The sequence below is a fragment of the Streptococcus sp. 29892 genome (genome assembly GCF_032594935.1).
In the GTDB taxonomy this organism is placed as follows: domain Bacteria; phylum Bacillota; class Bacilli; order Lactobacillales; family Streptococcaceae; genus Streptococcus; species Streptococcus hyiners.
In genome coordinates, this window is sequence record NZ_CP118734.1 from 1,472,433 (window position 1) to 1,528,820 (window position 56,388).

The 56,388-nt window shown below is 42.9% G+C and carries 60 protein-coding genes, 2 pseudogenes and 1 riboswitch (2 of these 63 running past the window's edge); of the genes and pseudogenes, 12 read left to right on the forward strand and 50 right to left on the reverse strand.

What is annotated here, in order from left to right:
- The 4 genes and pseudogenes from PW220_RS07340 to PW220_RS07355 all read right to left on the reverse strand — a co-directional run.
- Window positions 1–304: pseudogene (locus PW220_RS07340) on the reverse strand (type 2 periplasmic-binding domain-containing protein) (its annotated part extends 239 nt beyond the left edge of the window); the annotation flags it as partial.
- An 81-nt stretch (window positions 305–385) separates the two neighbouring features.
- The gene (locus PW220_RS07345) at window positions 386–1,375 is read right to left on the reverse strand and encodes a LacI family DNA-binding transcriptional regulator (protein ID WP_248054978.1); all 990 of its coding nucleotides are present in this window, start codon (window positions 1,373–1,375) and stop codon (window positions 386–388) included.
- 157 nt (window positions 1,376–1,532) lie between these two features.
- On the reverse strand, window positions 1,533–2,078 hold the full coding sequence (locus PW220_RS07350; RefSeq protein ID WP_248043742.1) for a hypothetical protein: 546 nt from the start codon (window positions 2,076–2,078) through the stop codon (window positions 1,533–1,535).
- Between the two features lie 118 nt (window positions 2,079–2,196).
- A complete protein-coding gene (locus tag PW220_RS07355) occupies window positions 2,197–2,538 on the reverse strand; it encodes a DUF2500 domain-containing protein (RefSeq protein WP_105114546.1) in 342 nt (113 codons plus the stop codon).
- 145 nt (window positions 2,539–2,683) lie between these two features.
- On the opposite strand from PW220_RS07355, the gene PW220_RS07360 reads away from it, so the two are divergent.
- The gene (locus tag PW220_RS07360; protein WP_248043743.1) at window positions 2,684–3,487 is read left to right on the forward strand and encodes a peptidylprolyl isomerase; all 804 of its coding nucleotides are present in this window, start codon (window positions 2,684–2,686) and stop codon (window positions 3,485–3,487) included.
- 54 nt (window positions 3,488–3,541) lie between these two features.
- Here PW220_RS07360 and PW220_RS07365 read toward each other — a convergent pair whose 3' ends face one another.
- The 15 genes from PW220_RS07365 to PW220_RS07435 form a co-directional block, all read right to left on the reverse strand.
- Window positions 3,542–4,072: an ECF transporter S component gene (locus PW220_RS07365; RefSeq protein ID WP_248043744.1), complete on the reverse strand. Its 531-nt coding sequence runs from the start codon at window positions 4,070–4,072 to the stop codon at window positions 3,542–3,544.
- On the reverse strand, window positions 4,069–4,914 hold the full coding sequence (locus PW220_RS07370) for a pyridoxamine kinase (protein WP_316716468.1): 846 nt from the start codon (window positions 4,912–4,914) through the stop codon (window positions 4,069–4,071). The genes PW220_RS07365 and PW220_RS07370 overlap by 4 nt, the downstream gene beginning before the upstream one ends.
- Window positions 4,915–5,050: 136 nt before the next feature.
- The gene (gene yidD / locus PW220_RS07375; protein ID WP_248054976.1) at window positions 5,051–5,290 is read right to left on the reverse strand and encodes a membrane protein insertion efficiency factor YidD; all 240 of its coding nucleotides are present in this window, start codon (window positions 5,288–5,290) and stop codon (window positions 5,051–5,053) included.
- Complete coding sequence (locus tag PW220_RS07380) at window positions 5,287–6,021, reverse strand: pseudouridine synthase (protein ID WP_248054975.1); 735 nt, start codon at window positions 6,019–6,021, stop codon at window positions 5,287–5,289. Before PW220_RS07380 ends, yidD begins: the two co-directional genes overlap by 4 nt.
- Window positions 6,011–6,580 (reverse strand): SMC-Scp complex subunit ScpB, encoded by a 570-nt coding sequence (scpB, locus tag PW220_RS07385; RefSeq protein ID WP_105118165.1) that lies wholly within the window; start codon window positions 6,578–6,580, stop codon window positions 6,011–6,013. The genes PW220_RS07380 and scpB overlap by 11 nt, the downstream gene beginning before the upstream one ends.
- Window positions 6,564–7,283, reverse strand: coding sequence for a segregation/condensation protein A (locus PW220_RS07390; RefSeq protein WP_248054974.1), 720 nt, complete (start codon window positions 7,281–7,283; stop codon window positions 6,564–6,566). The genes scpB and PW220_RS07390 overlap by 17 nt, the downstream gene beginning before the upstream one ends.
- Complete coding sequence (gene xerD, locus PW220_RS07395; protein ID WP_248054973.1) at window positions 7,283–8,014, reverse strand: site-specific tyrosine recombinase XerD; 732 nt, start codon at window positions 8,012–8,014, stop codon at window positions 7,283–7,285. Before xerD ends, PW220_RS07390 begins: the two co-directional genes overlap by 1 nt.
- Window positions 8,011–8,469 (reverse strand): cyclic-di-AMP-binding protein CbpB, encoded by a 459-nt coding sequence (gene cbpB, locus PW220_RS07400; RefSeq protein ID WP_172000510.1) that lies wholly within the window; start codon window positions 8,467–8,469, stop codon window positions 8,011–8,013. The genes xerD and cbpB overlap by 4 nt, the downstream gene beginning before the upstream one ends.
- Window positions 8,466–8,993 carry a metallophosphoesterase gene (locus tag PW220_RS07405; RefSeq protein ID WP_248054972.1) on the reverse strand — a complete coding sequence of 176 codons (528 nt, stop codon included), beginning with the start codon at window positions 8,991–8,993 and terminating at the stop codon, window positions 8,466–8,468. The genes cbpB and PW220_RS07405 overlap by 4 nt, the downstream gene beginning before the upstream one ends.
- On the reverse strand, window positions 8,966–9,976 hold the full coding sequence (locus PW220_RS07410; protein WP_248054971.1) for a nucleoside-triphosphate diphosphatase: 1,011 nt from the start codon (window positions 9,974–9,976) through the stop codon (window positions 8,966–8,968). Before PW220_RS07410 ends, PW220_RS07405 begins: the two co-directional genes overlap by 28 nt.
- Window positions 9,973–10,767: a glutamate racemase gene (gene racE, locus PW220_RS07415; protein ID WP_248055220.1), complete on the reverse strand. Its 795-nt coding sequence runs from the start codon at window positions 10,765–10,767 to the stop codon at window positions 9,973–9,975. The genes PW220_RS07410 and racE overlap by 4 nt, the downstream gene beginning before the upstream one ends.
- 87 nt (window positions 10,768–10,854) lie before the next feature.
- Complete coding sequence (locus PW220_RS07420) at window positions 10,855–11,097, reverse strand: YneF family protein (protein WP_105114558.1); 243 nt, start codon at window positions 11,095–11,097, stop codon at window positions 10,855–10,857.
- Window positions 11,098–11,196: 99 nt separating this feature from the next.
- On the reverse strand, window positions 11,197–12,444 hold the full coding sequence (locus tag PW220_RS07425) for a diaminopimelate decarboxylase (RefSeq protein ID WP_248054970.1): 1,248 nt from the start codon (window positions 12,442–12,444) through the stop codon (window positions 11,197–11,199).
- A gap of 218 nt (window positions 12,445–12,662) precedes the next feature.
- Window positions 12,663–12,935, reverse strand: coding sequence for a PspC domain-containing protein (locus PW220_RS07430; protein WP_172050081.1), 273 nt, complete (start codon window positions 12,933–12,935; stop codon window positions 12,663–12,665).
- Window positions 12,925–13,686, reverse strand: a complete 762-nt coding sequence (locus tag PW220_RS07435) for a hypothetical protein (RefSeq protein ID WP_172050082.1) — start codon at window positions 13,684–13,686, stop codon at window positions 12,925–12,927. The genes PW220_RS07430 and PW220_RS07435 overlap by 11 nt, the downstream gene beginning before the upstream one ends.
- Before the next feature lie 206 nt (window positions 13,687–13,892).
- Here PW220_RS07435 and PW220_RS07440 point away from each other — a divergent pair, with 206 nt between their 5' ends.
- Window positions 13,893–14,402, forward strand: coding sequence for a restriction endonuclease subunit S (locus PW220_RS07440; RefSeq protein ID WP_248054969.1), 510 nt, complete (start codon window positions 13,893–13,895; stop codon window positions 14,400–14,402).
- Here the strand turns inward: PW220_RS07440 and PW220_RS07445 are convergent.
- The 8 genes from PW220_RS07445 to PW220_RS07480 form a co-directional block, all read right to left on the reverse strand.
- Entirely contained in the window at window positions 14,394–15,317 is a 924-nt protein-coding gene (locus tag PW220_RS07445) for a site-specific integrase (protein ID WP_248055218.1), read from the reverse strand. The genes PW220_RS07440 and PW220_RS07445 overlap by 9 nt on opposite strands.
- A gap of 14 nt (window positions 15,318–15,331) precedes the next feature.
- Window positions 15,332–15,841 carry a restriction endonuclease subunit S gene (locus PW220_RS07450; RefSeq protein WP_248054968.1) on the reverse strand — a complete coding sequence of 170 codons (510 nt, stop codon included), beginning with the start codon at window positions 15,839–15,841 and terminating at the stop codon, window positions 15,332–15,334.
- Window positions 15,842–15,990: 149 nt separating this feature from the next.
- A complete protein-coding gene (locus PW220_RS07455; protein WP_248054967.1) occupies window positions 15,991–19,116 on the reverse strand; it encodes a type I restriction endonuclease subunit R in 3,126 nt (1,041 codons plus the stop codon).
- A 48-nt stretch (window positions 19,117–19,164) separates the two neighbouring features.
- Entirely contained in the window at window positions 19,165–20,421 is a 1,257-nt protein-coding gene (locus tag PW220_RS07460) for a restriction endonuclease subunit S (RefSeq protein WP_248054966.1), read from the reverse strand.
- A 133-nt stretch (window positions 20,422–20,554) separates the two neighbouring features.
- Window positions 20,555–23,122 carry a type I restriction-modification system subunit M gene (locus PW220_RS07465; protein ID WP_248054965.1) on the reverse strand — a complete coding sequence of 856 codons (2,568 nt, stop codon included), beginning with the start codon at window positions 23,120–23,122 and terminating at the stop codon, window positions 20,555–20,557.
- Between the two features lie 143 nt (window positions 23,123–23,265).
- Complete coding sequence (locus PW220_RS07470) at window positions 23,266–23,724, reverse strand: SprT family protein (protein WP_248054964.1); 459 nt, start codon at window positions 23,722–23,724, stop codon at window positions 23,266–23,268.
- The gene (locus PW220_RS07475; protein WP_248054963.1) at window positions 23,711–25,867 is read right to left on the reverse strand and encodes a Tex family protein; all 2,157 of its coding nucleotides are present in this window, start codon (window positions 25,865–25,867) and stop codon (window positions 23,711–23,713) included. The genes PW220_RS07470 and PW220_RS07475 overlap by 14 nt, the downstream gene beginning before the upstream one ends.
- Window positions 25,868–26,087: 220 nt before the next feature.
- A complete protein-coding gene (locus PW220_RS07480) occupies window positions 26,088–26,930 on the reverse strand; it encodes an aldo/keto reductase (protein ID WP_248054962.1) in 843 nt (280 codons plus the stop codon).
- 228 nt (window positions 26,931–27,158) lie between these two features.
- On the opposite strand from PW220_RS07480, the gene PW220_RS07485 reads away from it, so the two are divergent.
- Window positions 27,159–28,415, forward strand: coding sequence for an ISL3 family transposase (locus PW220_RS07485; protein ID WP_192873108.1), 1,257 nt, complete (start codon window positions 27,159–27,161; stop codon window positions 28,413–28,415).
- Window positions 28,416–28,464: 49 nt separating this feature from the next.
- Here PW220_RS07485 and PW220_RS07490 read toward each other — a convergent pair whose 3' ends face one another.
- On the reverse strand, window positions 28,465–28,980 hold the full coding sequence (locus PW220_RS07490; RefSeq protein ID WP_105118155.1) for a QueT transporter family protein: 516 nt from the start codon (window positions 28,978–28,980) through the stop codon (window positions 28,465–28,467).
- Window positions 28,978–29,079: riboswitch (PreQ1 riboswitch) on the reverse strand. (Overlaps the previous gene by 3 nt.)
- A 29-nt stretch (window positions 29,080–29,108) precedes the next feature.
- Here PW220_RS07490 and PW220_RS07495 point away from each other — a divergent pair.
- The gene (locus tag PW220_RS07495) at window positions 29,109–29,546 is read left to right on the forward strand and encodes a GtrA family protein (protein ID WP_248055973.1); all 438 of its coding nucleotides are present in this window, start codon (window positions 29,109–29,111) and stop codon (window positions 29,544–29,546) included.
- A 52-nt stretch (window positions 29,547–29,598) separates the two neighbouring features.
- Here the strand turns inward: PW220_RS07495 and PW220_RS07500 are convergent, their stop codons facing one another.
- The 4 genes from PW220_RS07500 to PW220_RS07515 form a co-directional block, all read right to left on the reverse strand.
- Window positions 29,599–30,522, reverse strand: coding sequence for a YihY/virulence factor BrkB family protein (locus PW220_RS07500; protein ID WP_248055972.1), 924 nt, complete (start codon window positions 30,520–30,522; stop codon window positions 29,599–29,601).
- A gap of 24 nt (window positions 30,523–30,546) precedes the next feature.
- Entirely contained in the window at window positions 30,547–31,407 is an 861-nt protein-coding gene (locus PW220_RS07505) for a methionyl aminopeptidase (RefSeq protein WP_105124719.1), read from the reverse strand.
- Window positions 31,408–31,426: 19 nt separating this feature from the next.
- Window positions 31,427–31,975 (reverse strand): GNAT family N-acetyltransferase, encoded by a 549-nt coding sequence (locus PW220_RS07510; protein WP_105124720.1) that lies wholly within the window; start codon window positions 31,973–31,975, stop codon window positions 31,427–31,429.
- Between the two features lie 76 nt (window positions 31,976–32,051).
- Complete coding sequence (locus PW220_RS07515) at window positions 32,052–33,311, reverse strand: UDP-N-acetylglucosamine 1-carboxyvinyltransferase (RefSeq protein ID WP_248055971.1); 1,260 nt, start codon at window positions 33,309–33,311, stop codon at window positions 32,052–32,054.
- Between the two features lie 244 nt (window positions 33,312–33,555).
- On the opposite strand from PW220_RS07515, the gene PW220_RS07520 reads away from it, so the two are divergent.
- Window positions 33,556–34,812, forward strand: coding sequence for an ISL3 family transposase (locus tag PW220_RS07520; RefSeq protein WP_192873108.1), 1,257 nt, complete (start codon window positions 33,556–33,558; stop codon window positions 34,810–34,812).
- A 215-nt stretch (window positions 34,813–35,027) separates the two neighbouring features.
- Here the strand turns inward: PW220_RS07520 and metK are convergent, their stop codons facing one another.
- The 4 genes from metK to PW220_RS07540 form a co-directional block, all read right to left on the reverse strand.
- On the reverse strand, window positions 35,028–36,221 hold the full coding sequence (gene metK, locus PW220_RS07525) for a methionine adenosyltransferase (protein ID WP_248054072.1): 1,194 nt from the start codon (window positions 36,219–36,221) through the stop codon (window positions 35,028–35,030).
- Window positions 36,222–36,436: 215 nt separating this feature from the next.
- Entirely contained in the window at window positions 36,437–36,904 is a 468-nt protein-coding gene (locus PW220_RS07530; protein WP_172050091.1) for a deoxycytidylate deaminase, read from the reverse strand.
- A 16-nt stretch (window positions 36,905–36,920) separates the two neighbouring features.
- Window positions 36,921–37,658 carry a CBS domain-containing protein gene (locus tag PW220_RS07535; RefSeq protein ID WP_248054071.1) on the reverse strand — a complete coding sequence of 246 codons (738 nt, stop codon included), beginning with the start codon at window positions 37,656–37,658 and terminating at the stop codon, window positions 36,921–36,923.
- 1 nt (window position 37,659) lies between these two features.
- Complete coding sequence (locus PW220_RS07540; protein WP_248054070.1) at window positions 37,660–38,694, reverse strand: M42 family metallopeptidase; 1,035 nt, start codon at window positions 38,692–38,694, stop codon at window positions 37,660–37,662.
- A gap of 65 nt (window positions 38,695–38,759) precedes the next feature.
- Here PW220_RS07540 and birA point away from each other — a divergent pair, with 65 nt between their 5' ends.
- Window positions 38,760–39,716, forward strand: coding sequence for a bifunctional biotin--[acetyl-CoA-carboxylase] ligase/biotin operon repressor BirA (birA, locus tag PW220_RS07545; protein ID WP_248054069.1), 957 nt, complete (start codon window positions 38,760–38,762; stop codon window positions 39,714–39,716).
- Here birA and PW220_RS07550 read toward each other — a convergent pair.
- From PW220_RS07550 to udk, 6 genes are all read right to left on the reverse strand, one after another.
- Window positions 39,682–39,870, reverse strand: a complete 189-nt coding sequence (locus PW220_RS07550; RefSeq protein WP_248054068.1) for a DUF3272 family protein — start codon at window positions 39,868–39,870, stop codon at window positions 39,682–39,684. The two genes, birA and PW220_RS07550, sit on opposite strands and share 35 nt — an antisense overlap.
- Window positions 39,871–40,061: 191 nt before the next feature.
- On the reverse strand, window positions 40,062–41,729 hold the full coding sequence (dnaX, locus tag PW220_RS07555) for a DNA polymerase III subunit gamma/tau (RefSeq protein ID WP_248054067.1): 1,668 nt from the start codon (window positions 41,727–41,729) through the stop codon (window positions 40,062–40,064).
- Window positions 41,729–42,226 (reverse strand): GAF domain-containing protein, encoded by a 498-nt coding sequence (locus tag PW220_RS07560; protein ID WP_248054066.1) that lies wholly within the window; start codon window positions 42,224–42,226, stop codon window positions 41,729–41,731. The genes dnaX and PW220_RS07560 overlap by 1 nt, the downstream gene beginning before the upstream one ends.
- Window positions 42,227–42,289: 63 nt before the next feature.
- A complete protein-coding gene (locus tag PW220_RS07565) occupies window positions 42,290–42,559 on the reverse strand; it encodes a DUF1294 domain-containing protein (RefSeq protein ID WP_248054065.1) in 270 nt (89 codons plus the stop codon).
- Window positions 42,560–42,647: 88 nt separating this feature from the next.
- Window positions 42,648–43,187 carry a PadR family transcriptional regulator gene (locus PW220_RS07570; RefSeq protein WP_044691056.1) on the reverse strand — a complete coding sequence of 180 codons (540 nt, stop codon included), beginning with the start codon at window positions 43,185–43,187 and terminating at the stop codon, window positions 42,648–42,650.
- Window position 43,188: 1 nt separating this feature from the next.
- Window positions 43,189–43,818 (reverse strand): uridine kinase, encoded by a 630-nt coding sequence (udk, locus tag PW220_RS07575; protein WP_044775386.1) that lies wholly within the window; start codon window positions 43,816–43,818, stop codon window positions 43,189–43,191.
- Window positions 43,819–43,901: 83 nt separating this feature from the next.
- Between udk and PW220_RS07580 the strand changes: the two genes are divergently transcribed.
- Entirely contained in the window at window positions 43,902–44,888 is a 987-nt protein-coding gene (locus PW220_RS07580) for a Gfo/Idh/MocA family protein (RefSeq protein ID WP_248054064.1), read from the forward strand.
- On the forward strand, window positions 44,878–45,960 hold the full coding sequence (locus tag PW220_RS07585) for a DEAD/DEAH box helicase (protein ID WP_248054063.1): 1,083 nt from the start codon (window positions 44,878–44,880) through the stop codon (window positions 45,958–45,960). Before PW220_RS07580 ends, PW220_RS07585 begins: the two co-directional genes overlap by 11 nt.
- A 25-nt stretch (window positions 45,961–45,985) precedes the next feature.
- Here the strand turns inward: PW220_RS07585 and PW220_RS07590 are convergent, their stop codons facing one another.
- From PW220_RS07590 to PW220_RS07600, 3 genes are all read right to left on the reverse strand, one after another.
- Window positions 45,986–47,386, reverse strand: coding sequence for a polysaccharide deacetylase family protein (locus PW220_RS07590; RefSeq protein WP_248054062.1), 1,401 nt, complete (start codon window positions 47,384–47,386; stop codon window positions 45,986–45,988).
- Between the two features lie 148 nt (window positions 47,387–47,534).
- Window positions 47,535–47,918: a lactoylglutathione lyase gene (gene gloA / locus PW220_RS07595; RefSeq protein WP_248054061.1), complete on the reverse strand. Its 384-nt coding sequence runs from the start codon at window positions 47,916–47,918 to the stop codon at window positions 47,535–47,537.
- A 105-nt stretch (window positions 47,919–48,023) separates the two neighbouring features.
- A complete protein-coding gene (locus PW220_RS07600) occupies window positions 48,024–48,716 on the reverse strand; it encodes a phosphoglycerate mutase (protein ID WP_248054060.1) in 693 nt (230 codons plus the stop codon).
- A gap of 225 nt (window positions 48,717–48,941) precedes the next feature.
- Here PW220_RS07600 and PW220_RS07605 point away from each other — a divergent pair, with 225 nt between their 5' ends.
- From PW220_RS07605 to PW220_RS07615, 3 genes are all read left to right on the forward strand, one after another.
- Complete coding sequence (locus PW220_RS07605) at window positions 48,942–50,126, forward strand: acetyl-CoA C-acetyltransferase (protein WP_248054059.1); 1,185 nt, start codon at window positions 48,942–48,944, stop codon at window positions 50,124–50,126.
- A 28-nt stretch (window positions 50,127–50,154) separates the two neighbouring features.
- Window positions 50,155–51,309, forward strand: a complete 1,155-nt coding sequence (locus PW220_RS07610) for a hydroxymethylglutaryl-CoA synthase (protein WP_248054058.1) — start codon at window positions 50,155–50,157, stop codon at window positions 51,307–51,309.
- A 374-nt stretch (window positions 51,310–51,683) separates the two neighbouring features.
- Window positions 51,684–52,943, forward strand: coding sequence for a hydroxymethylglutaryl-CoA reductase, degradative (locus tag PW220_RS07615; protein WP_248054057.1), 1,260 nt, complete (start codon window positions 51,684–51,686; stop codon window positions 52,941–52,943).
- Window positions 52,944–52,966: 23 nt separating this feature from the next.
- On the opposite strand, the gene PW220_RS07620 is transcribed toward PW220_RS07615, so the two are convergent.
- Window positions 52,967–53,434, reverse strand: coding sequence for a GNAT family N-acetyltransferase (locus PW220_RS07620; RefSeq protein ID WP_248054056.1), 468 nt, complete (start codon window positions 53,432–53,434; stop codon window positions 52,967–52,969).
- 225 nt (window positions 53,435–53,659) lie between these two features.
- On the opposite strand from PW220_RS07620, the pseudogene PW220_RS07625 reads away from it, so the two are divergent.
- Window positions 53,660–53,812 (forward strand): annotated as a pseudogene (locus PW220_RS07625) (tyrosine-type recombinase/integrase); the annotation flags it as partial.
- A gap of 88 nt (window positions 53,813–53,900) precedes the next feature.
- On the opposite strand, the gene PW220_RS07630 reads toward PW220_RS07625, so the two are convergent.
- From PW220_RS07630 to PW220_RS07645, 4 genes are all read right to left on the reverse strand, one after another.
- Entirely contained in the window at window positions 53,901–54,176 is a 276-nt protein-coding gene (locus tag PW220_RS07630; protein ID WP_105106668.1) for an HU family DNA-binding protein, read from the reverse strand.
- A gap of 93 nt (window positions 54,177–54,269) precedes the next feature.
- Window positions 54,270–54,863, reverse strand: a complete 594-nt coding sequence (locus PW220_RS07635; protein ID WP_248054055.1) for a YpmS family protein — start codon at window positions 54,861–54,863, stop codon at window positions 54,270–54,272.
- Window positions 54,835–55,668, reverse strand: coding sequence for an SGNH/GDSL hydrolase family protein (locus PW220_RS07640; protein WP_105117514.1), 834 nt, complete (start codon window positions 55,666–55,668; stop codon window positions 54,835–54,837). Before PW220_RS07640 ends, PW220_RS07635 begins: the two co-directional genes overlap by 29 nt.
- Window positions 55,661–56,388 carry the 3' portion of a DegV family protein gene (locus PW220_RS07645; protein WP_248054054.1) on the reverse strand. It continues 106 nt past the right edge of the window, so only the last 728 of its 834 coding nucleotides appear in the window; its start codon lies off the right edge, out of view — the gene reads right to left on this strand; it ends in the stop codon at window positions 55,661–55,663. Before PW220_RS07645 ends, PW220_RS07640 begins: the two co-directional genes overlap by 8 nt.

Below are 56,388 nucleotides of genomic sequence, written 5' to 3' on the forward strand. Positions count from 1 at the left end.
AGTCAAGATAAGTAGCGTGCATCAAGTCCAAACGCCATTTAGCATCGTCTGGCATAGTTGTCACAGTTCCGTAGTACTCATCAAGAATAGCAAGCGGTCCACCAACTTCTGTCTTCTGACGCAATTCGCCTGGTGCAGTACCGTTCAATGGCAGGTGCTTAAGGCTATTGGTTGCTGTATCAAGTTCAAAGATGTTTTGTTGGGTTTCATCACCATAGGTACCCCAGTTGTTTTGAACAGATTGGAGCGGAGCATATTGAGCGTCAATCCATTTAGCTGTCAACTCCAAGTTTTTTGAAACGTTTCATTTTTCTTGTAAAAATAAAACCAACTGTTTATTGATGATTTTATTTTATCATTGTAACCGCTTTCTGTCAACTGTTTTTTAAAAATTTTTTGTCGTTTTTCCTTCTAGGTAAGAAATTGGTAATGTGACTTGGAGAGGACGCTCCCTTTTCTCAATAATATCGACTAAACAGGCAACTGCTTCTTGGGCCATAGCCTCCAATGGCTGACGAATGGTGGAAAGTTCTAAAGAACGTTCACTTGCCAACTGAATACCGTCATAGCCGATTACCTGCACATCTTCTGGAACCCGTCGTCCCAGTTTTTCCAAAATAGAGAGGGTGTCGAGAGCCACAAAGTCATTGATGGTAAAAATGGCATCAATTTGCGGGTTGGCAATCAAAAATTTCTCGACTGCCCCGACAAAATCATCATAGGGTTCTTCCAAATCCAAGACTTGACAAGGAAAACCAGCTTCTACTATTCGTTTTTCAAAATAGATTCTGCGCTTCTTGGTTTCGTTGATGGTTTTATTGTGCCCACCAATAAAGGCAAAATGGCTACCACCTTTTGCAATCAAGATGTCCGCCGCTAGCTCTGCTCCTGCTTGGTTGTCCGAACTGACACAGGGAATAGCCTTATTTTCATAGGTGCGGTCGATACTCACAAAAGGAATATTGGACGATAGGTAATCATCAATGGGACTGTAGGTGATGGCGATAATGCCGTCCACCTTATTTTGTTGCAGCATAGTCAGATAATCCAGTTCCCTTTTTGGACCAGAAATATTGCAAAGGAGCAACTTGTAATTTTTCTTACTCAGTTCAACTTCAACATGATAGGCAAATTCTCCAAAAAAAGGATGCCAAACTGTCGGAATAATCAAGGCAATGGTTTCGGTCTTGTTCTTCTTCATGCCACGGGCGTAAACATCTGGGATGTAATTTAATTCCTTAATGGCTGCATTGACTTTTTCAAGCGTACTTTCCTTAATACCTGGCTCATTGTTGATAACTCTTGATACAGTTCCAACGCTTACACCAGCAACCCGCGCAACGTCTTTCATGGTGATTGATTTTTGCTCTTCCATGGTTTACCCCTTTCTTTTGAAACGTTTCAATAATTTACACTAGAATATCATTGATAGCGTTTTCTGTCAAGGGAAATAGACATATTAGCAAATAAAAACACCCAAAAAGCTAGAATGTTTCTAACTTTTGGGTGCCGTTCAAAAATCTTTTCTATTTTTATTTGTACATCTTCTTCATTGGGTGTTTTGCAAGCACTTCTGGGTGATTATCGAGAGCAGCTCTACCTTTTTCCGTCAAAGCATAACCTCTGACGGTAAAGTAAGGTGCCAGTTTTTCTTCTGTCAAGTTGTCCTTGAGGGCAGTGTCCAGGTCTGCTGCCTTCATCTTGGACAGACCTGTCACTCCTTCTGCTTTGAGGATATTTTTCTTAGCAGTCGAGGTGATATGGTCTAGGGAATCAAAGGCTGATTCCACATAGGCATAACCGTCTACGATCAACTGCTCCATGTGAGCAGGACCGTTGATACCATACATGTACTCAAAGTACTTGGAGTAGGGCGTCGTCGTTTCAAAAGAACCTAGGCTAATCCGCCATAGCAAAATAATATCACCTGGCAAAATGCCTTCTTCCAGACGAACCATATTGCGTTTGGGCACTGGCTTGGCTTCTAAGAGCCAGGTCGCTAGGTCGCGTTCTGGGGAGATATAGGGCTTGACCTCGTGGTCCTTATACATTTCTTCAATACGTTTTTCTAGTGACATGTTCAACTTTCTCCAAGGGTATTTCTATCAGCCTGACTGGTTTGATCGACCAAGATTTTTGACTGATAAACTCCTGCTATTATACACTATTTTGTGGATTTCAAACAGAAAAGGAACCCTAGCTCCGATTAAAGCCTAGGAATCGGGTCCCCTGAAAATGTAGGGTTCCCCTGTCGCCCTCAGCCAAGAGGGCAAATTCATCCGAGCGAACACGAAACTCTTGCCGTTTGCCTTCCCATTCGAAAGTCACATAATAATTGGTCCGTGCCATTTCATTACCAAAGACATGGGTCCGTTTGGCAACAAGCTTGGCAGTACACCTTTCTCTTGGTGACTGATTATTACGAAGCCACTCCGTCGTATTTTTGAATATCTGAAAACAAACGGTTCCTAGTATGAGTGTCGCAAGAGCGTAGAAAAACAACATAAACAAACCTGAACTATTGACCAAATCTTCCATACTTAACTGCTCCTTTTTTTACTAATAGTATATCAAATTATCCACAAAAATCTATAGAAATTTTGTCACTTCAGCAGAAAATTGAAAATTGTATGAAATCATGGTAAAATGAGCATAATTTTACGTTTCCCAGAAAGGATTTTCCATGAAAAAACGACTATTTTTTGCTCTAGCATCCACAATTTTATTAACAGCCTGTGCAAGCAATTCCACTACCAGCACTGAACAATCAAGCTCATCTAGCTCCAGCTCGACCCTGGCAACCACCACAGACACAACTGCGTCTAGTAAGTATGCTAAAGACTTAGCCTACGCCATCAACAATCCCGATGCTAGTTTTCCACAGCTATCTAGCGATATTGCTGAAAACGAGGCGGCTGTAAAAATCAAAACGACCGAGGGGGACATCACTATCAAACTCTTCCCAGAGCAAGCACCATTGACTGTGGAAAACTTCCTGACCCATGCCAAAAACGGCTACTACAATGGGACTATTTTCCACAGGGTTATCAAGGACTTCATGATTCAAGGAGGAGATCCTCTGGGAAATGGTACAGGCGGTGAATCTATCTGGGCTGGAAAGGGAACGACTATCGACGCCGGCTATGGTTTCAAAGATGAAATTTCTGCCTTCCTCTACAATATACGCGGTTCATTGTCTATGGCTAATGCTGGCGCAGGAACCAATGGCAGTCAGTTCTTTATCAACCAGAATACAACCGATATGTCTAGCCAACTCTCGTCCTCGAGCTATCCAGGCAAAATCATCGAAGCCTATAAGAATGGCGGAAATCCAAACCTAGATGGTAAGCATACTGTCTTTGGACAAGTCATCGAAGGAATGGATATTGTGGATAAAATCGCCTCTGTCGAAACAGATAGCAGTGACAAGCCAAAAACAGATATCAAAATTGAAGCCATTGAAATACTGAAAGATTACACTAAATAACAGAATAAAAAAGCTTGAGAAAATTACAAACCTCAAGCTTTTTTCTATACTGAACTAGTTGCGACGATATATGCCCTTGAATACTTTATAAAGAAGGGGTACAGCAATGATAGTTGTAACCGCAGTGCCATAGGTTCCTAAAATTTTACTCAAAGCAGCAAGGAAGGATGCCGATAAAGTTAGCCCACCGACTAAACTTCCCGTTAAAGTATACTTTAAAACATTCAAGATAATTTTGGTGATAGCAGCAACAACTCCAACCAAAACAATATTTGATAGGCTATCATTTTTCTTTAGAAATTTCTCATAAAAAAGGTGAAGAACAAGGCAGACAATGAGCGACTCCAAAATAGTAATCCAAGCCACCGCTGCGTACCCAGATAGCAAGTCAAATACTCCCAGACCAATAGCAGCCGCAAGTGCTCCTTTTTTGGATCCAAAAAGTAATACTCCTACTACCACCAGTGCATTGCCTAGGTGAACAAATTGACTACCAAATGGAATACGAATGAAGAAGACAACCACACAAATAAGGGCTGCAAATAGACTAACTTCTGTTAATGAGCGTAAATGATTCTGTTTCATACTTTCTCCTTTAGTTTTTGAAATGCTTCCTGTAATTCTGCTAGAAATGGCTCAAAATAAATCCCTAATTGTAAGTCTCGATTTAATGAAAGAGTTTGTTTTAAACTCTTGTCAATAAAGTCTAAAGCGAGGGGAATTGCCTGATGAAGACTGATATTTTCAATGGTTGCTAGAGCCAACAAGGTAGATAATATATCCCCTGTTCCAAAGAAGTGTGCTTGATATTTCTGAGACATATAGGTCGTTATTTCCCCTGTTTCCTGCTGAAAATAGGCTACGCCAATTTGGCGATCACCAAAGGTAATCCCTGTCAGTACAATATCTGCAGATACCTGCTCTGCCAAAGATATTATTAAATCCTCAATATCCTGAATATCGTAGAAATCGCCCAGATAATCCCGACCTGTTAAAAGTGCTGCCTCTGTCAAATTTGGTAGAATTAGAGTAGCTGACTGAGCCAGTTCCTTCATGGCTTCAACATAGGAAGGTGTAAAACCTGAATAGAGTCGCCCATTATCACCCATAATCGGATCGACAATCAAGGGAGTTTCTATTTCTTTAGCATAGATAGCCAGCTGACTTAGTTGCTGGGGACTTCTGCAATAACCTGACAAAATTCCAGCTACTTCCAAATTCAATTTCTTCCACTGTCCCAAATAGGCCCTATTCAAATCAGTCAACTCTTGGCTGACAACATCTGGGAAACCGCCTGTATGTGAAGATAAAAGCACTGTGGGCAAAAGCATTGTTTCTACCTGACAAGCTGCCGCAAGAGGGATACTCGTTGCAAGTGCAACCTTACCAACACCAGGTAAGTCGTTCGCAAGCAATAATCGCTGAATCATGACTACCTCCTAAATTATTTTTCATAAACAAAATTGTAAAGGATTTTCATACATTTTTCAATATTACATATCCATAACTGTATGGGGACAGATTACTGTGCAAATTATTTCAACAAGAAAAAAGCAGGTTGCCCTACTTTTCACAATTTCTCTTTAAACTAAATTTCTCTGGGACAGGATCCAAGCCTCCATCTACAAAGGGATGACAGCGACCAATACGAGCCAAGCCCATCAAAAATCCTTTGAGTCCATGTGTTTGTAAGGCCTCTATCATGTAACTTGAACAAGTCGGCTGATAGCGACAGGAAGGTGGAAAGAGGGGAGAAATATATTTCTGGTAAAACCTGACTAAGCCTATAAGGAGCTTGGTCATTTTTTCTTCACCGGTTTTGTAACTGCTAGCGTATGCAGTTTACTAATGTCTTTCTTATTAAGCTTGCGGTATTCACCTGGACGCAAACCAGTAAGGTCCAAATTTCCAAAGCGTGTACGAGAAAGCTTGTCCACCTGCAGACCAACCGCTTCAAACATCTTCTTAACCTGATGATTACGCCCTTCATGAATGGTCAACTCAACCACAGAACGATTTTTAACTGGGTCAACCTCGATGATCTCATAAACAGCTGGCTTAGTTTTCTTACCATCAATGACAACACCACGGGTCAAGGGACGGAGTACTTCCTTGTTAGCAACTCCTTTGACACGCGCCAAGTAAACCTTATCAATCTCATTTCGAGGGTGAATCATCTCATCCGTAAAATCACCGTCATTGGTCAAAATCAAGACCCCTGACGTATCCCAGTCCAATCGACCAACAGGATAAATCCGTTCTTTTACAGTCGGCAACAAGTCCACAACTGTCTTTCTGCCCTTGTCATCTGACACACTGGAAATAACACCTTTTGGCTTATGGAGCAAGTAATAAACTTTTTCCTCGTTGTAAATAGGTTGGCCTTCTACTTCTACCTTATCTCCAGACTTAATGGTCGTTGCCAATTCACGAACCACTTGACCATTGACGGTAACACGACCTTGCTTAATCAATTCTTCTGCCTTACGACGACTGGCTACACCAGCGTGGGCAATGTATTTGTTAATTCTCATTTTCTAACTCATTTCTTTCTAGGAATAGCTCGGTTTCTTGCTCCACCAAGTCAAGTTCTGATACATCAGGCAATTCTTCTAGACTGTTAATCCCCATATAATCCAGAAAATAATCCGTTGTCACATAGAGATTGGGCCTGCCAAGCACCTCTTTCTTCCCATTCTCACGAATGAGGTCAAAGGCCTGCAACTTACTGATGGCACCGCTGGAATTAACTCCGCGAATATCATCAACTTCAATCCGTGTGATTGGTTGCTTGTAGGCTACGATTGACAAGGTTTCCAAAAGGGCTCGCGACATGGTCTGATTGATGGGGGTTTTAGCATAAATCCGCAACAAGTCGGCATACTCCTTTTTCGTCACCAACTTGTAGCGGTTGGAAGATTCTAAGAGAGCCAGGCCTGATGCCTTGTCGGCCATGTATTTTTCACTGAGTTTTTCTAATTGCTGGCTGACAGCTGTGGGCTGCAATTCCAACATTTCAGCCAAATTGCGTAAACTCAAGCCATCCTCACCTGCCACAAAAAGCAGGACTTCGATTTCAGCTAAGCGATTCATCTTCACTCCTTACTAGATAAATATCTCCAAAAGTTTCCTTTTGTTCCAAGATAATCTCATGAACCTTGACCAACTCCAAGGTGGCAAGAAAAATGGTAATCACTTCATTGATATCCTGGCTCTCCTGAAAAAGCTGACGCAGTTCAATACGAGGGTTAGCCTCAAAACGACTACGGACAAGGTCCATCATGTCTTCGATCTTATACTCATCCCGAGCAATAGTTGCGTGGGACTGACGGAGACGGGCCTGCTTTTCAGCCATAACCTTAGAAAAGGCAAGGAAAATATCGATGACAGTTTTATCTTTGGCCAGCTGGACATCCTCATAAATCAAGTCCAGCTTGGGTTTTGAAAAATAATTGGCCCTTTCATCATGTTGCTCTCCCAATTTTTCGCTGAGGAGCTTGAACTTGCGGTATTCTTCCAATTGATCCAAGAGATCCATTTCTGGGTCGTCCTCGGGATCTGTCTGTTCAACGACTTTTGGCAAGAGCCTCCGGCTTTTAATGACCATCAATTGACTGGCCATGACCATATACTCTCCTGCCACCTCCAAGCGCATGGCTTGCAAGGTCGCAATATAGGCCAGATATTGCTCAATGACTTCCGTAATTGGAACCTCATAGATATCCATTTGGTACTTGGACACCAGATGCAGTAAGAGATCCAAGGGGCCTTCAAAATCTTTTAATTTTATATCCATTATCTAAATTTTTCCAAACTCATACTTGTTTTTAGTCCCAACTGCTTGGCGATTTGGTCCAAGGATTTTCCTTCTCCTATTTGAGCTAGAATGTGCTGTTCTCGCAATTTTTGGGCAGTCCAATCCGACTTCCCAATGGACTGAACAAATTCGGTCAAGCGATTGAAAAACCACTGACGAGAATAGGTCTGTCCTTTCTTGTCAAAGACATAGTACCCTGTCAGATGCCCTTCAAGGTAGCCAACTAATTCCTTGGGAATGGACAGAACACGCTTGGTCACACCTTTCTCTACTGTCAAGACTTGAAAATCCAAATTGACCTGCTGGCTAGTCAGCTCTGCTATTTCACTAGGCGTCAAGCCTAAATATGCTATCAAAAGTGCGATGAGCTGACCTTCTAGCCAAGGACTTTCTTGAAAGAGTAAAGACAAGTCTTCACTTTCCAACTTCTTTTTGACACGAGCCGGTCCTGCCATAGCCTGTAGCTTGTAAAACCTGTCCAAGTGACCTCTTTCATAAAGAAAGTAGAGAAATTGATTGACCGCCGATAGCTTTCTTTTCTGAGCAGCAGGTTTCAAGTCTAGCAGGGACTGCTGATAAAGCAAGAGTGACTGCTGATCTATGTCGCCCTTGGTCAACTCCACAAATTGCTGTAGGTCATAAGTATAGGATTTTTGACTGTTGACACTGACCTTTTTAGTCTGGATAAACTCTCCTATAGCCTGCTTCATTTCTTGCCTTCTTTTGATGCCAAGGGAAAATTATGCAAAAGTGCATTGATGGCTTTCAGAATAGATTTACGGGTAATAATCCCAAGGAATTCCCTCTTTTCCCCTAGAACAGGTAGGAAGGACTGATCAACTAGCTTGCGCATGACCTCTGTCAAATCATAATCCAGACCTACCGTTTCTACATCCGTCTTTGCAATCAGTGAAATATCCGTGTTCAATTCATCGTCTGATAACTCATGCTCAGCCTGGTATTTAATGATTTCCGTCAAGCCAATGGTTCCAAAGAATCGGCCGTCTTCTGTTACCACTGGTACGCGGGAATAAGTCATGTGGCTGAGCAACAATTTAGCATGATCAATATTATGGGTATCGATAATAACAGCCAATTTATCTGCTGGGGTCAAGAAGGTTTCTTCTTGGTCCAATAAAAAGGCCTCAAATTCTCGTGCAATCATCTTGAAATATCCTTTGTCAATGCTGGGTAAAGTTGGTGGTGGCGGTTATAGTATTCCACATGGAAATGGTCTTCAGTGATGGTCACAAGAGCATAAAGGCACTCTCTGACCAAACCACGAGGTTGACTAACGGATCCTGGATTGAGAAAGAGGGTCTTGCCACGCACTTCCGCATCAGGTACATGCAAATGCCCGTACAAACAAATATCCGCATCCACTTCCTGTGCCCAATAATCCAAGCGTTGCCAGCCATAGTTAATACCATAGAGGTGTCCATGGGTTTGGGCAATGGTCACATCACCCAATTGAGTAATGAGCTGGTCTGGATAACCGCCAAAATAGTCGCAGTTGCCATTAACCACTTGAATGCCATCCCACAGACTATCTTGACTATCTAGCTCCGAGTCCCCATTGTGAAAGATGGCATCGACCTTGCCAAGATAGTGGTTTTTAATCTCTTCTACAATCTGTCTATCCCCATGAGAATCACTCATGACTAGGATTGTTTTGCTTGCTCCTGCCATACTGGAAATGCCTCCACTAATTTTTCTAGTGCTTGTGCACGGTGGGAAATCTGATTTTTTTCTTCTAGGGTTAATTCTGCCGAGGTCCTGCCTGTTTCACCGACGAGGAAGAGCGGGTCATATCCAAATCCGTTTTCTCCACGGAGGTCCATACCGATAAAGCCTTCCCAGTCAGCTTCGACAACCAAACTATCACAATTTGGAGCAGCCATAACTAGGGTGCAATGGAACTGAGCAGAACGATTTTTCAAGTCGAAGACCATAGCCAACTCATGCAAGAGCTTGGCATTATTGAGCTCATCTGTGGCATCTGGTCCTGAAAAACGAGCAGACCAAACTCCTGGCAAACCACCTAAAGCATCAACCTTCAAACCAGAATCATCTGCCAAGACCATCTTGCCTGTCAGCTCTGCTATGGTTTCAGCCTTGAGCCGTGCATTTTCTTCAAAAGTCATACCTGTTTCTGCTACATCTGGCAAGTCAGGATAGTTGTTGAGGTTCTCAACTTGGTAACCAAACCGCTCAAAAAACTTACGGAATTCCTTGGTCTTGCCTTCATTTTTTGTAGCAATTAAGATGCTATCTCCTACGCTTGCCAAGCCCTTGTCTTGACCGAAGAAATCAGACATAGCCACACCATCTTTTGGCAGATGAACCAAGAGAAGCTTGTCATTCTCTGTTACCAGAATAGCCCCTTGGTGTTGGAGGGCCTTGAACTGTCTATTGTTTAACTCATTCAAAACATCACAGGCAAACTGGAAGAGGGCAAAGTCAGACTGAAGTTTAATCACCTCAATATTGACACACTGGTTGAAATTCTCATCTTCATAGTTACCAGCAATCAGTTTGTCAAATAATTGACCAGTCTGGTAAATTTCTTGTCCTCTGCCAGTTTCTCCAAAGGAACTAAATAGATTGGCAAAGCTAGCCTTTCCGATAAACCAGTTATGCTCATCTCTGTATTCGTATATCTTGTCTGTCATAGCTCTACATGCTCCACATGAATATCAATGCACATCCAGCTTTCAGCTATTTCTTTAAAAGCTGCCGGACTAGCTGTTGTGTAAAATCGGTGCTGAATATCCTTTTCGGTACGGCTACGGTTGATTTGAAAGTAATTTAATAAAACAGAAATATCCCGTGCACACTCTGCCCCACTGTCTATTAACTTGACATCCTTGCCCATGGCATTCTGGATAATGGGGCGAAGCAGGGGATAATGGGTACAGCCCAAAACCAAGGTGTCCACTTTCCCAACGAGTGGTCGAAGTGTCTCATAAACAACCTTTTTGGCGAGACTCGATTGGTGACTGTTGGACTCAACTAGTGGTGCAAATTTGGGACAGGCCAGGCTGTCTACCTGTGTTTCCGGAGAAAGAGCCTGAATTTTTTGTCGATAAATATCAGATTGAATGGTCATAGCTGTCCCTAATACACCAACTTTTCCACTTTGCGTAGCTTTGATAGCCGCTGATGCTCCAGGTAAAATAACTCCAAGAACAGGAATATCTAGTTTATCCTTAACCTCTTCCCAAGCGACTGCTGTTGCTGTATTACAGGCAAAGACAATCATTTTCACATCTTTTGTCAAAAGGAAGTTGACCAACTGCCAAGTATATTCTCGGATTTGTTCAGCTGGTCTAGGACCATAGGGTGCCCGTGCAGAGTCACCGATATAAACAATTTCTTCGTGAGGAAGTTGGCGCATGAGTTCACGTGCAACAGTCAACCCTCCCACACCTGAGTCTAAAAAGCCTATTGGTCGATTATCCATCATACTGATAATAGCCAGAAGTCTGACTAACCTTTCTTTCTTACTCAAAAAAAGGGAATGGGAAAGAATATCCCAGTCCCATGTCGCTTATTTTTTCTTGCTTGCTGCTTTTTGCTGGCTCTTGATTTGGCGAAGTACTTGTTGTACTTTTGCTTCGCTTGGCTTTTGACCCATTTGGCTCATCATCAAGCGCAAGGCATTTTCATCCAAAACTGGCTTGTCAGCAATGTAGTTTTCCACTTGTTTGCGTGACAAGTAAATCCCCAAGGCTACACCACCTGCAAGTGCCACAAGCACCAAAACAATTACTAAACCGATACCTAATTGCATATCAATCTCCTGATTTTCTAAAAAATAATTCATCTGGTATTGCATCGCGCAATCTCATACTGACACTATTATACCAAATTCCCCAAGCTTTTCCAAGACTTACCTGTCAAATTCAAAACCGTAAATGGTTGCGAAATAGTCTTCTGGTGTTTCAGCACGGCGAATCATACGAGCTGTGCCATCTTCCTGTAAAAGGATTTCAGAGGAACGCAGACGACCATTGTAGTTGTAACCCATAGAGAAGCCGTGGGCACCACTATCATGGATGACCAAGGTATCTCCTACTTCTGCCCGTGGCAATTCTCGATTAACCGCAAACTTGTCGTTGTTTTCACATAAAGAGCCTGCTACATCCACTACTTCAATCGGAGCGTCTGGTCGAGTGATGTTAGTGATATGGTGATAAGCGCCGTAGAAGGCTGGGCGCATGAGGTTGGCAGCTGAGGCATCTACACCTACATAGGTCCGATAGGTTTCCTTACGATGAAGCACCTTGGTAATCAAGTGACCATGCGGCGCCAACATAAAGCGACCCAATTCCGTAAAAATTTTGACATGTCCCATACCCGCTGGAGTAAGAATTTCCTCATAAACCTTGCGAACTCCCTCACCAATGACAGCGATGTCGTTTGCTTCTTGATCTGGGCGATAGTTGACACCAATCCCACCTGATAGGTTGATGAAGTCCAAGGTCACTCCTGTTTCCTCACGAATTTCCAAGGCCAATTCAAAGAGTTGACGAGCTAAGACAGGGTAGTAGTCATTTGTTACTGTATTCGAAGCTAAAAAGGCATGAATACCAAATTCCTTGACACCAAGTTCTTTTAACTCCTTGTAGCCCTTCATCAGCTGGTCCTTGGTCATGCCAAACTTAGACTCTTCAGGATGGTCCATAATATCCGTTCCCAGTGAGAATACACCACCTGGATTGTAACGGAGGCAGACGGTTTCTGGGATACCAGCAACATTTTTCAAAAATTCGATATGCTCATAGGCATCCAAGTTGATTGTTGCGCCAACTTTACGAGCATAGACAAACTCTTGGGCTTGCGTATCATTTGATGTGAACATAATGTCCTTAAAGCCCAGTTTTTCACTCATGAGCACTTCTACATCCGTTGCACAGTCCACTCCACAGCCTTCTTCTTGCAAGATTTTTAAAATGGCTGGTGTCGGTGTCGCCTTAACCGCAAAATATTCCTTAAAGCCTTTGTTCCATGAAAAAGCTGCATTAAGGGCACGGGCCTTCTCACGAATACCTTTTTCATCATACAAATGAAAAGGAGTCGGAAATTGCTCCGTAATGGTTTCTAGAACTTCTTTACTAACAAATGGTGTCTTGCTCATCTCTCTACCTCATCAAATATTTTTCCTATTATACCACAGAACATCCTTTTCAGAAAATGAAACAGTTTATCCCAACTATGAGGTCGATGTCTATTTCCAGAAAAATAAAGAGCCCCTAGAAACTTTCTACACTATCCGTTTTCTAGGGTGCTTTTCATTATCTATAACCGGAAATTGATACAGATTAAATTCTAAACTGAGGCTTATAAATCTATTTCTTATTCAAACCAAGATTTATGTATCTTCTCCGCATCCTTTATCTTTCGGGGACCAGTTCCAAAGCGTTCCGCATCCCTATCTTCCTTATAGGGCAGGAAGTAAGCCCCGACAATATAAAGCGCCAGTGTGAGCAAAGAAGTTTTTCCTAAAAACAGGGCAGCTAGAAAAAGAACACGAGTGACCCAAGCTTCCCAGCCCAATTTGTGGGCTAGACCTGCAAGTACCCCCGATACAATCTTACCCTGTCTTACCTTATACAAATCAATTGACATCTTTTATTCCTTTCACATAGAAAGACCCCTGTCCCATCTGCCCTTTTACAAAGAGCAAATCACTGCCAGATTTTTCAAACTGATAGGGGCTATTTTTCTTCTTACGATTGACCAGAACCTGACCAGATGAAGAAATCAGTTGCCCTTGCATCCCTTGAGATTTTCCTGGGTAGAGGGTGACTTGTGCCTGGTTTAATTGAACAGATAGATGCTGTGGGTAGCCACCGCAGGTTGTCAAGCGGATATCCTGTTGTTTTTTATCCCTTGCACTGCGGATAGAAATATCCTCAAACGGTAAATAATCCAAGCGAGCATCTGCCTGCCCCAGTTCCAAGTCCAGTACAGACATCCATTCCTGAGGTAAACTAATGGTCAGACGACAAGGCAAGCTACTACTAAAATACAGACCACGTTTCTCCACATAGATACGAGGCAACTGGTTTTCAGGAGCATCCTGATTGTAGATAATTTCAACCCCGACCTGATTAGACTTAGCCTTGGTCATGGTTAGCCGTCCTTCTGATAGCTGTAAAAATAAGGATTCTATCCCTTCAAAGCTATAGGCCTGCTTCAATTTTGAAGAAGCAAAGACCTTGAAATTGGGCAAGGTAAAGCCAGTCTTGTGTTTTTCTTCCACAAAGAGCACATCCGGTCGTTCCTCAAATTTCAAAAAACAGGCCCGTGCCTCTTCCTTGGTCAAAATCCCCTTTTCATAAAGCTCAATCAATCGTTCTTGTTGTTTCTGTACCATGATTTCACCTCAATTCCCTTCTAGTATATCACAAACTTCCTGAAAAACATCAGCCCAAAGGCTGATATTGGCAAACCGAGGCTAGTCCATAGGACTAGAGCACCTTTTCTGAAAATAATTGAAAATGTGACAGAGAAACAAGAAAATAGAAAGAAGTATCTCAGATTTGGACGGTAAAAAATGAATACGCTTGGGAACTGCGGAAGTTGGGGGAGATAACTGAAAAGCAATTTGGAGGAGGTACTCCAACAACTTCTAATGCTTTATTTTGGGAAGGAAATATTCCTTGGATACAATCATCTGATTTAGAGGAAGGTATTTTTAGTGTAGGTCCTCGAAAATATATTACCAAGGATGGTCTAGGGAATTCATCTGCTCAACTAATACCTAAAAATTCTATAGCAATTGTAACGAGAGTTGGTGTGGGGAAATTAGCTTTCATGCCGTTTACTTATACCACAAGTCAAGATTTTTTATCAATTAGTTATTTAAAAACAAATGAGCTTTTTACAACATATTCTTTATATATAAAATTACAAAATGAAATAAAAGTATTACAAGGAACATCGATTAAAGGGATTACTAAAAATGAGCTTTTGATTAAAGAAATACCAATCCCTTCCCTCCCCGAACAAGAAGCCATCGGCACTTTCTTCTCCACCCTGGACCGCCACATCACCCTTCATCAGCGTAAGTCGATTTCATGTCTAGCTTAGGCCAGATAAGTAGCGCATGACTAAATCTGTATCTTGATTTTCAAGTTCTGAGATGACATGCATGTACACTTTTTGTGTCGTTGTCATGGAAGAATGTCCCAACCGCCTTGACACGCTAGCTATTGAAACGCCAGCATACATCAAAAGAGATGCATGGGTATGTCTAAGACCATGGATAGAAATGACTGGAACACCCACATTTTTACAATGTCGCTCCAACCACTTATTTGGCGTAGAGTTGCAGACAGGTCCATTGACAAAAATAGGTTTGTCCTGAGGTAGGTCTTTAATCAATTGTTGAAATTGCATACTTAACTGCCAGTCAATCTGCACTTTTCTCACGGAAGATTTATTTTTGGTCGGCAAAAAACCACCATTTCCCTTGTAATTCCAAGTTTTTGTCACAGATACATTTTGCTGGACAAAGTTGAAATCAGCTGGTGTAAGCCCTAGAGCCTCTGAAAATCGTAAACCTGTTTTCGCAATAAGCAAAATCAACCAGTCCCAATTGATACGGCATTCCAAGTTCAAATCAGACAGAACATTATGCAGTTCAAACTGATTGAGGTATTTCATCTTTTTAATTCTAGGAGCCTTGCCCTTAAAAATCACCTTTCGGGTGGGGTCCCGATCGATGTAGCCCTCGTCAACAGCATCCAAGACCGCTCCCTTGAGCTGATGATGAAAGTCAATAACCGTCTGACGTTCGTGGGTCAAAGCATAGTCGTTCAAAATTTGCTGATAGGTCGTCCTATCCAACTGATAAAGAGCCAAATCAGGAATAATATTTTTCAAATGAACATAATTATTTCTATATTTTTCCAAAGTAATGGGTCGAACCGCCCCCTCTTTAAACAGCCTGGTCCATTGTTTAAAATATTCATGAAGTAAAGTTTCTCGTGTAATTTTATTCATCATATCCAATCCTTCTACGACTTACGCTGATGAAGGGTGATGTGGCGGTCTAGGGTGGAGAAGAAAGTGCCGATGGCTTCTTGTTCGGGGAGGGTGGGGATAAGAATATTAATGTTTTCAACATCTGAGGAATTGTATGAGGGCAATGCTCCTACCTGAGTTAGTTTTGTCAAATCAATTTTTTCGAAAAGTATTTTACCAAAATCACTATCCCACTGACTATGATTAAAAATATAGGTCATTGTATTGTTATCAAGCAAGAAAGGTTGCCTTATCAAACGCTTACGATTTAACATTACAGCCGCACCAACTTTTGCAAAAAAGATAGCAGGTACTTCTGTTATAACTCTCCATTTTCGTCTACTAATTTGTTCGTCTGTTACATAATTATTTGCTATAGTTAATTCATTTTCATTCCCATCAATATTCATGTCGGAAACTTTAAAGAACGGAATTCCCGTCAACCCACCTTGTTCTTTCTCTGGAAATCCCACGCCCGACTTCGCATATCCTACTTCCCCCAACTTCCGCAGTTCCCAAGCAGGAGTATTTTTTCCCTATTCCACAGTGGCTGAAGATGACAGTTTATTCATTTGATAGCTACTAGAAAATATTTTCTGTTGGTTTCTGAAAACGGCAAAAAAGACCAAGAAAAATCTTGGCCTTAGTGGTCTTACTTGTATTTCTGCTTGGTTTCTGCCATCCACTGTGGAAGAACCTTGTTCAAATTCATATTTAACTTCAGCTTACTGCCTGCGAACTCATTGGTCGCTCGTTCTGGATCCAAGGTCGTAGCGATTTCCTCACGGTAAGGAATATCATCTGGCTTACTTGTGTTGTACTCCTGTAGTGACTTCCTAAGCAAGTCACTATCAATTCCCCATTGATTTGCAAATTCCTTGATAACCGCAAACTGCCTGTTCTCCTGCCATTCTTTAAATGCGACGTCAAAATCGACAGAGGCAGACAAATGTCCTGTGACCAATTCTTCATTGATAAAGGTTTTCAAGGCTTCAGCTAGTTCATTCTCACCAAGGTTGCTCAATTCTTGGATTTGCTCCAAAATCAAGACCAAATTATTGTCATTGATTACTTGGAAACCACCTTCATTGGTTGTTTTGTTTCCTATCAAAGCAAATAAGCTTTGTGCATCAATGATTTGACTACCCTGCAATTTGGTACGCCCCTTCAGGTCTTTTGGTATCCAATCATCGCCATCAGTTCCTCTAGGAAACAGGTTTCTATAAGCACCAATGTACTGGAGCCAGCTATGCTCATCCAATCCAAAGGCTTCATCATCCCATACAAATTCATAGTATTGCTTGACACGATCCAGTTGCTTGAAGGTTTCTTTAAAAGCAGTTTTAAACGCTTCCTTCTTCTCCTCATCATACTGGATGTCAATCCACTTGGTCGGGTTGGGCAATTCTGACCGTAGAACCTTTACTTTTGTCCGAAGTAAGTCTACCGCAACCCCATATTTTTCAACAAGAACACGGCTATTGCTTCCACCGCTACCGTATAACAACAAGGCTTCCTTAACAATCTCTTCTGTTATGCGAGGGTATTGGAAATTGATAATGGTACCAAATTCCTTGCTGGAACCAAAAACCCGGTTGGTTCGAGAATAGGCCTGTATTAAGCCCTGTAATTCCAGCTTCCTATCAACGTAGAGAGTATTCAAGCGTTTGGCATCATAACCCGTCAAAAGCTGATCTGCTACGATGAGAATATCAATATTCTTCGGATTACGACCACTTCCACCACGCTTGGCACGGTCTGTTACATCCTCAAAATAGGCATCCTCACCCTTTTTCTTGTCACCAGCCATAAAGCGGAGACCTGTAAACTCTTCATAATCCGCGAACATCTCTTCAATGACTTCCCTAGCAACATTGTCAGGATCATTTTCATTTCCAAAACTAAAGGTCATGGCAATATTGGGCTTGGCATCTCCATTCCTAAACTGCTCTGCTATTTGCTTTTTAAACTCGTGATAGTAGGCGATAACCCGCTCCTTAAAAGCAACTGTCAGCATGGCATTGAACTCACCACCCTGTGATTGTTCCTGCCAGCCCGACAAAATCTCCTCTACCACTCTAGGAATATGGGTTTGATCGTGATAGACCAAAAGTCCCTCTTTTGCCGCATGCTTTTCTACATCCAATTCTGACAGCCGCATGACTTGACGTTCAATCTCTTTGACAGCTTTCTCTGGATGTTTTTCTGTTAGAAGTTCAATCAAATCTTCACGTAAATCTTCATAGCTCCTAAATTCACCAGTATTGATGTAGTCCACATGAAAGCCAAGGACATTCCCATCCGCAATTGCCTCGTCAATCGTATATTGGTGCAAAAGAGGACCAAACAATTTTTCAGTCGTGTTAATCAACTCACTGCGCTCGTTAATTTTCCCCTTGACCTTGTTTTCATCAAAGAGGGGTGTGCCTGTAAAACCAAAGAATAGACCATTTTTATAGAAATAATCTTTAATCATCCCCATCATATCACCCATGGTTGTCCTGTGGGCCTCATCAATGATGAAAATGATTTTCTTATCTGCCAGACCTCGATCATCAGCATCCATCAAGTCCTTGACCAAATTGCTCAATTTGAAGGTGGTGGTCACAACAATACCGCTCTTTGAAGCAGTTAATTGTTTGCGGAGCTGATAGGTGCTTTTGGTATCGTCAACATTGACAGATTCATAGGTCGCGTAAGCCTTAAAGGCCTTGGAAGTCTGCTCGTCCAAATCCCGTCTATCTAGCAAGAAGACAACCTTATCAAACTCCGTTCGTGTTGAAAGAAATTGAGCTGTTTTAAAGCTGGTAATGGTCTTTCCAGAACCTGTCGTATGCCAAACAAAGCCCCCATGTGGTATTTTTTCCGCATTATCCCAACCAAAAGCTGCCTTTTCAACTGCCTGCAGGGCATAGACCTGATAGGGACGCATAAGCATGTGGCGTCTATTCTCCTCATTATCTGGATCTTCATCGATAATCAGGTAGTCGCCCACCATCTGATGGGCCATTGGAACCATCAGAAAATGCTCAATAACCTCTCTGTAATCTGTCAAGACCCTTTGTCCCAAATGCTTGCCACTTTCTTGGTCTTTCTTGGTGACAGACCAATGAAAAACAAAGGCAGGATTAAAATCGTTGATAGACTTAGGCGTTGCAAAATACCGGGTTTCGATGTCTGTTGTGACCACCATCATTTGAGAAAAGGCCATGAAGTTATTGGTATATTCCCCATCGGCATAGTAGCGTTTAAACTGACCAAAGGCCTCGTCCAAGGACTTGTCACTCCGCTTTTGTTCAATGTTAATCAAGGGCAGACCGTTAATCAATAAGACTAGGTCAAAGCGGTTGCCATTGTCCGACCAAACTTCGCGAGCCACTTGGTAGCTGGAATCTCCCCCACTCACCTGAGCCTTTTTCAAAATGGTTAAGGTAATTTGCTTTTTGGTCACATGTGGGTGCTGGTCACGGTAAATACCATCGATTTTACCCGTAGAACCTTCCATGGATAAGATTTTTGCGGCCTCGTAGCTATTGGAAATCTGCTTGACCTTTGTCATGACTTGATCGAACTCGCTATCGGTAAGAGCAACACCTTCCAAGACATCCGCATTCATACGATTTAGCTCTGACCGCCAATTATTGATCAAATCCTGAACTGTAACTTTCTGTAAGTTTCCATTTAAGTGTTCAGGAGTTTGCCATTTAAACTTGGATAATTCCCGAACGAATTTATCTTGAAATTCACGTTCTGAAGTGTTTTTTGAGATGGTTTCCATACATTTCCTTTCTATCATCATGTAAGTAACTGCTACTTACGCTGAAAATCATACAAACAGCTCATTTAAAAGTGCTTTTTTCAAGTTTTTGAGTTTTTCTAGCTTACGCTGATGAAGGGTGATGTGTTGGTCTAGGGTGGAGAAGAAAGTGCCGATGGCTTCTTGTTCAGCATGTGTCGGCAATTTTATATTAAAGTCACTAAGAACTTCCTTAGTAATTGTTTTGATTGTTCCACCTGGGGCACTTTTTGCTTCTTCAATGAATTTTTGTTTTATTACATAAGCCCAAAACAAATTATCAATTGGTAAGTAAAAATTTTCAAAAATCAGCACCGTTCTATCTATGAAAGCTCCATATTGGGTAATCGCAACACGACCAATACTACCTTGTAAAGTAACTAGGACAGATCCTTTCTCAGCATAAACACTAAGTGGCTGTGCTTTTTTACTAATTTTTTGTTTAGTATCCTCTACTAAATTCATCTCATCTGTGACATCTGCAACTTGAACGAAAGGCATTGCACCATCACCATCATACCATTCGCTATTTCCGTAAGGTTGCGGAAAAGAACCACGTCTAAATCTAGCCACTTCCCCCAACTTCCGCAGTTCCCAATCGTCAGTAAATCCAGGAAAACGGCGTTTTGGCACACGCTCTCCTTCAGCGGGGAACATTTCGCTCAGATATGCTTGTTTTACACTCTTTAATTTGTCAAGCTTACGCTGATGAAGGGTGATTTGTTGGTCCAGCGTGGAGAAGAAAGTGCCGATGGCTTCTTGTTCGGAAAAAGATTTTGGAAAAAATAATGCAATATCTAAAAAGTCATTTGCAGATATATTTAGTAACCCATGATTTCTCGCACCTTCTGCTGCCACTGCCTGTACTTCTTTATGCCACAAATTCGTATCAAAATAAGTTACTAAAAAGTTCGAACTAACTCGTTCAGGATTAGATATTCCAAATACAATATAAAGCGTGGATAAAACACCCATATCATATCTATCTAACCGTTTCACAGCTCCCCAAGGTGCATCATAAGAGGTACTTTTGTTGTATGCGAATTCACCATTTTTTAAAAGGTAATAACCACTTACATCCTTACTTGCTATCCTCTTATCAAAAAATTCAGTTTGATCAATAAGTCCATGTTGAGCAGATATTGTTAATGCTAATTCAGTAAGTAATTCACTATTTTTCCTAGTAACTCTTGTAACTACTTCCCCCAACTTCCGCAGTTCCCAAGCGGGGTCATTTTCAAACGCTTTGAAGCGGCGTTTGGGGATATTCTTATCTTTGTTCGGCATTGCTATATTCCCCCAACTTCGTTCGATTTTTCTTCTATTTTCAGAAAATTGCAGAAAGTGGCTGTTGGTGATTTTCTTTCACTGGATTTTTGGGCTGTAAAATAGCTTTTGTTGAAAATTTCTTTCATCACCTTCATGATAACACCACCAGTTCTTTCATCAGATTTTCAAGTTCTCTTTCAAGCAGAGCGATTTCTGCATCCATATCGTCCAATGTTTCAGCATAGCGATTGTGAAGTTCTTCGATAATGGCAATTTCTGCCTTTAATGGCAATTCAACCAGTTCAAGTGCCTTATCAGTCACATGACCAAACCATTTTTTATAGAGGAGTTGGTCAACTTCTTCATCTGTCAAGACTTGGATACGATTGGACACCAATTCCTTGAGTTCCTGCTCCTTGGTCTTGATGTCCTTAGCTAATGTCGATTTTTCCTTGGCTAGATCATCTACCTGCTTCAAGAAGCCAAATTCTGTAGAGCCTTTTACTGCTTGTTTCAGAGCAGCCTTGACCAATTTGCCTTCAAAACTATCCAGTGCTTCGCCATCTTCATTCTTTTTCAAGACATCAAAGAGGGCATTATACTCATCGCTATCTTCCACCTTGGCATTTTCAACCAATTCACTGACTTCACTGTCAATTTCTGAAATCCTGTTTTTCAGGCTGTCAATATGGGCAAGTTCATCACCGTAGCACTCACTAGCAATCAGGCTATTTGGGATAATCACCCCATTCCAGCCATCTTGAACCTTCTCCTTGTTCTTCCCTTTAGCCACCATATTGGGCTCACGGGTACGCCCAGCCTCATAAAAGCCTAATTGCTCAATCAATTCAGCATCATGGGTCAGGGTCTTGGTCCAAATTTCTGCGATGATTTGATAACCTTCGTAGATATCAATTTGGTCAAACTGGGACAAGCGTTTCTTAATATCTGCCAGCATTGCTTCTTTCAATAATCTTGTATTGGTTTCCGTTTGTAAACGATGCAATTTTGTCCAATATTCTTCGATAAAGGCCGCAATAGTTGACTGGACTTGTTCATATTCTGCCCGAACAACTGGGCTGGATAAGACTGCTCTTGAAAACTCTTCAAGGGTCTGATTCAAAGTTAAGTAGCCTGGACGGTTTTCACTAAAGGCATTGTCCAAAACCTCTTTGACTGTCTGATTGAGCACCCTCAAGGACTGAATATTTTTCTTTGGAATACCACCATATAGATGCGCATCCACATCATGGGGAATTTCTTCATCCAGAGCAGTCACATAGCGTGGAATATTCATGTTATAGTCATTTTGGATCAATTCCTGACGACTTGCCAAGTGACTGTAACCATCTTCTTCCGTTCTGTTCGTATAGACATCTACAATCTTTGCGATGTCCTTTTCTTGCAAGGCATTTTGCTTACCTGCCTTGATAAAATTGCGTGAGGCATCGATAAAGAGTACAGGCTCATTCAAATCCCGATTTTTCTTGAGGATAATGATACAAACTGGAATACCAGTGTTGGTAAAGAGGTTGCTTGGCAGACCGATAACAGCATCGATTTGATTTTTTTCCAAGAGGCGTTTGCGGATTTCGCCCTCAGCTGCTCCGCGGAAGAGAACACCGTGTGGCAAGACAATGGCCATGGTTCCATGGGTTCCCAGGTGATAGAGGCCGTGTAAAAGGAAGGCAAAATCGCCTTTTGAGTCCGGTGGAAGAACACCAGCGATTTCAAAACGGGGGTCGCTCGGTTTCAAGCCTGAACGGTTCCAATTTTTTACAGAATAAGGTGGGTTCATGACCACCGCATCAAACTGGACACCTTCATTTGGACGTTCTGGATCTTCTGGCCAGTCTTGCGATAGGGTATCACCATTTTTAATACTCATCCTTTCCGGACGGACACCGTGAAGCAAGAGGTTCATACGGGTCAAGTTATAGGTAGCTGTATTCTTCTCCTGACCGTAGTAGTTTAAGCTTTTTTGTTTGTCTTCTGACAGGTGTTTTTTTACGGTCAAAAGGAGGGAACCTGACCCAACCGTTGGGTCATAGATGGATGAAATAGAAGAATTGGTCGCAACAATCTGAGCCATGACTTCGCTAACTTGGTGAGGCGTGTAGAACTCACCCGCCTTTTTACCAGATTCCATGGCAAATTGACCAATCAGGTATTCATAAGCATCTCCCAAGACATCTCCATTTTGCAGGGCAACCATGTCCAAATCCTCGAACAAACGGATGAGGGCTTGAATATTTTTACTGCGTTCATTGAGATTGCTTCCCAGTGCTGTATCTGTCAAGTCAAGGGTTGAGCTGGCAAATAGGCCTTGAAAATCATCCGAACCATTAGCAACAGCGATACTCCGCTCAAACTGGCTCAAGCTATCCGTTACTTTTTGGACTTCAAACCTGCCCTCATTCATATCCTTGACCCAGGTTTGATAGAGGTGCTCAGGACGGACAAAATAACCCAAAACATCCTGGATCATCTTTTCCAATTCCGTACCGTATTCTTGGTGGGCAAGGATGTACTCTTGATACCAATTGCTCTCATTTCCCACACCGGCTGTTGAAGCAAATGTTTTCAGGGTTTGGTCACTTAAAAACTTGTAGAACATGAGCCCAAGCATATAGTCCTTATAACGACTGGCATCCATAGAGCCACGGAGTTCATTGGCACCATTCCATAGACGTAATTTAATCTCTTCAGAAGTAATCATATTTTCTCCTTATTCTTTATAACTTACGCCCAGAAATAGCGTAAGGGCTTTCTATAAAATTATATCATGTAGATAGAAAAATCCCAAGACTTTCCGAAATTTAGACTTCCAAAGCATAAAGAAAACCAGTCCTCAGTAGGTATCTAAGAACTGGTTCTTTTATGATCTATGAAATTGTTCTCTAGGAGCCCCCGACATTTCCCACATCGGTATTTTTTGAGGTCAATGCGGCGCTTGCGCTGGTAGACTTGTCCACAGGACTGGCAGCTGTAAATCAGACTAGGCTTGGAAGTTTCTACCAGTTTAGGAGCATAGCGCAGGCCGTCCACCGCAGCCAGCAGTTGCTTGAAGTCCCGGTCCCCATGCCGATAGCCTTTCTTCTCAAAGTAAAGATGGTAATGGCAGAGCTCGTGGCGGACAATCTTCCGAAAGACTTCTAGGCCTTGCTCCTCCAAGTGCTTGGGATTAAAGTCCAAATGGCCATCTTTAGGAAAGAAGCGACCACCCGTTGACCTCAATCGTCTGTTCCAGACAGCTTGGTGCCGAAATTCCTTACCGAAGTCTTGCAGGGAAACTTCCTGCACATACTTATTCAGATCCATTTGGTTTCAAAAGGCTAAGACCGATACGGTTGCGTTTGATATCCACTTCAGCCACCCAGACGGTTACAATTTCCCCAACTGCAAGAACTTCGCTTGGATGTGGTAAGGCTTGTTGGCGTCCATTTTTATCCCGTTTACGTTTGACCATGCGTGAAATATGGACCAGCCCATCTTCATGGACACCGATATCCACAAAGGCTCCAAAGTCCACGATATTGCGGACCGTACCTTGCAATTCCTGTCCGACTACAAGGTCCTTAACATCCAAGACATCTTGACGGAGGACTGGTGCTTCAAAGTCATCCCGTAAATCACGACCTGGCTTGAGCAAGTCTGCGATGATGTCCTTCAAGGTTTCCTGACCGACACCAATTTTTTCTGCCGTATCAGCGATAGCAACCTGCTTTAATTTTTCCTGCGCAGCCTCATCTAAGTGGTCAATGTCTAGCAGTGCCAACAAGTTCTCTACAGCCTTGTAAGACTCAGGGTGCACGCCAGTATTGTCCAAAAAGTTAGTCGCATCTGGGATGCGTAAGAAACCAGCTGCCTGCTCAAAGGCCTTGTCACCCAGACGAGGCACCTTCTTGAGCTGCTGACGAGAAGTCAGGGCTCCATTTTCCTCACGGTACTTGACGATGTTCTCCGAAATGGTCTTGTTGAGGCCGGCCACATGGGCAAGGAGGGCTGGACTGGCCGTATTGACATTGACACCGACCTGGTTGACCACCGTATCAACCACAAAGTCCAGGCTCTCAGACAGAGATTTCTGGTTGACATCGTGCTGGTACTGGCCGACACCGATGGACTTGGGATCGATTTTGACCAATTCAGCCAGAGGGTCTTGCAGACGGCGGGCGATGGAAATGGCAGAGCGTTTCTCGACGGGGAGGTCTGGAAACTCGTATCGCGCCAGCTCAGAAGCTGAATAGACAGAAGCTCCGCTTTCATTGACGATGACGTAAGAAACTTCTGGGAAATCCTTGAGCAAATCAGCGACGAAGGCTTCAGATTCACGGCTGGCCGTTCCATTTCCGATAGCTATGATTTCCACCTGATATTGCCCAATCAAATCTGCTAAGTCTTTTTTTGCCTGAGCAATTTGTCGCTGACCAGCCGGCTCAACTGGATAGATGACCTGGGTTGTCAAGAGCTTTCCAGTCTGATCTACCACGGCTAGCTTGGCCCCTGTTCGAAAGGCTGGGTCAAAACCAAGAACAACCTTGCCTTTGAGGGGAGATACAAGGAGCAGATTGCGGAGGTTTTTAGAGAAGAGCTGGATTGCGCCCTCTTCTGCTTCTTCCGTCAATTCTGTCCGAATACGGCGCTCCATGGCAGGTAGAATTTTCTTCTTAATAGCCTGCTGAATGACATCCTTAATGTAGCTATTAGACTGTGGAAAACGCAACTCAAAGAAACGAACCATTTTATCCACATTGTGCTCAAAAGAAACCTTGAGAACACCTAATTTTTCCCCACGGTTAATGGCAAGGGTCTTATAGCCCTGCATCTTCGCCACTTTCTCAGAAAAATCATAGTAAATCTGAAAGACTTCCTTCTCGTCTGCTTCTTGATCTTTTAGCTCTGAAGTCAGGCTTGAATTGGTTTGTACTTCATGGTAGACCCAGGCCCGAAGTTTATTGTCTTCTGAGATAGCTTCCACCAAAATATCCACAGCACCAGCCAAGCAAGCCTGAGCAGTGTCAAATCCCTCGCAGATAAAACCAGCCGCCTGCTCTTCCAAGTCAGCCACATTCTGCAAAATCAACCGAGCCAGCGGGAATAGTCCAGCCTCACGCGCCACCGTTGCCTTGGTCCGACGTTTTTCCTTATAAGGCAGGTAGAGTTCTTCCACATCTGCCAACTTTTCCGCTTCCTCGATAGCCTGACGGAGCTGGTCTGTCAACTTACCCTGCTCTTCAATCTTGGCAAGGACAGTAGCCTTACGGTCAGCTAGAGCAGTCAAGGCCTTATCCCGATCAATGATAGACTTGATGACTACTTCATCCAAATTCCCCGTCACATCCTTCCGATAACGAGCGATAAAGGGAATGGTGTTGCCTTCAGCCGTCAAAGAGAGGACCGTATCAATCTGTTTTAAACTAACGCCCAATTCCTGAGCAATTTTCAAATATTTTTCTTCCATAGCTACTATTATAGCATGAAAGTGGTAGGTTGGAGATGATAAAAGGGAGTGGGAAAGAACTCGACTAGTCAAAAAGAGTTCGTCTTCCCACCCCCGCACAGTTGATTAGGTCAGATTTGGAGTGTGAAACACGAACAAATCTGCCAATCAACCACTGCGCTGAGATAGTGACACGAACTCTGAGAAGTGTCTTTGGACTATATGCCCAGCATCTCCAATATTAAAATTCTGCCAAATCCGGATCCAACTGTCCTTTTAGACCTGTCAATGTATCCAACTGAGCAACTGCTTCAGGACTAATGACCAAATCTTCTATCTCCAAATTAGCCTTGATGTTTTCTGGGCTGGTTGATTTTGGCAAGGGTAGGAAGCCTTTTTCCAAGGACCAAGCTAGTGCCAGTTGGGCAACGCTGCAGCCTGCTTCCTTGGCCAAGTCTGCGGCTTCTTGACTTTGGAAGAGGGTTCCTGTACCAAATGGACTATAGGCCTCCAAGAGAATGCCCTTGGATTTACAGTAGGCAACTAATTCTGGCTGAGGAGTTCCTGGTGCCAGCATAATCTGGTTGACCATGGGTGTGATTTCAGCCGTTTCAAGCAAACCTTCCAGGTGATGTTCCATAAAGTTAGACACCCCGATAGCCTTGACCTTACCTGCACGATACAAGTCTTCCAAGGCTTTCCAAACTTGGGCATTGCGTTCCTTCCAGCCGATGCCGTCACGAATGGCCTTTGGATTTGGCCAGTGGATAAGGAGTAGGTCCAGATAATCCACGCCCAGCTTGGTCATGGATCCTTCAACTGATGCCAGTGTGTCCTCCACACCAATCTTGTCATTCCATACCTTGGTTGTCAGGAAAATATCCTCACGTGCCACACTGCTATCAGCAATGGCCTGACCGACGCTGGCTTCGTTGCCGTAAATTTGAGCCGTGTCAATGTGACGATAACCTGCTTCCAAAGCGTAGAGAACCGCACGATGCGCTTCTTCGCCGTCAGGAATTTGCCAGGTGCCAAAGGCGATTTTTGGAATGGAAACACCATTTGATAATTGATATGTCTTCATAAAAGACCTCCTGTATGTTCTAGTTCCAGTATAACCTAAATTGTAAGCCCTGACAAAAATTTTGTAGAAAAAAGACACCCGAAGGTGTCTGCTCACATTAATCTGGCTCTATAATTTCTGTAGTGGGTAAAACCACCATGGAGATTGTGGAGCCTTTTGGAGTGTAGAAAAAAGTCCCATATGACCTATAATGAAAAGCGACTAAACAACTCATTAGAAAGGGTTCATATGGAACAACTAAATCTTATCACAAATTTTCTCAGAATTAAAGACAAAAATATTACTATCTCTAATGAATATGACCTGGGAACTCACTTAGAACTCCACGGTCACTTGGATTACACAGCCCCTAAATGCCCAAAATGCAAGGGACAAATGGCAAAATACGACTTCCAGAAGGCCTCCAAAATTCCCTACCTAGAAACTGCTGGCTATCCCTTACTTATCCGCCTTAGAAAGCGTCGTTTCAAGTGCAAGGAATGTGGGAAAATAGCGGTCGCTGAAACTCCTCTTGTCAAGAAGAACCACCAAATCGCTGTCGCAGTTAACCAGAAGATCGCTCAATTACTCATCGAAAATCAAGCAATGACACATATCGCACACAGGCTATCCATCTCAACATCATCAGTTATTCGAAAACTAAATGAGTTCAAGTTTGAAACGGATTGGAACAAGCTTCCAGAAGTCATGTCCTGGGACGAGTATGCCTTCAAGAAGGGGAAGATGAGCTTTATCGCACAAGATTTCAACTCCCTGAATGTCATAACCATTCTGGACGGAAGAACTCAAGCAACCATTCGAAACCACTTTCTGCGCTATCCTAGAAAGGTTAGAAATCGGGTCAAAGTCATTACCATGGATATGTTTAGTCCCTACTACAAATTGGCTAGACAACTATTTCCAAACGCCAAGATTGTACTCGACCGCTTTCATATCGTGCAACACCTTAGTCGTGCTATGAACCGTGTCCGTATTCAAATTATGAACCAACTTGATAGAAAATCGCAGGAATACCGAGCCTTGAAACGCTACTGGAAATTGATACAACAGGATAGTCGTAAACTCAGCGATAAACGATTTTATCGCCCTATGTTTCGGATGCATTTAACCAACAAGGAAATTCTAGAAAAACTCCTATCCTACTCAGATGAGCTCCGACAGCACTATGAACTCTATCAATTTCTCTTGTTCCATTTCCAAGAGAAAAATTCAGATCATTTCTTCAGTCTCATCGAACAGGAAATAGCCTCTGTTAATCCTATTTTCCAGACGGTATTTAAGACATTTCTAAAGGATAAAGACAAGGTTTTAAACGCCATGGAATTGCCTTATTCCAATGCCAAACTGGAAGCTACCAACAATCTCATCAAAGTCATTAAGAGAAATGCCTTTGGTTTTAGGAACTTTGAAAACTTTAGAAAACGCATTTTGATTGCTTTGAACATAAAGAAAGAGAGAACGAATTTCGTCCTCTCTAGGTGTTAGCTTTTCATCTACCCACTACAGTTGACAAAGAGCCATTAATCTTTAAAACTTATCTTTCGAAATTGATTTTTTTCGCTAACTTATCAATCACTACTGCACCAACCAATAGGGACAGCAATTCTCCACCTGCAGTTGTCAACCAAGTCAAGAAGAATGGCAAATCATACAAGAATTTCAACTCTAGAGCGATTGTAAACATGGTCGCTGCAAAAAAGAATGAGAAATAGAAGAATGCCTTGTTAAACAAGCCTCCGAAGAGATAGTCTTTCTTGTATTTTTCAAAGAGAATCACCCCAAGGCTAACAAAGACAAGGGTTGAAAATCCACCTACAAAGAGGTCAATCACACCGAAACCAATCAAGTTGGAAATCATACAACCGATGGTCACGGCAATAATATACTTACGGTTGTAAAAGGCCAAGAAATTGAGCATTTCTGACAAGCGGAACTGAATGGCTCCGAAGGAAATGGCGTTCAATGGTGGTGTCAGAGTCAAAGCCACATAGATAGCCGCAACAAGAGCAATCTCTGCCATATCTCTGGCAGTCCATTTAGATGTATTCATGAAAATTCTCCTTTAGCAAAATGCTTGTAATATGCTTGGGTAAAGTGAGCAAGCCCCAAGGGTCATTGAAAATTCAACAACGTTGTCTAGTATAGCATATTTTCCAAAAAAATGGTAGACTATTCCTTATGAAAAAGCTATTTTATCAACTCATAAACAACGAAGTCATTCTTTATTTGATTGCAGGTGTCGCAGCAACCCTGGTCTATATGGTCACTCGAATGGGACTATTTCTAGTCATCCCTTCCATTCTCCTAGTCACCCTTTTGGCAAATGCGGTTGCCATCCTCTTTGCCTTCTGGACCAACGACCGTTTTGTCTTTAAGCAAGAACATAATGGCTGGCCTCAGCGACTGGTCAAGTTTGTATCTGCCCGCATCGCAACCTTGGTTATGGATATGGCCCTAGCCTACTTGCTAGTTCAAGCCTATCCACAATTGATAGGGCAGTTCGTCAATCATGACCTAGCACTTGTCAATGTCATTTCCACACTCTTCTCACAGGTATTGGTTATCGTGCTCAACTATTTCTTGAGTAAATTGTTTATTTTTAAAGATACGAAATGAGGCTCCGAACGGAACCTCACTTTTTTTACAAATATAACTTGTTTTTCCAAGCTTATTCTTTATCTATCGGTGTAAAGCGACTTTTTATTCTGTTCAAGATGGAAACAATATCCCCATCTCTTGCATGAAATTCTTCTACTTGCATACTTTGAACGCTGGCATTGATAACCGCTCCAATAATCAAGACCTGAGCCATAAATATAAACCAGAGCATGAAAACTAGGAAGATAACGGCTGTAACCATACGAAAATCCAACAAGCGATTGGCATAGTTATCCACATAGATAGTGAAAAGCTTGCCAACGGATGTCATAACCAAAAGAACAAAGCTTGTTCCAGGCAGAATATAGCGGATTTTCTGAATACGAATATTGGGTAAGAAAAAATAGAGCATCAACAGACCTACAAATAAGGCGATTAGACCCACTAATTGCGTCTGACTAAGCAGTCCTCTTAGCCACTGATTATTTAGCGGAAAAAGTTGACTAAGATAAGAAATAATGACCTGACCAAAAGTCAGGAGGGTCATACTCAGCAGAATAATGACTTGTAAACCAATTCCTAAAAATATGCCTATCAAATGCCCGACAATAAAATCTCGATGCTCATTGATACCATAGGCCTTGTTGACGGCCTTTTGCAAGATGGTCATACTGCGCGACAGGGTCCACAGGGTCGTCGCAATCGAAATTCCTAACCAAGACGACGACGGCTTGGTCAAAATAGAGGTGATAAAGTCCGATACTGAAGGATAGAGCCTGTCAGGTACAAATTCAGCCACAACCGACAAAACCAAGTCAATGTCGAATGGAAAATACGGAAGTAGATTGGCCAAGGTTAACAAAATCGGAAAAATACCGATTAGCAAATAGTAGGCCACCGCCACACTGGTCACATCTATATCCGCATTCCGATAAAAAGAAAAGAAGGTCGAGCAGAATGTTTTCAAACCTTCAATTATTTTGGTTTTCTTCATTCCCTCTCCTTCTCTCTAGCTATTTTAATAGGTTCCCTCTTCACCTTGACTTGTCAAAATGACCGGACCATCTTTGGTAATGACAAATTGATGTTCATATTGGCAAGATAGACCACCATCAAGTGTCTTATGAGCCCAGCCAGTCTTCATATCCGTGTCAATTTCCCAGGTACCAGTGTTAATCATTGGCTCGATGGTCAAGACCATCCCCTCACGCAAGCGAAGTCCACGGCCTTTTGTTCCATAGTGGGGAACCATTGGCTCTTCGTGGAAGGTTGGACCCACACCGTGACCCACCAAGTCACGAACAACACCATAGCCAAGCCCCTCAGCATATTCTTGAATAGCAGCACCGATATCGCCGATACGATTACCAACAACCGCTTGCTCGATACCGCGGTACAAACATTCCTTGGTCACATCCATCAAGTTTTGCACTTCTTCAGACACCTGACCAACTGCATAAGCCCAACAAGAGTCTGCACAACCACCACGATAAGACTGGGTGATTTTCTTCATAGCCTTGACATCATTGAAGTTGAGCTTAGACACGTCAACAACTGATTTGTCCAGAGGCTCACTGAGTACCATATCAACCTTGAGCAAATCGCCTTCTTTCAGCTTATAATGGCGTGGAAAGGCATGGGCTACTTCATCATTGAGCCCGCAGCAAGTTGCATAAGGATAATCCATCAACTCACCATCAACACCAATTTGAAGGGGCAAGACATTTTTCTCCTTACAGGTTTTACGGACATATTCTTCCACTTCCCACATGTCCACGCCTGGTTTGATAATCTCACGCAAACCGATATGGACACCTGCTAGCACATCGCCAGCACGGTTCATGGCATCAATTTCTCTTTGTGATTTAATGGTAATCATTCAATTTCTCCTACATTTCTCATCTAAAATCAGCCCTTTTCAAGCTAAATCTTAGGTATTTTCTCATTTTATGGCTGTAGCGGTCACTGCCACGATATTGCTCCACTTGTACAAAACCCGTTTTTTGGGCAACCATCTGACTGGCCCGATTTTCCTCATGGGTGATGATGGTCAATTCCTTTAACCCGATTTCATAAAAAGTCAGAAAGACCAGATTTTTCACCGCTTCCGTCATCAGCCCTTGACCCCAGTAGTCTTTTTTTAGGAAATAGCTGAGCTCCGCAGTAAGTTGACCTTCATCGATTTTTTCAAAACAAAGCGCACCAATCATCCGCCCTGAAACCTTGTCAATCAAGGCCCAATTTCCCAAAGGACTACGCATAAATTTCTCAACCATGGTCGCAAGAGCCAGGTTCTTATCTTTCAAGGCTGGAAAGATAAAAGGAAGATTTTCAGGATGTGCAACAATCGCATAGAAATCATTCCCATCTTCATAAGAAAAGGGCCTCAAAATCAACCGTTCTGTTTCAAAGCAAGCACATTTAGCCAGACTTGTCCAAATTGTCATAGTGTACCCAAGGGGCTGAGAAATTCTCCCAGCCCCAGTTTGTTTGATTAAGTAAAAATTGTATTTGAGGGCCGTCCTAGTCCTCAATCAACTGAATGTCAGCCCCAAGCTCAGTCAATTTCTCAATAATGTTTGAGTAGCCACGCAAGATAAACTCAATATTGGTAATTTCTGTACGACCTTGTGCCATCAAACCAGCAATAACCATGGCTGCTCCGGCCCGCAAATCCGTTGCCTTAACTGATGCACCAGTCAATTGATTTGGACCTTCAAAGGCAATATAATTGCTACGAGTTGAAATGTTTGCACCCATATTGGCCAATTCCTGCACATGACCGACACGTTTTTCATAAATGGTATCGATAATTTTTCCAGTTCCCTCTGCTGTCAAAAGGAGCGGTGTAATTGGCTGTTGCAAATCTGTCGCAAAACCAGGATATGGAGAGGTTTTGATGCTCACAGCCTTCAATTTTTCTTGTTTTTCAACAAAGATACTGTCTTCAGAAACGGTCATGCGAACGCCCATTTCTTCCAACTTAGCGATAAAGCTTTCCAGGTGTTCATAAAGGACATTATCAATGCGGATACCTTCACCTACTGCGGCAGCAAGCGCAATATAGGTTCCAGCTTCAATCCGGTCTGGAATCACTTGGTGACGGGTTCCATGAAGGCTATCGACACCGTCGATAGTAATGATGTCTGTACCAGCACCACGAATATGGGCACCCATGTTATTCAGAAGTGTTGCAACGTCAATGATTTCAGGCTCACGAGCTGCGTTTTCAATGACTGTACGACCCTCAGCTTTAACAGCAGCCAAAATCGTATTGATAGTTGCCCCAACGCTGACCACATCCATGAAGATATGAGCTCCTTGGATACGTTGACCATTGGTCGCCAAACGCATATAGTCACCTTCATAGGTTGTTTCAGCACCCATAGCCGCAAAGGCCTTCAAGTGCAAGTCAATGGGACGTGGACCCAAATCACAGCCACCAGGCAAGCCCACAACTGCTTGACCGAAGCGACCAAGGAGGGAACCGTAGAAATAGTAAGAGGCTCGCAAGCTATTGATTTTACCAAATGGCATAGGCATATCTTGTACACCACGAGGGTCAATTTCAAGCGTTTCCCCATCACGCTTAACAGTCGCCCCCATAGTTTCCATAATATCAATCAAACTATCAACGTCTGAAATAGCTGGCACACCATCCAGTGTGACAATTCCATCCGCAAGAATAATGGCAGGAATTAAAGCAACGACTGAATTCTTAGCCCCACTAACTGTTACAGACCCTTTCAGTGTTTTTCCACCATTGATAACGATTTTTCTCATACTAACTAATCTCTTTCTCTTATTGCCCCAAAAAGGCATACGTTTTATTCTACCACAAGGCAAGATAAAAAGCTAGATATTTGATACATAAAAGAAAGACGAGGCTGGGCAAAAAGCCCAGGCTCTATAATTTCTGTAGTGGGTAAAACCACCATGGAGATTGTGGAGCCTTTTGGAGTGTAGAAAAAAGTCCCATATGACCTATAATGAAAAGCGACTAAACAACTCATTAGAAAGGGTTCATATGGAACAACTAAATCTTATCACAAATTTTCTCAGAATTAAAGACAAAAATATTACTATCTCTAATGAATATGACCTGGGAACTCACTTAGAACTCCACGGTCACTTGGATTACACAGCCCCTAAATGCCCAAAATGCAAGGGACAAATGGCAAAATACGACTTCCAGAAGGCCTCCAAAATTCCCTACCTAGAAACTGCTGGCTATCCCTTACTTATCCGCCTTAGAAAGCGTCGTTTCAAGTGCAAGGAATGTGGGAAAATAGCGGTCGCTGAAACTCCTCTTGTCAAGAAGAACCACCAAATCGCTGTCGCAGTTAACCAGAAGATCGCTCAATTACTCATCGAAAATCAAGCAATGACACATATCGCACACAGGCTATCCATCTCAACATCATCAGTTATTCGAAAACTAAATGAGTTCAAGTTTGAAACGGATTGGAACAAGCTTCCAGAAGTCATGTCCTGGGACGAGTATGCCTTCAAGAAGGGGAAGATGAGCTTTATCGCACAAGATTTCAACTCCCTGAATGTCATAACCATTCTGGACGGAAGAACTCAAGCAACCATTCGAAACCACTTTCTGCGCTATCCTAGAAAGGTTAGAAATCGGGTCAAAGTCATTACCATGGATATGTTTAGTCCCTACTACAAATTGGCTAGACAACTATTTCCAAACGCCAAGATTGTACTCGACCGCTTTCATATCGTGCAACACCTTAGTCGTGCTATGAACCGTGTCCGTATTCAAATTATGAACCAACTTGATAGAAAATCGCAGGAATACCGAGCCTTGAAACGCTACTGGAAATTGATACAACAGGATAGTCGTAAACTCAGCGATAAACGATTTTATCGCCCTATGTTTCGGATGCATTTAACCAACAAGGAAATTCTAGAAAAACTCCTATCCTACTCAGATGAGCTCCGACAGCACTATGAACTCTATCAATTTCTCTTGTTCCATTTCCAAGAGAAAAATTCAGATCATTTCTTCAGTCTCATCGAACAGGAAATAGCCTCTGTTAATCCTATTTTCCAGACGGTATTTAAGACATTTCTAAAGGATAAAGACAAGGTTTTAAACGCCATGGAATTGCCTTATTCCAATGCCAAACTGGAAGCTACCAACAATCTCATCAAAGTCATTAAGAGAAATGCCTTTGGTTTTAGGAACTTTGAAAACTTTAGAAAACGCATTTTGATTGCTTTGAACATAAAGAAAGAGAGAACGAATTTCGTCCTCTCTAGGTGTTAGCTTTTCATCTACCCACTACAGTTGACAAAGAGCCAAAGCCCAACCTCGCTTCTCAGGGTTCGTGTCAACATCTCAGCGCAGTGGTTGATTGGCAGATTTGGTCGTGTTTTACACTCCAAATCTGACCTAATCAACTGTGCGGGGGCGGGAAGACGAACTCTTTTTTGACCAGTCGAGTTCTTTCCCGCTCCCATCCTAAAAATCATCTATTTCTATCACTCATTTACAGCAGACTTTAATGCTTCTACCTTATCCAAGCGTTCCCATGGCAAGTCAATATCTGTCCGACCCATGTGACCATAGGCTGCCGTTTGCTTATAAATCGGACGTTTGAGGTCTAGCATTTGAATAATACCAGCTGGACGGAGATCAAAAATCTGACGAACGGCTGCTTCTAACTTGCTCTCAGCTACTGTACTTGTACCAAAGGTATCGATACGAACAGAAACTGGATGAGCAACACCGATGGCATAAGCCAGCTGCACTTCTGCCCGCTTAGCCAAACCAGCAGCTACGATATTTTTTGCGATATAACGTGCCGCATAAGATGCAGAACGGTCCACTTTTGTCGCATCCTTACCAGAGAAGGCACCGCCACCATGACGAGAGTAGCCACCGTAGGTATCAACGATAATCTTACGACCTGTCAGACCTGAGTCCCCTTGAGGTCCACCAATGACAAAGCGACCAGTTGGGTTGATAAAATAGTTGGTTTGTTCATCCAGGTATTGAGCTGGAATAATATCCTTAATGACACGCTCAATGACATCTTGACGAATTTGTTCCTGACTGACTTCCGGATCGTGCTGAGTTGAGATAACGACTGTATCCACACGAACAGGTTGATTGTTTTCATCATACTCAACTGTTACCTGTGACTTAGCATCTGGACGTAGATAAGCAATTTCCCCAGATTTTCGTAATTCTGCCAAACGGCGCACCAATTTGTGACTTAGTGAGATGGGCAATGGCATGAGTTCAGGTGTTTCATCCACTGCAAAACCAAACATGAGTCCCTGGTCACCTGCCCCAATCAAATCCAATGGATCTTGACTAGAATCCTGGCGTGCCTCCAAGGCTTCATTGACTCCTTGGGCAATATCTGGTGACTGCTCCACAAGCGACGGATGTACTCCAACCGACTCCGCAGCAAAACCATACTCACCCTTGGTATAGCCAATCTCAGCAATGGTGTCCCGTACCACGCGGTTAATATCTACATAGGCAGTGGTTGAAATCTCTCCAAAGACATGAACACTACCTGTATAAACAGCCGTTTCCGCCGCTACGTGTGCATCTGGATCCTCTGCTAAAATAGCATCCAAAATAGCATCTGAAATCTGGTCAGCAATCTTATCCGGATGTCCTTCCGATACTGACTCAGACGTAAACAACTTACGTTCTGACATAAAAATGTCCCCCTTAAAATAAATTGTTACTAAGGTTACAAAGAACCGACTGAAAGGAGGTGATTTGCGAAAGACTTCTGTCTTGAGCAAAGAAATAATCCTATCTTCTAGTCGCCTTTTCGGGACCTAATAACGTTTCTAGTATAGCATAGATTAACCGACTATCCTAGTATTTTCTAAAAAATAAAGAGAGGTGTGCAAGACAACCTCCCTTACTAAATAAATTCTGCTTCGGCAATCGCCTTTTTAACAGTTTCCAATGGTAAATGAACCAACTCGCATCCTTTTTCCTTATAAAGATACTGGGCATAGTCGTCCATTCGGTATTCATTGATATAGACGACACGTTGGCAACCAACCTGTAGCAATTGCTTGGAACAATTGAGGCAAGGGAAATGGGTCACATAGGCAGTAAACCCTTTGGGAATTCCCCTTTCCGCTCCTTGTAAAATGGCATTGACTTCCGCATGCAGGGTCCTAGCACAATGACCGTCAATCATGAGGCATTCCTGTTCCAAACAATGCTCGGTTCCTGAAACAGAACCATTATAGCCCGTCGCAATGACCTTATTATCCTTAACCAAAACCGCACCGACCTTGGCCCGCTTACAAGTCGCCCGATTGGCAATCAAGAGAGCTTGGGCCGCAAAATATTCATCCCAGGCTAAACGATTTGTTGACATAATTTCTCCCTTCCACTCAATCCACCATTCCATAAATTTCTGCTATATCTTGTGCCGTAATGATACCAACAATATCTTCAGGAGAATGAAGCTTCTCATTATTTTGACGAGTGACCAAAACAGTTGTCCGTTTTCTTCCTTCAAAATGATTGATCAGCTGGTAAAGGCTTGTATCAGTTGGTAAAATAAGCACCTGAATACTATCCTCCTCGCAAGCCAATACATCTGCCAAACTTGCTTCCACTAATGTATCACGGATTGAGCCTACTTCCTTACTGGCTTTGGCTAACCAGTTGGCCAAACCCTTATCGGACACCAAACCTTGATAAGACCTGCCAGAAAAAATCGGAAACTTGGAAACATGTTCTCGCTCGACGATTTCCAAAGCGCTCATCAATTTGTCCTGACTATCAAATATAATAGGCTTGATCTTCTGAACCTTTTGTAAATAGGTTTCAATGGTCATGGGTGTTTGGTACTGGGCAATGACCTTTTCCAAGACGGCAATCAATTCTGGCGAGGGCTGAGCTACCTCTTTCAAACTCGTTCGTCTTTCGTGGACCATAAGATTACGGAGCTGTCTGGCTACGTAGAGATTATCCCAATTAGCCTCAACGGGATTATGTCGCGTCAATTCCTTGGCTTTGGCCAGCATAGAACCAACATCTGCATATTCCCCATCCGCAACTCCACAGACCTTGCGCAGGACCTTGTCCAAGTCATTGAATAACTCTAAAAAACGGCTTTCATTCATCTTAGTCTACCATTGTTGATTTCAAATAGGCATCGACCATCCGCTCAGTCGCATGGACCGAATCCAAATGGGTCCGCTCGTAAGAATGGCTAGATTCAATTCCTGCACCAAGCAGGGCATGCTTGACATCCGCACCCGCCCGCATAGCTGCTGAAGCATCTGAGCCATAGTAAGGATAGATGTCCAATTTATAAGGAATGCCATCCCTTTCAGCCAAGGCTACCAAGTGTTGACGGAGTTCGTAGTGATAAGGACCTGAGCCGTCCTTGACGCAGATAGAAACCGTGTATTCATCAGTCTGCTGGTCATCTCCCATTGCCCCCATATCGACTGCCAAATATTCAACCACCTGAGCAGGAATGCTGGAGTTAGCTCCGTAGCCAATCTCTTCATTATTGGAGAAATAGAAATGGGTCGTATAAGGCAAGGTGATGCGCTCTTCCTTGTAAACCTTCAAGAGATGCAGCAGGATAGCGGCTGAAACCTTATCATCTAAATGACGGCTCTTGATAAAGCCAGTTTCAGTCACAACGGTCCGTGGATCAAAGGAGATAAAGTCTCCGACTTCAATACCCAAGGCCCGCGTCTGATCTGCATTTGTCACTTTTTCATCCAAACGAATTTCCATATTGGTCTGGTTGCGCTCAGCGGTGCTGGCATCTCGGTAGACATGGACAGAAGTTTGGTGCATCAAAATTGTGCCTGTGAAGGTCTTACCATTCTTGGCACAATGAATCAGGCAGTTTTCTCCCTCAATAGAAGGGTAGCCAAATCCTCCCACCAAATCCATTTTGAGTCGGCCGTCTGGCTTGACTGCACGCACCATGGCACCCAAAGTGTCCAGATGGGCAGTCAGCATCCGGTGTTCCTGGTCATTTTCCCCAAGAACTGTAACTAAAATGCCACCTTTAGCAGTCTTGATAGCCTCATAGCCGAAACTTTCCACCTCTGCCTTGATGTAGTTCATAATGTCCGTCGTATAGCCCGTTGGCGACGGGGTATTGGTCAGTTTAACGATGTAATCAAGTGTCTTCATGAAAACCTCCTTATTTATAAACTATTATATCATGTTTTAGGACATTTTTTTGCTATAATGAAGACATGAAAACCTACCAGAAGATTTATTTACTATTAAAAGAAAAAGACGACTACGTCAGTGGCGAGGATTTGGCCCAGGAATTGGGGATTTCTCGGACTTCCATTTGGAAAGCCATTCGCCAGTTGGAAGCACATGGTCTGACAATTGAGGCAGCCCGCAATCGTGGCTACAAATTGGCCGAAGGGGATTTGTTGCTGCCAGAGTTGATTTCACAGGAGCTCCAACTCCCTGTCCACCTCAATGCCGATAGTGATTCGACCCAGCTAGATGCCAAGCAAGGTATCGAAGCAGGTCATGCGAGCCCAGCCCTCTATCTAGCTCCCTATCAGAATAAAGCCAAGGGACGATTTGGGCGACCTTTTTATGCTTCCAAATCAGGCGGTATCTATATGTCTCTCCGCCTTTCACCCAATGTCCCCTTCCTTGAATTTAAGCCCTATACCATTCTAGCCGCAGCCGCAGTGGTCAAGGCCATTCAGTCCCTCTGTGACCTAGATGTTCAAATCAAGTGGGTCAATGATATTTATCTGGGGCAGAAGAAAGTTGCTGGAATCCTAACCGAAGCCATTTCTTCCATGGAAAACCAACGGGTGACCGATGTCATTATTGGAGTGGGTATCAATGTCCATATCGATGATTTTCCCAAAGAACTCCGGCAATCAGCTGGCAATCTCTTCGACGACCAACCTCCCTTTACCCGCAACCAGTTGATTACAGCCATTTGGAAAGCATTTTTAGAAACCGATGACAAGGAACTAATTGCCCTTTACAAAGAAAAATCACTTGTTGTTGGCCAACAAGTGAGCTTTATAGAAAATCAGGTTGAATTTAAGGGAACAGCCATCGCAGTCACCGACACAGGCAATCTAGTCATCCAACTGGATAACGGCAAGGCAAAAATCATCTCCAGCGGAGAAATCAGTCTTACTTCTTGGACTGCTTCTCCACCAAACGAATAAAACGTGTCACCTTATAGGCAAAATGAAGATTGCGAAAGGCGATGAAGGCAAAAATACCTGCAAGCAAAAAATCCTTAGAAAGAATGGAAGTATTCATAAAATAAATAGCGATAATTGTCGAAAGAGACAAGAGAAGAAATTGTGACATTTTCATAGATAAATTATACCAAAAAATCAGTCGACTGACTGATTTTTTATATCCCTTCTTTCTATGTATGCTAGTTAAACAAGAAAACACCAACTCAGTCGGTGCTTTCTTAAGGAGATTATGAAAAATATTTAGGATTGACTATATTATACCTTAGTCAACCACATTCCACATCAGTCCTAAGACCGATATTGCTATCAATCATTTACTATCTCAACGGTGTCTGCTAGAAAGCCAAATTCTTCTGGAACAGGGCTCTCCTCTTTTTCTACTTCTTGCGTTTTTTGCCCCTTGGCCTTGGCTGAAAATTCAGCCCGAATGCTGACCCAATCTTCTTGAGCAATAGCCAAAATCTGTGGCGAGAAGCCTGCGGCCTTGCTGAGAATATTTCCAAACATGGTATTGAGATTGTCCCGTTTCATAGTCTGTTCAGCATTGAGTGGGGATTCAAAGGCCAAAATCGCATGATTTTCATTCGCAGCGACTGGCTGGGAGCCAACAAGTAAGGCACGATCTGCTCCTGATAAACTCTCGATAATTTCTCCCCAGGCATTTTGCAAGCGAGTCAAATTTTCACGCGCCAATGCTGGATTTTCCATGGCTTCTTGCAAAATAGCATGAACCTTGCTGGTATCCAATCGGTACTTCTTCGGCGCCTGTGGCTTGCGTGAAACTGGCTTAACAGCACTCTGTTGATTTGAGAGTTGGCTTAATTGTTTCTGTAGGTCTGCTACTTGTTGTTGCAAACTGCTTATTTGGCTGACCACATCTGCTGGTAGCTCTGCCATTGCCCCCGAAGCAGAACCACTTTCAGCCAACCGAATGGTCATCATTTCAGCGTAAATCTTAGGTTGAGGGCTAGACTTGATATCCGCCAGGCTCTTGGTCACCAACTCAATCATGGTGAAGATCCGCTCCTGAGCCAGTGCTAGATTGTCCGTAAAACCAGCAGTCAGATGGGTATTCTCACCGCCCGTCTGCACGATAAGGAGGTCACGCAGGTAATGCAAGAGGTCCGTCGCAAAACGGCTCATGCTCTTGCCTTGGTCAAACAAGGTCTGCAGATGAACCAGTGCCGACACACTATCCGCCTGACGCAGACTAGCTATATAGTCATCCAGAGCACGCAGACTGATGGAACCCGTGATTTCCTCTGCGATTTCCAAGGTAACTGTCTGGTCATGGCTGAGACTGAGGGCCTGGTCGAGAATAGACAGAGCATCCCGCATTCCCCCTTCTGCCCGACGGGCAATAATGGTCAAAGCTTGGTCGTCAAATCCAAGACCTTCCTTGGTCAAGATTTGAGCCAAATGGGCCTGAATATCCGTGACCTTGATGGACTTGAATTCAAAACGTTGCACCCTGGATAAGATAGTAGCAGGAATCTTATGCAACTCTGTAGTCGCAAGAATAAAGACCACATTCTCCGTCGGCTCTTCCAAGGTTTTCAAGAGGGCATTAAAAGCCCCTGTCGATAGCATGTGGACCTCGTCAATGATATAAACCTTGTAGGTCGCAAGGCTAGGCGCATAGGTCGATTTGTCCCGAATATCACGGATTTCATCGACACCATTATTGGATGCCGCGTCAATCTCAATCACATCTTCCAGACTGCCCTCGGTAATGGCCTGACAGATGTAGCAGTCATTACAAGGCTCGCCACCCACCTGATTGGGACAGTTCATGGCCTTGGCAAAAATCTTGGCTGTCGAAGTCTTACCCGTACCACGAGGCCCAGAAAAAAGATAGGCATGGCTAATTTTCCCCTGCTCAATGGCCTGCTTGAGCGTGGTCGCCACCACCTCCTGCCCCACCATCTCCCCAAAGGTCTGGCTGCGGTATTTCCGATATAAAGCTTGGTACATTACCCTTTTTCTCCAAACATAGCAAAATTCCAGTCTGTTTTCTCCACCAGGAGCGCAACAAACTGCTCTAAGTACTCTTGGTCAATGGCATCATAATCCGCTACCAATCTCGAATCCAAGTCCAAAACGCCCAAAAGCTGGTCGTTTTTCAGCATGGGTACTACGATTTCCGAAAGGGCTGCCGCATCGCAAGAAATATAGTTATCATGCAGACGGACATCGTCTACGAGAATGGTCTGGCGTTTAGAAGCAGATTCACCGCAAACACCCTTTCCAAGTGCAATATGGACGCAGGAAACGCCACCCTGAAAAGGCCCTAAAATCAATTCTTGACCATCATACAAGTAAAAACCTGTGAAGACAGAATTAGGCAAAGCCTGATTGAGAAGCGCTGAAGCATTTGACAGATTAGCCAGAGCGTTGGTTTCCCCATCTAACAGAGCTTCCAACTGGGTCAAAAGTAATTGGTAATTTGATTTTTTTTCTTCAATATTCATAGAAACATTATAGCATAGAAAGACCAACTTTTATAGTCCAAGCAAAAAGAAAAAGGCTTTCGCCTATTTCCAAATCCAAAAGATAATAAGGACATCAATCAAGACACCCACAGCCCAAGCTAGCTGAAAATACTTTTTCTGGGTTTTGTGGCGGAAATGGGTGCCACCTGCCCAGGCACCTAGACCACCGCCCAAGTAAGCCATTAGTAATAAGTTTTTTTCAGAAATTCGATAGGCATCCTTTCTGGCCTTGCCCTTATCCAGACCATAGGTCAGAAACACGATTATATTCCAGACCATCAAGACCATACTCACCATTTGTTGAATGGACATTATCTTCTCCTTCTCTCACATTGCTTTTATAACTCTAACATAATCTATCTTAGAGTACAAGAAAAAACGGCTCAGATGTCCGAACCGTTTATAAACTTGCTAGGGTATCTTCCAACCACTTGAGCTGGGCACGATTGCGCTCAATTGCTCGGGTCAAAATCAAGTAATGACCATAGTTGTCTTGAATACTCTCCTTGGTTGAGAATAACTCAACCTTGCGACTGTCTAGGTGTTTCAAGTGCTTGGTGACTAATTCAATTTGATTCTCCAACAAACCTGGTATCCGTGGATCTTTCTTATCACGGATAAAGAACATCTTAATAGAAAATAGATCCTTTTGTTGAGGAGTTTCATCATTTGGAATGGATAGCCAATCTTCCAAAATCTGACGACCTGTCGCAGTCATAGCATACTGCTTCTCTTTTTCATTGCCAGGAACCGCATGACAGGTAATCAATTCTTCCTTGGTCATGCGTTTTAGCTCTGGATAGACTTGGCTATGAGCTACCTGCCAAAATTCTCCTAAATCGCGTTGAACATAGTCGGTAATCTGCTTACCAGTTACCATCTGACCGCTAGCACCCATTATCCCTAGTATTATATGGGGTAATATTCTCTGCTTGGGCATCTTAACCACGCTCTCTTAATATACTCTCCACCTTGGTGTTGATCAAGTCGATGGCTACAAGATTGCTGACGCCTTCAGGAATGACGATATCTGCATAGCGCTTAGTCGGCTCGATAAACTGGTGATACATAGGTTTCACCACCGTGGTGTACTGTTCAATGATACTATCTAAGCTACGCCCACGTTCTTCCATATCTCTCTTAATACGGCGAATGATGCGAATATCATCGTCAGTATCGACGAAGATTTTAATATCCATCAAATCCCGCAACCGCTTGTCTTCCAATACCAAAATACCTTCCACAATAAATACATCTTGTGGTTCCTGATGATAGGTTTTATCTGAACGGGTGTGCTGAGTGTAATCATATATCGGAATATCCACCGAACGCCCTGCCAACAATTCACCCAGGTGGTAAATCATCAAATCTGTGTCAAAGGCTAGTGGATGGTCATAATTGGTCAATATCCGTTCTTCAAAGGTTAGGTGTGACTGATTCTTATAGTAAGAATCGTGTTCAATCATTGATATGCGAGCATTTGGGAAATTATCCAGAATGGCACGCGACACACTTGTCTTGCCACCCCCAGATCCGCCGGTTACGCCAATAATAATGGGTTTCTGAGTCATCATCATCTCCTTCTATTTTCAATACTATTTTACCATGAAACATGGTATAATGGAAAGGATAACACATAAAGAAATGAGAATTTATGCTAAATTTTGGAATTATTGGTACTTCAGACATCAGTCACAAGTTCATTTCCTCTGCTCATTTGAGTAAATATCTTCAATTATCAGCGATATTTTCAAGAAAACTGGAAACTGCTATGTCATTTTCAACAAATTACGAAAATGTAAAATTATACACAGAATGGATAAAATTCCTTTCTACACCCATTGACTTGGTCTATATTGCCAGTCCAAATGCCTTGCATTTTGAACAAGCAAAATCTGTTCTCATGGCCGGCAAACACGCTATCGTTGAAAAGCCTATGGTGTCCACACCTCAAGAATTGGCCCAACTTCGTCAAATTGCCCAGGAAAATGGTGTCTTCCTATTTGAAGCAGCCCGCAATTACCACGAGGAAGCCATCGCTATTATTAGGGACTTCTTGAAGGATAAGACTGTTTGGGGTGCCAACTTCTCCTATGCCAAATATTCTTCTAAAATGCCTGACCTCTTGGCAGGACAGACCCCAAATATCTTTTCAACTGATTTTTCAGGCGGAGCCTTGATGGATCTGGGTGTCTATACCCTCTATACTGCCATTGGCCTCTTTGGCAGACCAAATGCGGCTCGATACGCTGCCCACCAACTCCCTTCATCCATTGATTTGAATGGGACTGGGCAACTGATTTATGATGATTTTCTAGTAAGCATTCAGGCTGGAAAGAATATCACTAGCAATCTACCAAGTGAAATTTATACCAGTGAAGGCACCCTCACCCTCAACGCCTGCCAACATATCAGCTCTGCTGTTTTTACCAAACATGACGGTAGCCAACTTGTCCTTCCTATCCAAGCACAAGTAGATTCTATGCTGGAGGAGGTACAAGCCATTGCCCAAGTTATCCAGGCAGGCAATCACGACCTGGCTAATAAATGGCTGGATGTGGCTGAGGCGGTCCATCATACTCTCTACACCATGCGCCAAGACGCAGGAATAATTTTTAAGGCGGATACCCATGAAAACTAATTTCCCAACTAGCTGGACTGACCAGTTGACTCAACTTGGCTTTGAGCATTTTACACCCATTCAAGTCCAAGCCTTCCAGCCAATCAGAACTGGCAAATCCCTATTGGCAATCAGTCCAACTGGTACGGGTAAGACCCTTGCCTACCTCTGGCCCAGCCTACTTGCACTGACACCAAAAAAATCTCAACAATTGCTGATCCTGGCTCCCAATACAGAGTTGGCTGGTCAAATCTTTGATGTCTGCAAAACCTGGTCAGATACCATTGGTCTTAACGCCCAACTCTTTCTATCTGGCTCTAGTCAGAAGCGTCAAATTGAGCGACTAAAAAAAGGACCCGAAATCCTAATTGGGACTCCTGGTCGTATTTTCGAGCTCATTAAATTGAAAAAAATCAAGATGATGAATGTTAACACTATCATTTTGGATGAATTTGACCAACTCTTCTCTGATTCTCAATATCATTTTGTGGAAAAGATTATCGGCTATGTGCCACGTGACCACCAGTTGATTTACATGAGCGCAACAGCTAAGTTTGACCATCAAAAGATTGCTCAAGATATTGAAAGTATCGACTTATCTGAACAGAAATTGGACAATATCCAGCATTGCTATATGTTGGTAGACAAGCGTGACCGTTTGGAAACTCTACGTAAGTTTGCCAATATTCCAGATTTTCGTGCCCTTACTTTCTTCAATAGCCTGTCAGACCTTGGCGCCAGCGAAGATAAGTTGCTCTACAACGGTGTCAATGCTGTTTCCCTGGCCTCTGATGTTAATGTTAAATTCCGTAAGGTCATTATCGAGCGTTTTAAAAACCACGAACTCAATATCTTGCTAGCTACAGATTTGGTCGCGCGTGGGATTGATATTGATAATTTGGAATGTGTCCTTAACTTTGAAGTACCTTTTGATCAGGAAGCCTACACCCACAGGGCTGGACGAACTGGTCGCATGGGCAAGGACGGACTGGTCATTACCCTGGTTTCTAGCCCAAGTGAAGTCAAACAGTTAAAAAAATATGCAAATGTTCAAGAAGTTATCTTGAAGAACCAAGAACTATATAAAGTATAAGAAAAAGGAGGTCGAAACCTCCTTTTTAATGTTGTGCTGGACCACTGGCTTCCTGATCATAATAAATATGTTGGGGATTGAGATTTGGTCCCAATAATTCTGTTATCGTCACTAGATTGTAGCCCTCAGATGTGAGGAACTGTAAGACAGGTTCCAAACTATTCACTGTCGGCTGACGGATATCATGCATAAGGATGATGCAGCCAGGACAAGCTTGCTCTTTCACTCTTTCAAAAATGGCATGGCTATCTCGATTTGACCAATCCTCCGTATCTACATTCCAATAAATAGACGGTAATCCCATGGCATCTACCACAGCCTGGTTGATGGCCCCATAAGGTGGTCTCACCATAGTAGGACGCTTCCCAATAGCTTTTTCAACGATAGCCTGTGTCAACTCAATTTCTTGCTGGACTTGCTCTGGAGACAGATGGGTCAAGTTGGAATGGCTCCAAGTATGGTTAGCAACTTCATGCCCTTCCGCTACCATCCGTTGTAAGATAGCTTCGTTCCCTTCTACTACACTTCCCAGTACAAAGAAGGTAGCCTTGACATTGTATGTCTTCAAGAGGTCCAAAATAACTGGTGTCGTTGCAGGGTTTGGTCCATCATCAAAGGTCAAGGCAATCTGACGAAGAGCTTTTTTATCCACTTGATTCTGAGCAAAAAACTGATCATAATTGGCCTTGTCAACATCTGCCAGATAGTCCCCCTTCATTATCGGGAAGAAATCTGAAATAGCTAGTTCCAGACTAGCTGTCTTAAAGACTTCCTCAGACAATGCCAGAACCAACTGACTATTGGCATAACTAAAAACGACTGTTTCCAAGTCTAGATTTTGAAACTCTGCAATAATCCTTGCTTTTTCCGCCTCATCCAAGCCTTGACTAGTCAATTTTTCCTGCAACTTATGGACCATGATGGTCTTAGCAGCATTCAAGTCTAGAAACATATCTCCTAGGGTGAAGAGTTGCTGATCTTCTGTCAGCAAGACACGCTCTGGGGTAACTTCTTCCTCTTTTTTTACTTGTAAGGGTTGGACAGCATACTGCTCACTATGGATCTCATGAGCCCGAACCTTCTTAAAATTGGTCTGTCCCTCCTTGGCATGAACCACAAGGACATTTTTTATCTTGCCTGATGGCTTCTTATAGCCTAACTTATGACGGATATGTCCCACAATTTTTTGTTCTAGTTGGGTAATTCTCTGACCAGAGGGGTCTTTGGGTATGGTCGCAACCACATGGGTAGAACCGATATTCCCCTCCTCTAAATCAGATGCTTGTCCTTTCAGTACCAGTTCTTCTTTTTCTTTAATAAAATGCGTTAATTGCCAATCTTGGAAGTTGCGGTATAGATAAATACTTGCAACCACCATCATGGCTACTAGAAATGCATTCAAGAGAAGCCAAAACAACTTTTTCATTTTATATTCATTCCTTTTCATATTCACCTTATACTATAATATAGGTTTATCGTCTTTCTGTCAAGCATATCAAAAATTGTTCAACCCTCAAAACGAATATTCTTCCTGTTCATAGAAAAAAAAAGACTGCCGAGGCAATCTTTTAAGCTTAATCAGCACGGATGACTTCTACACGGTAGCCATCTGGATCTGTCACAAAATAGTAGCGACCTGGACTACCTGGCAAGCCCTTAATGTCTGTAGTTGGATAGCCCAGCTCCTTATGCTTGGCATTGTCCCCCTCCAAATCATCGGAAGAAAGGGCCAGGTGTGAGAAACCATCTCCTACAATATAAGGACCGTGATCATAGTTATAGGTCAACTCAATCTCAAAGTCATCACCATCAAGTGCCAAGTAAACCAAGATAAACTTGTGCTCTGGATAGTCTTTGCGACGAGTTTCTTTAAATCCGAAAGCTTCCTCATAAAATTTTTGTGAAGCTTCTAAGTTTTCAACACGCAAGCAGGCGTGCAACATTTTCTTACTAGCCATCATAAACTCCTTTTGCCTGTTAATAGTCTAAGTATATCATATTCTTAGTAAAAAAACTTCTGATTAGTATGCAAAAACACCTGAGCAAGCTCAGGTGTCAATGGATTATGCTTCCAAGTAGTACTCTTTCACAATGTTCAAGTTTTCATCCAATTCGAAAACAAGTGGTGGGAAATTTGGAATTTCCACGTCCATGATTTCGTCATCAGACAAGCCTTTGATGTGTTTTACAAGGGCACGAATAGAGTTACCGTGTGCACCTACGAATACGTTTTTACCATCTTTCAAAGCTGGAGCAATCTTGTCTTCCCAGAATGGAAGTGCGCGCTCAAGCGTTACTTTCAAGTTTTCTGCATCTGGGATAACAGAACCGTCAAGGTGAGCATAACGACGGTCAGTGTGCGCTGAATGCTCATGATCCTTAGCCATTTCTGGTGGCAAAGTATCATAAGAACGACGCCAGATGTGAACTTGATCATCACCAAATTCTGCTGCTGCTTCAGCCTTGTTCAAGCCAGTCAAACCGCCGTAGTGACGCTCGTTCAAACGCCATGATTTTTCAACTGGTACCCACAATTGATCTGCAGCTTCAAGAGCCAAGTTTGTTGTCTTGATAGCGCGTTTCAATACTGATGTAAAAGCAAGATCAAATTCAATACCTGCTTCTTTGATCAATTTACCAGCATCGATTGCTTGTTGAGTACCTTTTTCAGACAAATCAACATCAGCCCAACCAGTGAAAAGGTTAGCTTTGTTCCATTCAGACTCACCATGGCGAGCAAAAACCAATTTTACCATTTATGGATTCTCCTTTATATTTTGAGGTCTCCCTCTTATACTTCTCTATTTTACACGAAAATGAAAAAAAATGCTAGCTTTTCCACAATCTGTTTACGCTTTCATTCACTTACATGTAAATTCAGTCTGTAGACCTATCTTTCTTCTTATGAAAAAAAAATAAAATCATGGTATAATAGTTGGGCTGAACACGACAGTTCAAAACGATACCATATAGGAGTTATCATGCAAAAAGTAGCTATCGTGTCTGCCTACCGTTCTGCCATTGGCAGTTTCGGAGGTAGTCTAAAAGATATAAACATTGCTGATTTGGGGGCTCAAGTCCTTGAAGCAGCCCTACAAAATAAACACATCCCAGCTGACCTTATCGACGAAGTAATCTTTGGTAACGTCCTTTCTGCTGGTCACGGACAAAATATTGCTCGCCAGATTGCTCTCAAGGCTGGACTTCCAGAAACCACCTCAGCCTACTGTGTTAATAAGGTTTGTGGCTCTGGACTAAAATCAGTCCTCCTGGCCGCCCAATCCATCCTACTAGGCGACAACGATGTAGTTGTTGCCGGAGGCATTGAAATCATGAGCCAGGCTGCCTACCTATCCAAATCCAGCCGTTTTGGCAGCAAATTTGGTCATATCAGCTTAGAAGATTCCATGCTGACAGACGGTCTGACAGACGCCTTCAATGACTACCACATGGGCATTACGGCGGAAAATGTTGCCGAACGCTACCAAATCAGTCGTGAAGCACAAGATGCCTTTGCCTACGCTAGTCAAGAAAAGGCTGCCAAAGCTATTACGGAAGGTCGCTTCGCAGATGAGATTATTCCTATTAAGCTTCAAAGTAGAAAAGGTGAAAGTATCTTTGACCAAGATGAATATCCTCGTCTGACCCCACTTGATAAATTAGCAACACTTCGACCTGCCTTCAAAAAAGACGGTACGGTTACAGCTGCCAATGCCTCAGGTATCAATGATGGCTGCGCAGTCCTTGTGCTTATGTCGGAAGAAAAAGCAAAGCAACTGAACATTGAACCACTAGCCTATATAGAAAGCTATGCAACCAGTGGTCTAGACCCTACTCTTATGGGCATGGGGCCAGTAACTGCGAGCAAAAAAGCTCTTGAAAAAATCGGTAAAACTGTAGAAGATATTGACTTGTTCGAGTTGAACGAAGCCTTCGCAGCCCAGTCCATTCCAGTTGTCGAACAATTAGGGGTTGAACCCATTAAAGTCAATGTCAACGGTGGTGCTATCGCACTTGGTCATCCAATCGGAGCTAGCGGCAGTCGGATTTTGGTGACCCTCATCCACGAACTCATCAAGCAAGACAAAGAACTGGGACTATGTGCCCTCTGTATCGGTGGCGGTCAGGGAATTTCCCTCATCGTATCCAATGCAGAAAAACAGTAAACGATCACTTGTAAACAAAGGATAAATTATGAATATCGGTATTGATAAAATCGGCTTTGCGGCACCCGATTATGTTTTAGATTTGGCTGATTTGGCCCAAGCCCGCAACATTGATCCCAATAAATACAAAGTTGGACTTCTCCAGTCAGAAATGGCTGTCGCACCTGTTACACAAGATATTGTCACTCTTGGCGCCCAGGCTGCCGCAGCTATTTTGACCGAAGAAGATAAGCAAACCATCGACATGGTCATCGTCGGTACAGAATCAAGCGTCGATCAAAGTAAGGCTGCTGCTGTATCCATCCACGGTCTGCTCGGTATCCAGCCCTTCGCTCGTTCCATCGAGATGAAAGAGGCTTGTTATGGAGCTACTGCTGGACTAAGCTTAGCCAAGAGCCACATCGCTCAATTCCCTGAATCAAAAGTCTTGGTGATTGCCAGCGACATTGCCAAGTATGGAGCAGCTTCTGGCGGTGAACCAACTCAGGGCGCTGGAGCTGTTGCCATGTTAGTTACAGCAAATCCACGCATTTTGGTCCTCAACAATGACAATGTCTGCCAGACCCGCGACATCTATGACTTCTGGAGACCAAACTACGACAAGTACCCTCGTGTTGACGGTCGCTTCTCTACTGAGCAATACACTGACTGCTTGACCACGACCTTTGCCTACTACCAGAAGAAAACTGGCAAGGCCTTGCAGGATTTTGCAGCCATGTGCTTACACATTCCTTTCTCTAAGCAAGGGCTCAAAGGTTTGCAAGCCATTGCTGAAGATGAAGAAACCCTCAACCGCTTGACAGAACGTTTCCAAGAAGCTATCGTCTACAACAAGCTTGTCGGCAACATCTACACTGGCTCTATCTTCCTTTCTTTCCTTTCTCTTTTGGAAAATAGCAGAGCGCTCAAGGCAGGGGAGCAAATCCTCTTCTATAGCTATGGTAGCGGTGCTGTCTGTGAAATCTTCAGCGGTCAGCTGGTGGATGGTTTCCAACATCAATTGGAAGAAAACCGCTTAGAAAACCTCAACCAACGCAAAAAAATCAGTGTTGAAGAATACGAAAATATCTTCTTCCAAGAAATCATCCTAGACGAAACAGGTACGGCTATCGACCTACCTGTAGACCCAACACCATTTGCCCTTATCCAAGTAGATAAGCACAAACGTATCTATCGTAAATAAGCATTTTACCTATCATTCATTGGAATAATGAATGATAGGCTGATTGAATTTCCAGCACACTTTTCACAGTTGCGTCAACATCTCAGCGCAGTGGTTGATTGACAGATTTATTCGTGTTACCACACTCTAAATCTGACCATTTCGACTGTTGCGAACAATGTTCGCTCTATTTCCAACTTCCAACTGTCTCCCAGACAGTTGGAACTATGCGGGGGCGGGCTAAAATAGTCCAGTAGACTATTTTAGCCCGAGCCTATTGTTTGGAAGCGAGGAAAACTCTTTTCTATCAGTCAAGTTCTTTCCCGCTCCCCAAAACGGCGCCCTTTGGCTCTCATCCAAGGGCGCTTTTCGTTAGAAATTAGAAAGAGGAAACCATGGCACATTTCTCAGGATTCTATAAAAAATCACGTCAAGAACGCATTGATATTATCCATCACCATCGTTCCCTATCCGAAGATAGCCTAGACATTCTTTACAAAGACGAAAATCTGTCTGAAGCAATTGCAGGTAAGATGGCGGAAAACCATCTGGGAACTTTTTCCCTGCCCTTCTCTGTTCTGCCTGAACTGCTTGTGGATGGACAAATGTATTCTGTACCGATGGTCACTGAAGAACCTTCTGTGGTTGCAGCTGCCTCTTTCGGAGCCAAAATCATTGCTCGGTCTGGCGGTTTTACAACCACCATCCACAACCGCATCATGATTGGACAGGTAGCACTTTTTGATGTTCCTGATCATAGCAGAGCAAAACAAGTTATTCTTGACCAAAAGGACAATATTTTAGAAACTGCCAATCAAGCCCATCCATCTATTGTGAAACGCGGAGGGGGCGCTCGTGACCTGACTGTGGAAAGTAAGGAAGATTTTCTGATTGTCTATCTTCAGGTGGATGTTCAAGAAGCCATGGGCGCCAATATTCTCAATAATATGCTGGAAGCCATTAAGGATGACTTGGAAGAATTCAGTCAGGGACAGGCTTTGATGGGTATTCTTTCCAACTACGCAACGGAATCCCTGGTCACTGCCCAGTGCCGTCTTTCCATCTCCAGTCTTGCAACTAGCTCGGCTATTGCCCAAGAAACTGCTCAAAAAATCGCCCTGGCTAGCAAGCTGGCTCAGGTGGACCCTTATCGTGCTGCGACCCATAACAAGGGGATTTTTAACGGTATTGATGCCGTGGTGATTGCGACTGGAAACGACTGGCGGGCGGTGGAGGCTGGCGCTCATGCTTTTGCTAGTCGTGATGGCCACTATAAAGGGCTATCCACTTGGACAGTTGACGGGGAGCATTTGGTCGGCTCCATCACCCTGCCCCTTCCGATTGCATCGGTCGGTGGCTCCATTGGACTCAATCCCAAGGTGGCCGTTGCTTTTGACCTGCTCAAGCAGCCAAAGGCCCGCCAACTGGCCTCCATCATCGCTTCTGTCGGGCTCTGTCAAAACTTTGCAGCCCTGCGTGCCCTAGTCACCTCTGGCATTCAGGCGGGACACATGAAACTCCATGCCAAATCCCTAGCCCTGCTTGCTGGCGCTGAGGAAGATGAAGTGGACAAACTAGCCCAGCTCTTGCGTCAAGAAAAACACAGCAACCTTGAAACTGCACAAAAACTGTTGGCAAAAATGAGAGAACACTAAAAAAGAGGGAACCCCCTCTTTTTTTAATCAATTAGTTGCTCCATACGGAATTTTTGTGGTTTCATACCCAAACGGTCATAAAAGCGAACAGCCCCCGCATTGTCTGCCAATACATCCAAGGTTAGATTGTGGCAGCCCTGCTCCTTGGCATAAGAGAGAGCAAATGTATACAATTGCTCACCAATTTTTTGACCACGCACAGAAGAGGCCACACACAGATCATCAATATACAAGGTCTTGACTGGTTCTAATACATCACCAGTCGCAGTCGTGATTTCACAAAAAAGATGACCGACAACCTGACCTTCCAGTTCGTAAACAAAAACTGACTTAGCGGGATTGTCCAATAACTGCCTTAATTGTTCCTCAGAAAATTTTTGACCCTCACTCTTAAAAATATCTGGTCGTGCCTGATGATGAACCTGTAAGATATCTTGCAATAATTCATTTAATACTGGAATATCTGATTGTGTAGCTTTACGTATGGTCATAAAAATCTCCTCTTAATTTTGTTCTCTATTATAACAAAAGTTTGTTTTTTAACAAAATAGGTCTAAAGACCGATGAATTATCTGAAAATTCGGTTATACTATAAGTGTATCCTAAAATTTTTCATAAATCTCCTTAAAAATCAGTCTACAAGGCTGGTTTTTTTGTTTTTCCAAAGTTACAAGTACTGTGATACAATTTGTCGATTACCTGTCACAAGGTCACCTACTCTTGTCAGCCGTCTAGCAGAAAACAGAGTTCCCTTGAAAGCTATCATGGACCGTGTCGGACATGCAGATGCTAAGACTACAACCCAAATTTACACCCATGTCACAAAGAAACTCAAGGCTAATGTAGCTGAAATCATGGAAAATTACTGATTTTATGCCCCAAAAATGCCCCAAAATACAGAAAAAAGCCCGTCGGACAAGCTAGAAAGCTTGATATGACGGGCTTTTTGATGCTGAATTATTTTACAGCGTCTTTAAGTGCCTTACCAGCTTTGAAAGCAGGTACTTTAGATGCTGCGATTTTGATTTCTGCACCTGTTTGAGGGTTGCGACCTGTACGTGCTGAACGCTCACGAACTTCAAAGTTACCGAAGCCGATCAATTGTACTTTTTCACCAGCTGCAAGGTAGTCTGCTACTGCTGCAAATACTGCGTCAACAGCTGCTGCTGAATCTTTTTTAGTCAATGAAGTTGCTTCTGCAACTTTTGCAATCAAATCTTGTTTATTAGCCATTTTGCTAAGTCCTCCAATAATTTTCTGAGATTTTACTCACTTTTATAGTGTACCGAAATTTAGCCATTTGGTCAAGTTTTTAATGCTGGTTTCTTACCTTTTTCTGTATATATCAATAATAATTTGGTCGTTGTATAAATCAATGGTATTGGTCTGACCGTAAAGGCCAAATTTATTGTCCAATTCTGTTATTTTTAACTGAATTGCTGCCTCTTGGGAATTTATTTTGACAAAGGTGGGTAATTTGTAGTTTTTTTGCAGATAGGCTAAAACTTCTGCCTTGGGCAAGGACAGATTTCCTGCTGAAATTTCCAATATTCGTAGAAGAACATTGCCATCTTCCATTTTGAGAGGTTGAAAATAGATATACAAGGGGATATCTACACCAAATACCTGATAGGTTCCTTCAAAAACAACCTGTTGGTTAGTCACAAATAATTGGTAAGAAAAATTCTTCGTTTGGTAATCTTTTAAATAGTTGGCAATGGTTTGATTAAGGGCTTCACGGTTGGTCGCGAAAGTCCCCACTTTTGCATCTGTCTGGCTAGATGGTACCAATTCCGTCATATTTTCTCTCTTAACTTGGATACGATTTAGAAAAACCAGACCCGCCCCCAATGTCAAAGCCAATTGAACCAAGAAGAGCCACTTCCAGATATTAAGGTGTCCAGCTTTTCTCAGTTTCATACATCTTCTCCAATAGTGCTTTTTTCATGATTTCATATCCCGTATTATTGGGATGAAAATGATCATCTTCGTACAATAAATTATTTGTGCTAGCCGAACTAGACTGGCTAAGCCCCATCTCGCCTTCCAAACCTTTATAGAGCAAGTCATTGATTTCTACAAAGTAAACATCCTTGTATTTTTCCGTGATTTGATTGGTTGTCTGATTCCATTTATCAACCACAGTCTGCATCTCGGTCAATTCAGGAAAACTGAGATAGAAGGGATTGTAAATTCCCAAGATATAGATAGGGAGATCGGCATTCTCCTGTCTTGCCCGTTTGACAATCTTTTCTAGATTTCTCCCGTATTCCCTTGCCGGCTTATCAAAGGTAGAGAGCTTGAGGTTACTTAAATTACTGACAATGACCTTACGAAGATCATTTCCACCAACCGTCAAGGTTAATAAATCAGCTTCTTTTAAGGCCTGTTGGAGTTCCTCATTCTCCTTCATCCGCTTCAAGATTTGCTTACTGGTGTTGCCGGAAACTCCAAAATTTTGAACGTCTACCTCATAACCGTACTCATTGACTAGCGACTGGGCAAGCAAGGGGACAAAACCACCTTGACCTGTCACATCCCCCACTCCTTCTGTCAAGGAATCCCCAAGAGCCAAATAGCGAAATTTCCTATTCACTGAAAGACCTAGCTCTTCCTGACTGATGCGTGACGGCGCCTGGGGTATTAACTGATGGAATAGGAAGATTGACCCTAATAGACAGAGAAAAAAGAAGACAAGTCCCTGTATCAACTTCCGATTATTCATAGCGAACTAGGATAGCCCAGGCATCCTCACCCGTGTGAGTTTGAATGATAGAACCTGTTTCCAATACAGAAATATCTGTTTCTACATGGGGCTGGAGCAAGTCTTTTATTTCATTGGCAAAGTCCGCCTTGCCTGAGTAGGAAATACCAATTTCTGCAACATCTTTATTGTTCAATCCGCTCGCAAATTCATCCAACCATTTTTTGAAAGTCTTATTGCCACGTCCTTTTACAATCGGAGTTAATTGATGGTTCTTCATTTCCATGATAACTCGAATGTTGAGCAGACTGCTGAGCATACCTTGTACACGACCGATACGACCGCCCTTGACAAGATTTTCTAGGGTAGATACTCCGATATATAGTTCAGTCTTATCTTTGACCTCTTCAATGGCCGAAAGGATTTCTTCCTTGTTAGCACCAGCTTGTGCCAGTCTAGCCGCTTCCACTACCTGAAATTTTGCTGCCTGGTCGGTAAATCCAGAGTCAAGAACAGTCACATCTGCACCAGACAAGGTAGCTCCTTGACGGGCTGCTTCAACCGTTCCTGACAAGGCATGAGAAAGAAGGATTGCAATAATCTGACTACCATCTTTAGCTAATTGGCTAAATGTTTCCGCAAAGAGACCTACCGGTGGTTGACTGGTCTTCGGTAAGTGCTTGGCTCCTCTCATCAAGTCGAGAAACTCACCTTCTGATAAGTCTCTATCTGAATAGACAA

What these genes read in the sequence shown, in the direction of transcription:
- PW220_RS07405 (WP_248054972.1), bottom strand. Translation starts at nt 8,993, where the DNA reads ATGGCAGGAGCAAGCAAAACAATCCTAGTCATGAGTGATTCTCATGGG.
- yidD (WP_248054976.1), bottom strand. Translation starts at nt 5,290, where the DNA reads ATGACCAAGCTCCTTATAGGCTTAGTCAGGTTTTACCAGAAATATATT.
- PW220_RS07585 (WP_248054063.1), top strand. Translation starts at nt 44,878, where the DNA reads ATGAAAACTAATTTCCCAACTAGCTGGACTGACCAGTTGACTCAACTT.
- PW220_RS07495 (WP_248055973.1), top strand. Translation starts at nt 29,109, where the DNA reads ATGAAAAAGCTATTTTATCAACTCATAAACAACGAAGTCATTCTTTAT.
- PW220_RS07635 (WP_248054055.1), bottom strand. Translation starts at nt 54,863, where the DNA reads ATGAAACTGAGAAAAGCTGGACACCTTAATATCTGGAAGTGGCTCTTC.
- PW220_RS07455 (WP_248054967.1), bottom strand. Translation starts at nt 19,116, where the DNA reads ATGGAAACCATCTCAAAAAACACTTCAGAACGTGAATTTCAAGATAAA.
- PW220_RS07430 (WP_172050081.1), bottom strand. Translation starts at nt 12,935, where the DNA reads ATGTCAATTGATTTGTATAAGGTAAGACAGGGTAAGATTGTATCGGGG.
- PW220_RS07470 (WP_248054964.1), bottom strand. Translation starts at nt 23,724, where the DNA reads ATGGATCTGAATAAGTATGTGCAGGAAGTTTCCCTGCAAGACTTCGGT.
- xerD (WP_248054973.1), bottom strand. Translation starts at nt 8,014, where the DNA reads ATGAAGCAGGCTATAGGAGAGTTTATCCAGACTAAAAAGGTCAGTGTC.
- PW220_RS07615 (WP_248054057.1), top strand. Translation starts at nt 51,684, where the DNA reads ATGGCACATTTCTCAGGATTCTATAAAAAATCACGTCAAGAACGCATT.
- scpB (WP_105118165.1), bottom strand. Translation starts at nt 6,580, where the DNA reads ATGAATCGCTTAGCTGAAATCGAAGTCCTGCTTTTTGTGGCAGGTGAG.
- PW220_RS07355 (WP_105114546.1), bottom strand. Translation starts at nt 2,538, where the DNA reads ATGGAAGATTTGGTCAATAGTTCAGGTTTGTTTATGTTGTTTTTCTAC.
- udk (WP_044775386.1), bottom strand. Translation starts at nt 43,818, where the DNA reads ATGACTCAGAAACCCATTATTATTGGCGTAACCGGCGGATCTGGGGGT.
- PW220_RS07500 (WP_248055972.1), bottom strand. Translation starts at nt 30,522, where the DNA reads ATGAAGAAAACCAAAATAATTGAAGGTTTGAAAACATTCTGCTCGACC.
- gloA (WP_248054061.1), bottom strand. Translation starts at nt 47,918, where the DNA reads ATGGCTAGTAAGAAAATGTTGCACGCCTGCTTGCGTGTTGAAAACTTA.
- PW220_RS07360 (WP_248043743.1), top strand. Translation starts at nt 2,684, where the DNA reads ATGAAAAAACGACTATTTTTTGCTCTAGCATCCACAATTTTATTAACA.
- PW220_RS07465 (WP_248054965.1), bottom strand. Translation starts at nt 23,122, where the DNA reads ATGATTACTTCTGAAGAGATTAAATTACGTCTATGGAATGGTGCCAAT.
- PW220_RS07510 (WP_105124720.1), bottom strand. Translation starts at nt 31,975, where the DNA reads ATGACAATTTGGACAAGTCTGGCTAAATGTGCTTGCTTTGAAACAGAA.
- PW220_RS07480 (WP_248054962.1), bottom strand. Translation starts at nt 26,930, where the DNA reads ATGAAGACATATCAATTATCAAATGGTGTTTCCATTCCAAAAATCGCC.
- PW220_RS07540 (WP_248054070.1), bottom strand. Translation starts at nt 38,694, where the DNA reads ATGAAGACACTTGATTACATCGTTAAACTGACCAATACCCCGTCGCCA.
- PW220_RS07565 (WP_248054065.1), bottom strand. Translation starts at nt 42,559, where the DNA reads ATGTCCATTCAACAAATGGTGAGTATGGTCTTGATGGTCTGGAATATA.
- dnaX (WP_248054067.1), bottom strand. Translation starts at nt 41,729, where the DNA reads ATGTACCAAGCTTTATATCGGAAATACCGCAGCCAGACCTTTGGGGAG.
- PW220_RS07435 (WP_172050082.1), bottom strand. Translation starts at nt 13,686, where the DNA reads ATGGTACAGAAACAACAAGAACGATTGATTGAGCTTTATGAAAAGGGG.
- cbpB (WP_172000510.1), bottom strand. Translation starts at nt 8,469, where the DNA reads ATGATTGCACGAGAATTTGAGGCCTTTTTATTGGACCAAGAAGAAACC.
- birA (WP_248054069.1), top strand. Translation starts at nt 38,760, where the DNA reads ATGAAAACCTACCAGAAGATTTATTTACTATTAAAAGAAAAAGACGAC.
- metK (WP_248054072.1), bottom strand. Translation starts at nt 36,221, where the DNA reads ATGTCAGAACGTAAGTTGTTTACGTCTGAGTCAGTATCGGAAGGACAT.
- PW220_RS07600 (WP_248054060.1), bottom strand. Translation starts at nt 48,716, where the DNA reads ATGGTAAAATTGGTTTTTGCTCGCCATGGTGAGTCTGAATGGAACAAA.
- PW220_RS07535 (WP_248054071.1), bottom strand. Translation starts at nt 37,658, where the DNA reads ATGAATGAAAGCCGTTTTTTAGAGTTATTCAATGACTTGGACAAGGTC.
- PW220_RS07380 (WP_248054975.1), bottom strand. Translation starts at nt 6,021, where the DNA reads ATGAGAATTAACAAATACATTGCCCACGCTGGTGTAGCCAGTCGTCGT.
- PW220_RS07475 (WP_248054963.1), bottom strand. Translation starts at nt 25,867, where the DNA reads ATGGAAGAAAAATATTTGAAAATTGCTCAGGAATTGGGCGTTAGTTTA.
- PW220_RS07460 (WP_248054966.1), bottom strand. Translation starts at nt 20,421, where the DNA reads ATGCCGAACAAAGATAAGAATATCCCCAAACGCCGCTTCAAAGCGTTT.
- PW220_RS07605 (WP_248054059.1), top strand. Translation starts at nt 48,942, where the DNA reads ATGCAAAAAGTAGCTATCGTGTCTGCCTACCGTTCTGCCATTGGCAGT.
- PW220_RS07410 (WP_248054971.1), bottom strand. Translation starts at nt 9,976, where the DNA reads ATGACAGACAAGATATACGAATACAGAGATGAGCATAACTGGTTTATC.
- PW220_RS07425 (WP_248054970.1), bottom strand. Translation starts at nt 12,444, where the DNA reads ATGAGCAAGACACCATTTGTTAGTAAAGAAGTTCTAGAAACCATTACG.
- PW220_RS07630 (WP_105106668.1), bottom strand. Translation starts at nt 54,176, where the DNA reads ATGGCTAATAAACAAGATTTGATTGCAAAAGTTGCAGAAGCAACTTCA.
- PW220_RS07350 (WP_248043742.1), bottom strand. Translation starts at nt 2,078, where the DNA reads ATGTCACTAGAAAAACGTATTGAAGAAATGTATAAGGACCACGAGGTC.
- PW220_RS07640 (WP_105117514.1), bottom strand. Translation starts at nt 55,668, where the DNA reads ATGAATAATCGGAAGTTGATACAGGGACTTGTCTTCTTTTTTCTCTGT.
- PW220_RS07530 (WP_172050091.1), bottom strand. Translation starts at nt 36,904, where the DNA reads ATGTCAACAAATCGTTTAGCCTGGGATGAATATTTTGCGGCCCAAGCT.
- PW220_RS07420 (WP_105114558.1), bottom strand. Translation starts at nt 11,097, where the DNA reads ATGCAATTAGGTATCGGTTTAGTAATTGTTTTGGTGCTTGTGGCACTT.
- PW220_RS07485 (WP_192873108.1), top strand. Translation starts at nt 27,159, where the DNA reads ATGGAACAACTAAATCTTATCACAAATTTTCTCAGAATTAAAGACAAA.
- PW220_RS07365 (WP_248043744.1), bottom strand. Translation starts at nt 4,072, where the DNA reads ATGAAACAGAATCATTTACGCTCATTAACAGAAGTTAGTCTATTTGCA.
- PW220_RS07620 (WP_248054056.1), bottom strand. Translation starts at nt 53,434, where the DNA reads ATGACCATACGTAAAGCTACACAATCAGATATTCCAGTATTAAATGAA.
- PW220_RS07515 (WP_248055971.1), bottom strand. Translation starts at nt 33,311, where the DNA reads ATGAGAAAAATCGTTATCAATGGTGGAAAAACACTGAAAGGGTCTGTA.
- PW220_RS07560 (WP_248054066.1), bottom strand. Translation starts at nt 42,226, where the DNA reads ATGAATATTGAAGAAAAAAAATCAAATTACCAATTACTTTTGACCCAG.
- PW220_RS07445 (WP_248055218.1), bottom strand. Translation starts at nt 15,317, where the DNA reads ATGAATAAAATTACACGAGAAACTTTACTTCATGAATATTTTAAACAA.
- PW220_RS07390 (WP_248054974.1), bottom strand. Translation starts at nt 7,283, where the DNA reads ATGGATATAAAATTAAAAGATTTTGAAGGCCCCTTGGATCTCTTACTG.
- PW220_RS07580 (WP_248054064.1), top strand. Translation starts at nt 43,902, where the DNA reads ATGCTAAATTTTGGAATTATTGGTACTTCAGACATCAGTCACAAGTTC.
- PW220_RS07570 (WP_044691056.1), bottom strand. Translation starts at nt 43,187, where the DNA reads ATGCCCAAGCAGAGAATATTACCCCATATAATACTAGGGATAATGGGT.
- racE (WP_248055220.1), bottom strand. Translation starts at nt 10,767, where the DNA reads ATGGATAATCGACCAATAGGCTTTTTAGACTCAGGTGTGGGAGGGTTG.
- PW220_RS07490 (WP_105118155.1), bottom strand. Translation starts at nt 28,980, where the DNA reads ATGAATACATCTAAATGGACTGCCAGAGATATGGCAGAGATTGCTCTT.
- PW220_RS07345 (WP_248054978.1), bottom strand. Translation starts at nt 1,375, where the DNA reads ATGGAAGAGCAAAAATCAATCACCATGAAAGACGTTGCGCGGGTTGCT.
- PW220_RS07520 (WP_192873108.1), top strand. Translation starts at nt 33,556, where the DNA reads ATGGAACAACTAAATCTTATCACAAATTTTCTCAGAATTAAAGACAAA.
- PW220_RS07505 (WP_105124719.1), bottom strand. Translation starts at nt 31,407, where the DNA reads ATGATTACCATTAAATCACAAAGAGAAATTGATGCCATGAACCGTGCT.
- PW220_RS07550 (WP_248054068.1), bottom strand. Translation starts at nt 39,870, where the DNA reads ATGAAAATGTCACAATTTCTTCTCTTGTCTCTTTCGACAATTATCGCT.
- PW220_RS07610 (WP_248054058.1), top strand. Translation starts at nt 50,155, where the DNA reads ATGAATATCGGTATTGATAAAATCGGCTTTGCGGCACCCGATTATGTT.
- PW220_RS07590 (WP_248054062.1), bottom strand. Translation starts at nt 47,386, where the DNA reads ATGAAAAAGTTGTTTTGGCTTCTCTTGAATGCATTTCTAGTAGCCATG.